At 31.6% G+C, this 57,671-nt stretch carries 55 protein-coding genes and 1 tRNA gene (2 of these 56 running past the window's edge); 36 read left to right on the top strand and 20 right to left on the bottom strand.

All coding sequences use genetic code 11. The annotated features are described in order from the left end of the window. Together VBY68_RS05780 and VBY68_RS05775 are read right to left on the bottom strand one after the other, a co-directional pair. A protein-coding gene (locus tag VBY68_RS05780) for a methylmalonyl-CoA mutase family protein (protein WP_415269174.1) crosses the window boundary here: on the bottom strand, positions 1–2,917 show its 5' portion. 524 nt of this gene lie to the left of the window's left edge; only the first 2,917 of its 3,441 coding nucleotides appear in the window; its start codon is at positions 2,915–2,917; the stop codon falls past the left edge of the window. Between the two features lie 70 nt (positions 2,918–2,987). Beyond that, the gene (locus tag VBY68_RS05775) at positions 2,988–3,323 is read right to left on the bottom strand and encodes a hypothetical protein (protein WP_415269173.1); all 336 of its coding nucleotides are present in this window, start codon (positions 3,321–3,323) and stop codon (positions 2,988–2,990) included. A gap of 285 nt (positions 3,324–3,608) precedes the next feature. On the opposite strand from VBY68_RS05775, the gene VBY68_RS05770 reads away from it, so the two are divergent. The 4 genes from VBY68_RS05770 (at position 3,609) to VBY68_RS05755 (ending at position 7,154) form a co-directional block, all read left to right on the top strand. After that, the gene (locus VBY68_RS05770) at positions 3,609–5,603 is read left to right on the top strand and encodes a urocanate hydratase (RefSeq protein WP_415269172.1); all 1,995 of its coding nucleotides are present in this window, start codon (positions 3,609–3,611) and stop codon (positions 5,601–5,603) included. Positions 5,604–5,615: 12 nt separating this feature from the next. Beyond that, the gene (locus VBY68_RS05765; protein ID WP_099216007.1) at positions 5,616–6,143 is read left to right on the top strand and encodes a DUF4136 domain-containing protein; all 528 of its coding nucleotides are present in this window, start codon (positions 5,616–5,618) and stop codon (positions 6,141–6,143) included. Between the two features lie 82 nt (positions 6,144–6,225). Next, positions 6,226–6,390, top strand: a complete 165-nt coding sequence (locus tag VBY68_RS05760; protein ID WP_159432107.1) for a DUF5522 domain-containing protein — start codon at positions 6,226–6,228, stop codon at positions 6,388–6,390. Positions 6,391–6,446: 56 nt separating this feature from the next. Beyond that, positions 6,447–7,154, top strand: a complete 708-nt coding sequence (locus VBY68_RS05755; RefSeq protein WP_099216008.1) for a DUF4197 domain-containing protein — start codon at positions 6,447–6,449, stop codon at positions 7,152–7,154. Position 7,155: 1 nt separating this feature from the next. On the opposite strand, the gene VBY68_RS05750 is transcribed toward VBY68_RS05755, so the two are convergent. After that, positions 7,156–7,875 (bottom strand): LytR/AlgR family response regulator transcription factor, encoded by a 720-nt coding sequence (locus VBY68_RS05750; RefSeq protein WP_415269171.1) that lies wholly within the window; start codon positions 7,873–7,875, stop codon positions 7,156–7,158. Further along, complete coding sequence (locus VBY68_RS05745) at positions 7,872–8,900, bottom strand: sensor histidine kinase (RefSeq protein WP_415269170.1); 1,029 nt, start codon at positions 8,898–8,900, stop codon at positions 7,872–7,874. The genes VBY68_RS05750 and VBY68_RS05745 overlap by 4 nt, the downstream gene beginning before the upstream one ends. A gap of 206 nt (positions 8,901–9,106) precedes the next feature. Between VBY68_RS05745 and VBY68_RS05740 the strand changes: the two genes are divergently transcribed. Further along, a complete protein-coding gene (locus VBY68_RS05740; RefSeq protein WP_415269169.1) occupies positions 9,107–9,973 on the top strand; it encodes a DUF5694 domain-containing protein in 867 nt (288 codons plus the stop codon). A 96-nt stretch (positions 9,974–10,069) separates the two neighbouring features. After that, on the top strand, positions 10,070–10,285 hold the full coding sequence (locus VBY68_RS05735) for a hypothetical protein (RefSeq protein WP_237270925.1): 216 nt from the start codon (positions 10,070–10,072) through the stop codon (positions 10,283–10,285). Here VBY68_RS05735 and VBY68_RS05730 read toward each other — a convergent pair. Together VBY68_RS05730 and VBY68_RS05725 are read right to left on the bottom strand one after the other, a co-directional pair. Beyond that, complete coding sequence (locus tag VBY68_RS05730; RefSeq protein ID WP_415269168.1) at positions 10,268–11,026, bottom strand: ABC transporter substrate-binding protein; 759 nt, start codon at positions 11,024–11,026, stop codon at positions 10,268–10,270. The genes VBY68_RS05735 and VBY68_RS05730 overlap by 18 nt on opposite strands. A gap of 36 nt (positions 11,027–11,062) precedes the next feature. Beyond that, the gene (locus VBY68_RS05725; protein WP_415269167.1) at positions 11,063–11,833 is read right to left on the bottom strand and encodes a LytR/AlgR family response regulator transcription factor; all 771 of its coding nucleotides are present in this window, start codon (positions 11,831–11,833) and stop codon (positions 11,063–11,065) included. Positions 11,834–12,226: 393 nt separating this feature from the next. Here VBY68_RS05725 and VBY68_RS05720 point away from each other — a divergent pair, with 393 nt between their 5' ends. From VBY68_RS05720 to VBY68_RS05705, 4 genes are all read left to right on the top strand, one after another. Beyond that, positions 12,227–15,301 carry a SusC/RagA family TonB-linked outer membrane protein gene (locus VBY68_RS05720; protein WP_415269166.1) on the top strand — a complete coding sequence of 1,025 codons (3,075 nt, stop codon included), beginning with the start codon at positions 12,227–12,229 and terminating at the stop codon, positions 15,299–15,301. Positions 15,302–15,309: 8 nt separating this feature from the next. Then, positions 15,310–16,509 carry a RagB/SusD family nutrient uptake outer membrane protein gene (locus VBY68_RS05715; RefSeq protein ID WP_415269165.1) on the top strand — a complete coding sequence of 400 codons (1,200 nt, stop codon included), beginning with the start codon at positions 15,310–15,312 and terminating at the stop codon, positions 16,507–16,509. 429 nt (positions 16,510–16,938) lie between these two features. Then, a complete protein-coding gene (locus tag VBY68_RS05710) occupies positions 16,939–20,052 on the top strand; it encodes a SusC/RagA family TonB-linked outer membrane protein (protein WP_415269164.1) in 3,114 nt (1,037 codons plus the stop codon). 12 nt (positions 20,053–20,064) lie between these two features. Next, the gene (locus VBY68_RS05705) at positions 20,065–21,729 is read left to right on the top strand and encodes a RagB/SusD family nutrient uptake outer membrane protein (protein ID WP_415269163.1); all 1,665 of its coding nucleotides are present in this window, start codon (positions 20,065–20,067) and stop codon (positions 21,727–21,729) included. 108 nt (positions 21,730–21,837) lie between these two features. Here the strand turns inward: VBY68_RS05705 and pyrF are convergent, their stop codons facing one another. Beyond that, a complete protein-coding gene (pyrF, locus tag VBY68_RS05700) occupies positions 21,838–22,650 on the bottom strand; it encodes an orotidine-5'-phosphate decarboxylase (protein WP_415269162.1) in 813 nt (270 codons plus the stop codon). A 63-nt stretch (positions 22,651–22,713) separates the two neighbouring features. Here pyrF and VBY68_RS05695 point away from each other — a divergent pair, with 63 nt between their 5' ends. The 9 genes from VBY68_RS05695 to VBY68_RS05655 all read left to right on the top strand — a co-directional run bounded on the left by VBY68_RS05695 (position 22,714) and on the right by VBY68_RS05655 (position 28,186). Further along, complete coding sequence (locus VBY68_RS05695; protein ID WP_415269161.1) at positions 22,714–23,790, top strand: ABC transporter permease; 1,077 nt, start codon at positions 22,714–22,716, stop codon at positions 23,788–23,790. Further along, complete coding sequence (locus VBY68_RS05690; RefSeq protein ID WP_415269160.1) at positions 23,791–24,273, top strand: TlpA family protein disulfide reductase; 483 nt, start codon at positions 23,791–23,793, stop codon at positions 24,271–24,273. It begins immediately after the preceding gene. Position 24,274: 1 nt separating this feature from the next. Further along, a complete protein-coding gene (locus tag VBY68_RS05685; RefSeq protein WP_415269159.1) occupies positions 24,275–24,769 on the top strand; it encodes a TlpA family protein disulfide reductase in 495 nt (164 codons plus the stop codon). Between the two features lie 41 nt (positions 24,770–24,810). Then, complete coding sequence (tpiA, locus tag VBY68_RS05680; RefSeq protein ID WP_415269158.1) at positions 24,811–25,569, top strand: triose-phosphate isomerase; 759 nt, start codon at positions 24,811–24,813, stop codon at positions 25,567–25,569. Then, positions 25,569–26,402 (top strand): 50S ribosomal protein L11 methyltransferase, encoded by an 834-nt coding sequence (prmA, locus tag VBY68_RS05675; protein WP_099216022.1) that lies wholly within the window; start codon positions 25,569–25,571, stop codon positions 26,400–26,402. Before tpiA ends, prmA begins: the two co-directional genes overlap by 1 nt. Positions 26,403–26,407: 5 nt before the next feature. Further along, positions 26,408–26,683: an ATP-dependent Clp protease adaptor ClpS gene (locus VBY68_RS05670; protein WP_099216023.1), complete on the top strand. Its 276-nt coding sequence runs from the start codon at positions 26,408–26,410 to the stop codon at positions 26,681–26,683. 2 nt (positions 26,684–26,685) lie between these two features. After that, positions 26,686–26,958 (top strand): hypothetical protein, encoded by a 273-nt coding sequence (locus VBY68_RS05665; RefSeq protein ID WP_415269157.1) that lies wholly within the window; start codon positions 26,686–26,688, stop codon positions 26,956–26,958. Positions 26,959–27,428: 470 nt separating this feature from the next. Next, positions 27,429–27,758: a hypothetical protein gene (locus VBY68_RS05660; protein ID WP_415269156.1), complete on the top strand. Its 330-nt coding sequence runs from the start codon at positions 27,429–27,431 to the stop codon at positions 27,756–27,758. Positions 27,759–27,760: 2 nt separating this feature from the next. Further along, positions 27,761–28,186 carry a tellurite resistance TerB family protein gene (locus tag VBY68_RS05655; RefSeq protein WP_121146030.1) on the top strand — a complete coding sequence of 142 codons (426 nt, stop codon included), beginning with the start codon at positions 27,761–27,763 and terminating at the stop codon, positions 28,184–28,186. Positions 28,187–28,225: 39 nt separating this feature from the next. Here the strand turns inward: VBY68_RS05655 and VBY68_RS05650 are convergent, their stop codons facing one another. The 7 genes from VBY68_RS05650 to VBY68_RS05620 form a co-directional block, all read right to left on the bottom strand. Next, entirely contained in the window at positions 28,226–28,486 is a 261-nt protein-coding gene (locus tag VBY68_RS05650) for a hypothetical protein (protein ID WP_099216027.1), read from the bottom strand. 21 nt (positions 28,487–28,507) lie between these two features. After that, a complete protein-coding gene (locus VBY68_RS05645) occupies positions 28,508–28,789 on the bottom strand; it encodes a hypothetical protein (RefSeq protein ID WP_099216028.1) in 282 nt (93 codons plus the stop codon). Positions 28,790–28,793: 4 nt separating this feature from the next. After that, positions 28,794–29,762: a deoxyhypusine synthase family protein gene (locus tag VBY68_RS05640; RefSeq protein ID WP_415269155.1), complete on the bottom strand. Its 969-nt coding sequence runs from the start codon at positions 29,760–29,762 to the stop codon at positions 28,794–28,796. A 12-nt stretch (positions 29,763–29,774) separates the two neighbouring features. Next, complete coding sequence (locus VBY68_RS05635) at positions 29,775–30,554, bottom strand: RMD1 family protein (RefSeq protein WP_121146029.1); 780 nt, start codon at positions 30,552–30,554, stop codon at positions 29,775–29,777. A 1-nt stretch (position 30,555) separates the two neighbouring features. Next, a complete protein-coding gene (speB, locus tag VBY68_RS05630; protein WP_099216031.1) occupies positions 30,556–31,494 on the bottom strand; it encodes an agmatinase in 939 nt (312 codons plus the stop codon). A gap of 15 nt (positions 31,495–31,509) precedes the next feature. Then, on the bottom strand, positions 31,510–32,901 hold the full coding sequence (locus tag VBY68_RS05625; protein ID WP_099216065.1) for an arginine decarboxylase: 1,392 nt from the start codon (positions 32,899–32,901) through the stop codon (positions 31,510–31,512). 405 nt (positions 32,902–33,306) lie between these two features. Further along, positions 33,307–33,834, bottom strand: coding sequence for a mechanosensitive ion channel domain-containing protein (locus VBY68_RS05620; RefSeq protein WP_415269154.1), 528 nt, complete (start codon positions 33,832–33,834; stop codon positions 33,307–33,309). A 95-nt stretch (positions 33,835–33,929) separates the two neighbouring features. Here VBY68_RS05620 and VBY68_RS05615 point away from each other — a divergent pair, with 95 nt between their 5' ends. The 9 genes from VBY68_RS05615 (at position 33,930) to VBY68_RS05575 (ending at position 44,716) form a co-directional block, all read left to right on the top strand. Continuing rightward, complete coding sequence (locus VBY68_RS05615; RefSeq protein WP_273693980.1) at positions 33,930–34,763, top strand: universal stress protein; 834 nt, start codon at positions 33,930–33,932, stop codon at positions 34,761–34,763. A 2-nt stretch (positions 34,764–34,765) separates the two neighbouring features. Beyond that, positions 34,766–35,143 (top strand): hypothetical protein, encoded by a 378-nt coding sequence (locus VBY68_RS05610; RefSeq protein ID WP_415269153.1) that lies wholly within the window; start codon positions 34,766–34,768, stop codon positions 35,141–35,143. Positions 35,144–35,151: 8 nt separating this feature from the next. Beyond that, a complete protein-coding gene (corA, locus tag VBY68_RS05605; protein WP_124589105.1) occupies positions 35,152–36,216 on the top strand; it encodes a magnesium/cobalt transporter CorA in 1,065 nt (354 codons plus the stop codon). Between the two features lie 50 nt (positions 36,217–36,266). Next, complete coding sequence (locus VBY68_RS05600; protein WP_099216036.1) at positions 36,267–36,686, top strand: HYC_CC_PP family protein; 420 nt, start codon at positions 36,267–36,269, stop codon at positions 36,684–36,686. A 104-nt stretch (positions 36,687–36,790) separates the two neighbouring features. Further along, positions 36,791–40,552, top strand: coding sequence for an efflux RND transporter permease subunit (locus VBY68_RS05595; RefSeq protein WP_415269152.1), 3,762 nt, complete (start codon positions 36,791–36,793; stop codon positions 40,550–40,552). Beyond that, the gene (locus VBY68_RS05590; protein ID WP_415269151.1) at positions 40,542–41,777 is read left to right on the top strand and encodes a TolC family protein; all 1,236 of its coding nucleotides are present in this window, start codon (positions 40,542–40,544) and stop codon (positions 41,775–41,777) included. The genes VBY68_RS05595 and VBY68_RS05590 overlap by 11 nt, the downstream gene beginning before the upstream one ends. Before the next feature lie 4 nt (positions 41,778–41,781). After that, on the top strand, positions 41,782–43,482 hold the full coding sequence (locus tag VBY68_RS05585) for an efflux RND transporter periplasmic adaptor subunit (RefSeq protein ID WP_415269150.1): 1,701 nt from the start codon (positions 41,782–41,784) through the stop codon (positions 43,480–43,482). Between the two features lie 13 nt (positions 43,483–43,495). After that, a complete protein-coding gene (locus tag VBY68_RS05580; protein ID WP_273693985.1) occupies positions 43,496–43,939 on the top strand; it encodes a heavy-metal-associated domain-containing protein in 444 nt (147 codons plus the stop codon). Positions 43,940–44,137: 198 nt separating this feature from the next. Beyond that, the gene (locus tag VBY68_RS05575) at positions 44,138–44,716 is read left to right on the top strand and encodes a YdeI/OmpD-associated family protein (protein ID WP_415269149.1); all 579 of its coding nucleotides are present in this window, start codon (positions 44,138–44,140) and stop codon (positions 44,714–44,716) included. Between the two features lie 84 nt (positions 44,717–44,800). On the opposite strand, the gene VBY68_RS05570 is transcribed toward VBY68_RS05575, so the two are convergent. The 4 genes from VBY68_RS05570 to VBY68_RS05555 form a co-directional block, all read right to left on the bottom strand. Further along, entirely contained in the window at positions 44,801–45,253 is a 453-nt protein-coding gene (locus VBY68_RS05570) for a carboxymuconolactone decarboxylase family protein (protein ID WP_415269148.1), read from the bottom strand. Positions 45,254–45,446: 193 nt separating this feature from the next. Next, positions 45,447–45,520: transfer RNA gene (locus VBY68_RS05565), tRNA-Arg, on the bottom strand. A gap of 75 nt (positions 45,521–45,595) precedes the next feature. Next, entirely contained in the window at positions 45,596–45,829 is a 234-nt protein-coding gene (locus VBY68_RS05560; protein ID WP_099215250.1) for a putative signal transducing protein, read from the bottom strand. Positions 45,830–45,841: 12 nt separating this feature from the next. Then, on the bottom strand, positions 45,842–45,994 hold the full coding sequence (locus VBY68_RS05555) for an SsrA-binding protein (protein ID WP_099215251.1): 153 nt from the start codon (positions 45,992–45,994) through the stop codon (positions 45,842–45,844). Positions 45,995–46,582: 588 nt separating this feature from the next. Here VBY68_RS05555 and VBY68_RS05550 point away from each other — a divergent pair. From VBY68_RS05550 to VBY68_RS05540, 3 genes are all read left to right on the top strand, one after another. Then, the gene (locus VBY68_RS05550) at positions 46,583–48,967 is read left to right on the top strand and encodes a TonB-dependent receptor (protein WP_415269147.1); all 2,385 of its coding nucleotides are present in this window, start codon (positions 46,583–46,585) and stop codon (positions 48,965–48,967) included. Between the two features lie 89 nt (positions 48,968–49,056). After that, entirely contained in the window at positions 49,057–50,139 is a 1,083-nt protein-coding gene (locus VBY68_RS05545) for a PepSY-associated TM helix domain-containing protein (protein WP_415269146.1), read from the top strand. A 79-nt stretch (positions 50,140–50,218) separates the two neighbouring features. Further along, positions 50,219–51,160 (top strand): calcium/sodium antiporter, encoded by a 942-nt coding sequence (locus VBY68_RS05540; protein WP_415269145.1) that lies wholly within the window; start codon positions 50,219–50,221, stop codon positions 51,158–51,160. 73 nt (positions 51,161–51,233) lie between these two features. Here the strand turns inward: VBY68_RS05540 and VBY68_RS05535 are convergent, their stop codons facing one another. Continuing rightward, positions 51,234–52,244, bottom strand: a complete 1,011-nt coding sequence (locus VBY68_RS05535) for a glutamine synthetase beta-grasp domain-containing protein (RefSeq protein WP_099215252.1) — start codon at positions 52,242–52,244, stop codon at positions 51,234–51,236. 184 nt (positions 52,245–52,428) lie between these two features. Between VBY68_RS05535 and VBY68_RS05530 the strand changes: the two genes are divergently transcribed. From VBY68_RS05530 to VBY68_RS05515, 4 genes are read left to right on the top strand one after another with little or no spacing between them, the layout of a single operon-like run. After that, positions 52,429–54,612 (top strand): glutamine synthetase III family protein, encoded by a 2,184-nt coding sequence (locus tag VBY68_RS05530; protein WP_415269144.1) that lies wholly within the window; start codon positions 52,429–52,431, stop codon positions 54,610–54,612. Continuing rightward, on the top strand, positions 54,612–55,073 hold the full coding sequence (locus VBY68_RS05525) for a GNAT family N-acetyltransferase (protein WP_415269143.1): 462 nt from the start codon (positions 54,612–54,614) through the stop codon (positions 55,071–55,073). The genes VBY68_RS05530 and VBY68_RS05525 overlap by 1 nt, the downstream gene beginning before the upstream one ends. Positions 55,074–55,092: 19 nt before the next feature. Continuing rightward, entirely contained in the window at positions 55,093–55,587 is a 495-nt protein-coding gene (locus VBY68_RS05520; RefSeq protein ID WP_415269142.1) for a GNAT family N-acetyltransferase, read from the top strand. 47 nt (positions 55,588–55,634) lie between these two features. Continuing rightward, positions 55,635–56,813, top strand: coding sequence for an AIR synthase related protein (locus VBY68_RS05515; RefSeq protein ID WP_415269141.1), 1,179 nt, complete (start codon positions 55,635–55,637; stop codon positions 56,811–56,813). A gap of 51 nt (positions 56,814–56,864) precedes the next feature. Here the strand turns inward: VBY68_RS05515 and VBY68_RS05510 are convergent, their stop codons facing one another. Then, the gene (locus VBY68_RS05510) at positions 56,865–57,296 is read right to left on the bottom strand and encodes a DUF6265 family protein (protein WP_099215257.1); all 432 of its coding nucleotides are present in this window, start codon (positions 57,294–57,296) and stop codon (positions 56,865–56,867) included. Positions 57,297–57,374: 78 nt separating this feature from the next. Between VBY68_RS05510 and prfA the strand changes: the two genes are divergently transcribed. Continuing rightward, positions 57,375–57,671 carry the 5' portion of a peptide chain release factor 1 gene (gene prfA / locus VBY68_RS05505; RefSeq protein WP_099215258.1) on the top strand. It continues 780 nt past the right edge of the window, so 297 of the gene's 1,077 nt are visible here — the first part of the coding sequence; its start codon is at positions 57,375–57,377; its stop codon lies beyond the right edge, outside the window.

Genomic DNA, 57,671 nt, shown 5'->3' with positions numbered 1-57,671 from the left:
CCATCGCACGACGTACAGATTCTTCTGTAGGTGTTGTAATAGCTTCGTCATAAGCATTTGTGTGTAACGAGTTACAGTTGTCGTAAATTGCATATAACGCCTGTAATGTTGTACGAATATCATTAAAATCAATTTCCTGAGCATGTAAAGAACGTCCAGAAGTTTGAATATGATATTTTAACATCTGTGCTCTTGGATTTGCTCCGTATTTATGTTTTAAGGCTTTTGCCCAAATTTTACGAGCTACACGACCAATTACAGCATATTCAGGATCGATACCATTTGAGAAGAAGAACGATAAGTTTGGTCCAAACTTATTGATATCCATTCCTCTTGATAAGTAGTATTCTACGTAAGTGAATCCGTTTGCTAAGGTTAAGGCTAACTGTGTAATTGGATTAGCTCCTGCTTCAGCAATATGATATCCAGAAATAGATACTGAGTAGAAATTACGAACATTTTTCTCAATAAAGTATTCTTGTACATCACCCATTAAACGTAAGGCGAATTCTGTAGAGAAAATACAGGTGTTTTGTGCTTGGTCTTCTTTTAAAATATCTGCTTGAACCGTACCACGTACTTGTGCTAAAGTATTTGCTTTAATTTCAGCATACACATCTGTAGGTAAAATTTGATCACCAGTAACACCTAGTAATAACAAACCTAATCCGTCATTACCTTCTGGTAAATCACCGTTGTATTTTGGTCTGTCAATCCCTTTGTCGTCGTATAATTCTTTAAGTTTTGCTTCTACCTTTTTCTCTAACTTGTGTTCTTTGATGTACTTTTCACAATTTTGATCAATTGCAGCATTCATAAAGAATCCTAATAACATTGGAGCAGGACCGTTGATGGTCATAGAAACCGAAGTCATTGCATGACTTAAGTCGAAACCAGAATATAATTTTTTAGCATCGTCTAAACAACAAATAGATACTCCTGCGTTACCAATTTTACCGTAAATATCAGGTCTGTGTCCTGGGTCGTTACCATAAAGTGTAACACTATCAAAAGCTGTAGAAAGACGCTTTGCAGGCATCCCTAAACTTACATAGTGGAAACGACGGTTGGTACGCTCTGGTCCACCTTCACCAGCAAACATACGTGTTGGATCTTCTCCCGTACGTTTAAAAGGATATAATCCTGAAGCATATGGGAACTCTCCTGGTACGTTTTCCTGTAAATTCCAACGTAATAAATCACCCCAAGCTTGATATTTTGGTAAAGCGACTTTCGGAATTTGTGTGTGTGAAAGTGATTCTGTGTGTGTTTCTATTTTAATCTCCTTATCACGTACTTTAAACGAGTATATAGGGTCTTTGTATTTTTTTACTTTGTCTTGCCAGTTTAAAATAACTTCCCAGTTATAAGGGTCAAGATTTAGTTTTACTTTATCAAATTGAGCAAATAATAATTTTATAAAGGGTTGCTCTTCCTCTTGAACTTGTTGCTGAATTTTATCTTGGTCAATTCCGTTTTTGGTAAGGAATGATTCTGTTACTTCGTTTGGAATTACAGATAAGATGGTTTGATAGATTCCGTATAATTTCTGAGCTACTTTTTCTTGCTCATCAACTTTTTTATCGTAAGCACGGTTGTTTTCTGAGATTTCAGATAAATAGCGCGTTCTACTTGGTGGAATTACAAAAATCTTCTCAGACATTTCTTTCGTAATTTCAAAAGTAGATTGTAAATCAGCTCCAGTTTTTTCAACTAACTTATCCATAATCGCTTTGTATAGCGAGTTCATTCCTGGGTCGTTGAATTGAGATGCAATTGTACCAAAAACAGGCATGTCATCCATATGAACATCCCATAAATTGTTGTTACGCATGTATTGTTTTTTTACATCACGTAAAGCATCTAAAGCTCCTCTTTTATCAAATTTGTTAATAGCTACTAGATCAGCAAAATCAAGCATGTCGATTTTTTCTAACTGTGTAGCCGCACCAAATTCAGGTGTCATTACATATAACGAAGTATCAGAGTGCTCAATAATTTCAGTATCTGATTGTCCAATACCTGAAGTTTCTAAAATAATTAAATCAAATTCTGCAGCTTTTAAAACTTCAACTGCTTCATTTACATATTTAGATAAAGCTAAGTTTGATTGACGAGTTGCTAACGAACGCATATACACACGTTCATTGTTAATAGCATTCATACGAATACGGTCACCCAATAAAGCGCCACCTGTTTTTCTTTTTGAAGGATCCACAGAGATTAATCCGATAGTTTTTTCTGGGAAATCAATTAAGAAACGACGAACTAATTCGTCCACTAAACTCGATTTACCAGCACCACCTGTACCTGTAATTCCTAAAACAGGGGTTTTAGAATTTTTATTTTTTTCGTGAATAGCATCTAAAGCGTCTTTAGCAACTTCTGGGAAGTTTTCCGCAGCAGAAATTACACGTGCAATACTACCAACTTCTTTATCCGCTAATTTGTTTACTTCACCATTTAGTGAATCTCCGATAGCAAAGTCAGATTGTTGAACTAAATCGTTAATCATTCCTTGTAATCCTAATTCACGGCCATCATCAGGTGAATAAATACGAGTAATTCCGTAGTCCATCAATTCTTTGATTTCCTCAGGTAGAATTACTCCACCGCCACCACCAAATATTTTAATATGTCCAGCTCCTTTTTCTTGCAATAAATCGTACATGTACTTAAAGTACTCATTATGTCCACCTTGATACGAAGTCATAGCAATAGCATTCGCATCCTCTTGAATAGCACAGTTAACCACTTCTTCCACACTTCTATCATGCCCTAAGTGAATCACTTCAACCCCGGTAGATTGAATAATTCGGCGCATAATATTAATGGCAGCATCGTGTCCATCAAATAGAGAAGCCGCAGTTACAATTCGTACTTTGTGTTTAGGTTTATAGGGAGTTATTTGTTCCATTCGTAAATTGTCTTAATTTTCGGGTACGCAATTTACGGAAATCTTAAAAAATAGCAGGATGTTTTAACAATTATAAATAGGAAAGGAATGCCCACCTTTTTCGAGTAGTGATATAATCTAAATTATGTTCGTTTTTATAGGCTTCTCGCTCAAAACTTAAATTACTATAAGCTTTTGAAGTGTTACGGTAAATTAATAGCTTGATAAACCACTCTAAAAAATAAAATAGATAGAAGAAAACAATCAATAATTCTAATTGTTGTTTTAAATGAATTTTTTCATGGTTTATTAAAACAGGATCACCTTTTAAATCTTCCCTTTTTAAAAAGATAAAAGGATACAATGTCATTCCAGAAAATCCTTTTGGTATTATATGTTTTGAAATAAATATCATAAATCCGTTCATGCAATAAACTTACCAAAGGTACAATTTATTGTTAGCACAACAGAAAAAATACAAAAAGAAGAAAAATTTATACTTTTTAAAGATGCAGTTTTTAACTGTATAAACTTATATTTGTGCAAACTTCAAAGAAGATGGATTTTTTAACTTTAAAATATAAAAAGAGGATTGAAGCTCAGTATCACAGAGCAGACATCCGTTATCCATAGTTTCTTCATTTTTACGATTATCAACAGATTTAAAATTAATAAGTTTTCATCTTTTACTGGAAACTAAAAACCGTATAAAATGACTTTTAAAGAACAAATAAAACAAGGAATACCAACTACATTACCTCCAAAAAAGGGGTATGATACTACGATAAACCACGCACCAAAACGTAAGGAAATTTTAACTGAAGAAGAAAAGAAGTTAGCTTTACGTAATGCATTGCGTTATTTTGATAAAAAACATCACGAAGAATTATTACCTGAATTTGCTGAAGAACTAGAGAAGTACGGACGAATTTATATGTATCGCTTCCGTCCTGATTATAAAATGTATGCGCGTCCTATTGAAGAGTATCCAGGGAAATCTGAGCAAGCGAAAGCTATTATGGTAATGATTCAAAACAATTTGGATTATGCAGTAGCACAGCATCCTCACGAATTAATTACTTACGGTGGTAATGGAGCAGTATTTTCTAACTGGGCACAGTACTTATTAACCATGAAGTACTTGTCTGAAATGACAAATAAACAAACCTTAGTAATGTACTCAGGACATCCGATGGGGTTATTTCCATCCCATAAAGATGCTCCAAGAGTTGTAGTTACAAATGGAATGATGATTCCTAATTATTCTAAACCAGACGATTGGGAGAAATTCAATGCCTTAGGAGTTACTCAATATGGTCAAATGACAGCGGGAAGTTATATGTACATCGGTCCACAAGGAATTGTACATGGAACAACGATTACTGTGTTAAACGGATTTAGAAAAATAGGTAAATCACCAAAAGGAAATTTATTTGTTACTGCTGGTTTAGGAGGAATGAGTGGAGCGCAACCAAAAGCAGGAAACATTGCAGGTTGTATTACAGTTTGTGCTGAGGTAAACCCAAAAATAACGCAGGTTCGTTTAGATCAAGGGTGGATTGATGAGAAGATTACTGATTTAGATGAGTTAGTAGCACGTGTTCGAAAAGCAAAAGAGAATGAAGAAGTTGTTTCGTTAGCATACTTAGGAAATGTAGTGGATGTTTGGGAGAAGTTTGCTGAAGAAGATGTGCATATCGATTTAGGTTCAGATCAAACGTCGTTACACAATCCATGGGCTGGAGGATATTATCCTGTAGATATTTCTTTTGAAGATGCCAATATTATGATGGCAGAACAACCAGAGCTGTTCAAAGAAAAAGTGCAAGAAACATTGCGTCGTCACGCAAAAGCGATAAATAAGCATACAGAAAAAGGAACGTATTTCTTTGATTATGGAAATGCCTTTTTATTGGAAGCGAGTAGAGCTGGAGCAGATGTAATGAATCCAAATCCAACATTAGGGAGAGAGTTTAAATACCCAAGTTATGTACAAGATATTATGGGACCTATGTGTTTTGATTATGGTTTTGGTCCTTTCCGTTGGGTATGTACCTCAGGGAAACCAGAAGATTTAGCGAAAACAGATGCTATTGCTTGTAAGGTGTTGGAGAAAATCATGAAAAATTCTCCAGAAGAAATCCAACAGCAAATGGCGGATAACATTCAGTGGATTAAAGGAGCACAAGAAAATAAATTAGTAGTTGGTTCACAAGCACGTATTTTATATGCAGATGCTGAAGGACGTATGAAAATAGCGGAAGCTTTTAATAAAGCTATTAAGAAAGAAAAAATAGGTCCAGTAGTCTTAGGTCGTGATCATCATGATGTTTCAGGTACCGATTCACCATACCGCGAAACTTCAAATATTTATGATGGTTCTCGTTTTACAGCAGATATGGCAATTCATAATGTAATTGGAGATAGTTTTAGAGGAGCTACTTGGGTTTCTATCCACAATGGAGGTGGAGTAGGCTGGGGAGAAGTAATTAATGGTGGATTTGGCATGCTTCTTGATGGTTCTAAAGATGCATCAAGACGCTTAAAATCAATGCTTTTCTGGGATGTGAATAACGGAATAGCAAGACGTAGTTGGGCGAGAAATGACGAAGCTGTTTTTGCTATTAAACGTGCCATGGAAGCTGAAAAGAAGTTAAAAGTAACACTTCCTAACTTAGTAGATGATGCATTATTAGAAAACATGTAAATCCTAAGAAAAATGAAAAATTTAAAATTACTTTTTTTGCCAATTATAGCTTTACTAATTACTTCATGTAGTTCAGTAAGAGTGGTTACTGATTATGATACACAAACTGATTTTAATCAGTACAAAACGTTTGCGTTTTATAAAACCGGGATAGATAAAGCTCCAATTTCTGATTTAGATAAAAAACGTATTATGCGTGCAATAGAGGCAGAATTGATGGCGAAAGGGATGACAAAGTCAGCTGCACCAGATGTCTTGGTAAGTTTATTTACTAAGTCTCGCGAACGTATTAATGTAAATGATAATTATTACGGAGGGTTTTATTATCCATGGTATTATGGTCCAAGTCCAGTAACAGTTTCTCAATATACAGAAGGAACATTATTTATTGATTTGTTAGATGCTAATAAAAAAGAGTTAGTTTGGCAAGGAATAGGAACAGGAGCTTTAAGTACAAGTAGTGTAGAAAGAAAAGAAGCTCGTATTAAAGAGTTTGTTGCAGAGATAATGGCGGAGTATCCTCCTAATGCTAAAAAGTAAGATTTAGTTTTTTAAGATAGATATAAATACGTTAGGCAGAAGTATAAGATCTGTTTAACGTATTTTTTATGATATTTGTAGTATGAGAAACAAGATATTAAAACCTACCCCTGATGAATATTATACCAATGAACAAGGGTATAGGGTTTTTAAAGAAGCATACCATTTACGACGTGGGTATTGTTGTAAAAGTGGATGTAAACACTGTCCGTATGGATATGATAAAAATACCGACAGCTTCAAATAAATGTGACAATAATTAGTTTATTGTTTCTAAAGTATAGATAAAATCAAACAAGTAAAATGAAAAAAATTACAGTATTCTTTATAGCACTTACTTTTATGGGATGTGCAGAGTTGCAAAAAGTAGTAAATCAATTACCACAAGGTGGATTATTAACACAAGAACAAATTGGTAATGGTTTACGTCAAGCTTTGGACAATGGTATTCAGCATCAGGTAACCAAGTTAACTTCAAAAGATGGTTTTTATAAAAATGATTTGGTAAAAATTTTATTACCAGAAGAGCTACAAGCAGTTGATAAAGGTCTGAGGAAAATAGGTTTAGGTAATTTGGCCGATGAAGGTTTAAAGGCAATAAACAGAACTGCTGAAGATGCTGTAAAAACGGCTACACCAATTTTTGTAAATGCTGTTAAGGAAATTACCTTTGCAGATGCCAAAAATATTCTATTAGGGGCAGATAATGCAGCTACTTCTTATTTAGAAGGAAAAACAACAACAGCTTTGTATAGTGAGTTTAATCCAGTAATTAAAAACTCATTTGCTAAGGTTGGAGCTGATAAAATTTGGTCAAACTTAATATCAAAATACAATAGTATTCCATTTGTAAAAAAAGTAAATCCAGATTTAACAGACTACGTAACTACTGAAGCATTAGAAGGGGTATTTACAATGATTGCTGTTGAAGAGAAAGGTATACGTAATAAAGTAGGATTACGTGATACAGCGTTATTACGACAGGTTTTTGCTTTGCAGGATAATAAATAGTTTATAATTGCTTACTAGCAATTTTTTCAAAAAAGGACTTTTTATAGGTGTTACCAATAGGAAGTTCTTTTTTTTGTATCCATAACGAATCGTTTTCAATTTTATCAATAGCTCTAATTGAAATGATATATGATTTATGTATTTGAATAAAATTATTTTCAGGTAAACTACTTACTAAACTTTTTAAGGTGCTGTAGGTAATGATTCGTTCATTTTTTAGGTAAACTGAAGCATAGTTTTTTAGACCTTCAATAAAGAGAATATCATCTAGAAAAACTTTAGAAAACTTGTTTTTTCCATCTGTTTTTAAGAAAAAATACTTTTCTTCAACTCTTGAAATTTTTTTGTCATAAGAATTTGCTGTTTTTTTATGAGCTTTTAAAACGGCTTTATAGAAACGATCAAAGTCAAAAGGTTTTAGTAAATAATCTAGAGCAGAAACATCATAACTTTCTAGGGCAAATTGAGGATAAGCAGTAGTAAAAATGATGTTGGTTTTATTGGTTATAATTTTTGATAATTGAATACCAGTAATCTCTGGCATTTGAATATCTAAAAAAACCAAATCAATAATTCCTTTTTCTATTTCGATTAAAGCTTCTAATGGATTTGAATAAGTGTTTTTTACTTCTAGAAAAGGAATCTTAGCTATATATTTTTCTATCAAGCGAATAGCTGGCGGTTCATCATCAATAATTATACAGTTTAGTTGTTTACTCATAAAGGAAGTTGTAAGTGGGCGTTGAAAATGTTATTACTTTGCTGAAAAGTTAGTGAAAAATTGTCATTATACAGAACTTCCAATCTCTTTCTAATATTTTCAGTTCCAATACCAGTTTCCATATACTTTTCAGAAGTACTTGTGTAATTTTCTGAGTTAACTAACAAATCAATGTTATTGATGGTTATAACTATTTTTGCAGGTTTATCAGGGTTGTTTATAATTCCATGCTTACAAACATTTTCAACAAAATTAATTAAAATTAATGAAGGTATTTTATGGTTTTTAAGGTTTCCATCAACAATAAAATTAACATGAAAATTATTTTCATACCTGCGTTTAAAGAAGTGTAAGTAGTCGTTAATAAATTGAACTTCTTTTTCTAGTAAAACGAAATCTTCAGATGTTTCATAAGTAACATAACGTAATAGTTGAGAGAGTTTTAAAATATCATTTGCGGTTTCAGGTTTTTCATCGTATAAATCTACATAAAAACCATTAAGTACATTAAATAAAAAATGTGGACTAATTTGCGATTTTAAAGTTGCTAATTGTGCTTGTTGATGTTTTATTTCTAATAAATGAAGTTTATCCTTGTTATCTCTATATCTAAAAAATAGATATACTAAGGTACTGTATAAAGAAGCTTTAAAACTAAAGATAAAGCTGTCAAAAAAGTAGGTGAAAATTATGCTTTGATCATTAATATTGTAATTATTGATGTTGAATAATATGGGTGATAAAACTTCTTCTAGTAAAAAACGAATTCCTGCAAAAACAAAAATCATAAAAATAACCGAAGCTCCAAATAGTATATACTTTTTCGTATTAAAAAGACGAGGGAGTAAATAATAATAGTTAACAAAATATACCGTAAAAAAACTAATGCTGAATGTTAGTGTAAAAAGAAGGGAGTAACTTATAGGTAGCCTGTTAGAAGAGGTAAAAAAATCCCATCCAAAATCTAATAAAATTAGTAGAGCTATAATAAGTAAGTTGTATTTTAATTCTTTTGAAAACTTCATGATTCAAAAATAAGTGGAATATTCTTTAAGGGATTAAAAATAGGATAAATGAATGTTTTGTTATTACAAAAGCATGTTTTTATAAAACTAACATGAATTCTTTGTTAAAAGAAACTGTTTGTGTAAAAGAAACTGGAGTTGGTGTAATAAAAACTAATAGGCTGAATTAACAATGTATTCTTGTGTAGAATTTTAAAAACCAAAAAATGAAAAAATATTTAGTATTATTATTAGGAATATTGTTGCAGTTTTCTTGTCAAAATAAAGATGAAAAATTACAAGATAAAGATCAGACAGTTTTAAAGTCTTATGCATCTTATTATCCAAGTAACAAAACCAAAGTGTTAGTGGTTGGAACCTTTCATTTTTCTTATCCAGGGTTAGACTACACTAAAACAGAAGAAAGTGATAAAATAGATGTATTGAAGGAACCAAAAAAATCCGAAGTAACAGAATTAGTAGAGTATATCAAAAAGTTTAAACCAACTAAAGTAGCTATTGAAGCAAAACCAAGTTGGAATATGAATCAAAGTTATAAAGAATATAAAAAAGGAGCACATAGGAACGTTAGAGGTGAAGATTATCAATTGGGAATGCGTATAGCAAATGATTTTAACTTAGATACTATTTATTCTATAGATGCAAATACACTAAGTAGTGATTTGTCTAAATTAAATCCTAAGTTCATGGAAGAATTATCGAAAGATTATGATTTTAAATCTGAGGATCCTTATAGCAAAATGGTTCAAAAATCATTCGACGAGGATGCAAAAATGCCTTCTAAAGTAAATTTGTTAGAATATTTTAAGCACATGAATTCTATTGAGGGACACAAAAATAACTACGGAGCTTATTTAGTTGGAGATTTTAAATTAGATGATAATAGAGGAGCAGACTTTTTATCTATTTGGTGGTATAACCGTAACCTTCGAATCTTTAGAAATATTCAGAAAATAGATCATACAAATGAAGATAGAGTTTTAGTAATCATTGGTAATGGTCATGCGTCATTATTAAGGCATATGATAGAGTATTCGCCAGAATATGAGTTTGTAGAGTTTGGTAGTTTATAGGAGATTATTTAATAAAAAAGGGTTTTTTCCCTTTTTTATTATTTTTAAATGGTTATATGTTATTGCAAATCAAATAAATATGTATATTTATAATCCGTGTTAACCCAATTAGAAATGTCAAGAATTAATCAATTACGTAGATATAGAAAACATCTTGAAGAGAGATATCGTAGATTGGTTGAGACAGCTAACGATTATAAATATGAAGATGAGTGTAAAAGTGATCGCTCAGCATTCAAAGCAATGAAGATATTAGAAAAGCTAAATAGAATAAAATATTTAGATGAAGATATGTCAAGTCCTGCTGTGTAATTCCTTAAAGTAATCAAAAGCTTTTAACAGTCTGCTACCGTACCAAGAGAAGTATTCACCGTCAACTAATATAGGCGTTGAGTTACTGGTATGTTCTTTAATTTCAGTAATGTGTTTTTCTTTGAAAGGAAAAGGTTCAGAAGAAAGTAAAATTAATTCTGGTTTTTTCTTAAGAATATCTTTTATATTAACTTCTGGATACCTTTTTGCGTCAGCATAAACATTGTCAAACTTGTTTAATTCTAACAGGTGGTTTATAAACGTATTACTTGCTGCAACCATCCAAGGATTTCTCCAAATAAAATAAGCTACTTTTCTACTTTTTTTATTTTCAATAAACTTTTTAAAGTCGATTATCTTTGACTCTAATTTGTTAATCATTTTTTTAGCTTCAACTTGCTTCTCAAAAAAACTTCCGTATAAATAAATTAATTCTAAGGAATCGGTAAGTGTAAAAATATCAGAGACATGTGTAAATGCTATTTGTTGACAGGCTTCAACTATTTCTTTAGTATTTTCTTCTTTATTACACAAGATAATATCAGGTTGAAGAGTTTTAATTCTATCAATTTTTATGTTTTTTGTCCCACCAACAATAGTTTTGGTTTTTAAAAGATGTTTTGGGTGAATACAGAATTTAGTAATCCCAACTATGTTTTCTTCAAGTCCCAAATCAATTAAAAGTTCTGTTTGACTTGGGACTAATGAAATTATTCTTTTGTATTTTTTATCAATACTCATTAAGCAAAAATAAGGATTCAGAAAAGTAAAGAGTTATTATTTAACTCCCATTAGTTCTTGGAAATCTTTTTTATAACTCTTGCTTACTCTAAAAGTTTTATTATCGTTAATTTTTACATCTGTTTCACCATAATTGGAAGTGATAATCTCATCAATAAAATTAGAATTGATTATAGTAGATCTATGGATTCTAACAAAAAGATTAGAGTTTAATCTTTTAATTATACTTGATAAAGATTCACGTAGTAAATACTTTTTGTTGTCTGTAGTAAAAATTTCTACATAATAACCTGAGGCAGATATATACTTGATATTGTTTCGTTCTAAGAAAATTATTTTGTTCCCAGATTTAATATTAATCTTAGTTCCTTTTACAGGAATTTCAATTGGAGTTTTCTCTTTTACAAGATCTAAGATGTTATCTAAACTAGAAAGTTTTTCTATTTTTTTATAATCTATTACCTTTTTAATAGAAGAATAAAATCTATCTTCTTCTAGGGGTTTTAAAAGGTAGTCAAAAGCAAAATAATCAAAGGCTTTTACAGCATGCTCGTTAGAAGAGGCAGTGAAGATAAAAATAGGTTTTTTTGCTAAGGTTATCTTTTCAATAATATCAAATCCAGTCATATTATTGATCTTGGTGTCAAGATAAACAACATCAGGGGATAGATTGTTTATTTTTTTAATAGCGTCTAAACCATCTGAACATTCACCTACAATCTCTATAAAACTATAATCACTTACTAGTTTTTTAAATCTAGATCGAGCAATTTTTTCATTGTCAACAATTAAAATTGATACTTTCATTTACATTTCGTTTTCCAACAGCTATAACAGATGAGTAAGGGAACTCCCTAACTCAATACATGTTAATTGTAGTTAAAAATTTATTAAAATTATAGTTTTTCGTTAAAGTTAAGCTGGTAACTATTAAAAGGTAGTTGAAGGAGACTACGTTGTTAATAATTAGTTGATTTATGCGGCAAAAATAATGAAGAAAACTTTCAAACAAGAAAGAAATAATGATGTTTTAAAAAAATTAACATTAATTAAGAATTTATGCTGGATTTAGTATTCGTTATTGGCTTCTTAAAATTGTTTTTTCACATCAAATTAAAGGTTGTTAGCTTCAAATGACTCCTATCAAAAACTTATAGCCTTTAGATTTACAACTGTTAATTAATAAAAATTTAATAATTTATGAATCTACATTTTAAAAATGTAATCTGTGTATTATTCTTTTTTAGCTTTTTGCTAAATGTTAGTGCACAGGAGAAAAAAATCACCGGAGTGGTGTCTGATAGTTCAGGTCCATTACCAGGTGTAAATGTAATTTTAAAGGGTACGACCACAGGTACAGAGACTGACTTTGATGGAAAGTACTCATTAAATGCAAAAGAAGGAGATATTTTAGTGTTTAGTTTTGTAGGAATGCAAGTGACTGAAAAAGCAGTTGGTGCTGGATCAGAACTTAATGTTTTAATGCAAGAAGATGCTAACTTATTAGAAGAGATAGTTATTGTTGGGTATGGATCAACTTCTAAGAAAGATTTAACAGGGTCAGTAGCAACTATAGGTGTAGAACAATTACAAGATAAACCAGTTGCTAATGTAACACAGGCTTTACAAGGTAAAACTTCTGGTTTACAAATTGTAAGTACAGGTGGTAGAGCAGGTGATGCAACTCAAATTAGTATTAGAGGGAATGGTTCTTTAAGTGCATCAAACAATGCATTATATATTATTGATGGTGTTCCTCAAGAAGATATGTCAGGTATTTCTCCTGAAGATATTAAAAGTATCAGTATTTTAAAAGATGCAGCTTCAACAGCAATTTATGGGTCTAGAGCTTCAAATGGTGTTGTTTTAATTCAAACAAATAGAGGGGGATATCAACAAGATCTATCAGTATCTTTCAATACTTCTTATGGTTTTCAAAATATAATAAAAAAACCTAGTTTGTTAAACGCTGAGCAATACAAGCAGGTGTTAGATGCAGCAAGAGTAAACTATGAGCAAGATATTGCTTCTGGAGCTTTAGCTGGACCAAAAGATCCAACAATTTTAACTCCATTACCGAGTAGCCCTTATAATACTGATTGGTTGAAGTTGGTATTAAGAGATAATGCTACAGTTAAAAGATATCAATTTAGTGTAGCTGGAGGAGGAGAAAACACAAGAGCTTATTTATCTGCATCTTTATTTGATCAAGAAGGAATTATTAAAAAGGATAATTATAAGATAGGACGTATAAAGTTAAATGTAGAACAAAAGATGAATGATTATGTAAAGTTTGGAGTTAACTCTTTCTTCTCATTCTCTGAAGCAACTCCTTTTGCTGATGATAATAGTACATACCAACCTTATTCAAATGCGTTAGGAGCAAGACCAGATGTTAGTCCTTACGATACTGAGGGTAATATTGCTGTTCATAACTTTTCAAATCCATTATTTGCTTTCGAAAGACAAGTGACTGATAAGTGGCAAAACTTAGGAGGTACATTATTCTTTGACGTAACTCCTATTGAAAGTGTAGTATGGCGCTCATCTTTTAGTGGTAATATTAGAAGTAATAGATACAATAGATATGATGCTCCTAATACAAGAAGGGGGTTAAATGGGGATGCAGTACCTACAGGGTATGGTTTATATAGTACAGACAATAATAGAGATTATTTAATTGAAAATACAGTAACTTATACAGATAGGTTTGCTAACGATAAGTTAAAATTAACATTATTAGGGGGGCACTCATTCCAACAATGGGATTATGAAAGTGCTTATGTGGCAGGAGAAAATTTTCCATCAAGTGATTTGAATTGGCTGGTTTCGGCAGGAGAAATAAATAGAGGGGAAAGCCTTTATAGATCAATGGCATTAGAGTCTTACTTTACAAGATTACAATTATCTTGGGATTCTAAGTATCACTTTATGGTGTCAACAAGATACGATGGGTCTTCGAAGTTTACTGAAGAAAACAGATGGGGTAGTTTCCCAGCGGCATCTATTGGTTGGACAATTTCTAATGAAAAGTTCTTTAATATACCTGCTATAAGTGAGTTAAAAGCAAGAGCATCTTTTGGGTATACAGGTAACCAAACAGGTATTTCGTACTCGTCAGGACAAAGTTTAATTGGTTCAGGAGAAAACTATGATCAAGCACCAGGTTTAGCTGCTACTACTATTTTTAACCCTAACTTAAAGTGGGAAAAAGGTGAAGCCTTAAACTTAGGATTAGATATTACATTATTTAATAGAATTGATGTTAACTTAGATTATTACCAGAAAGAAACTCAAGATCTTTTAAGTAGAGTTAATGTACCGCAAGAAAGTGGATTTAGAACTATGTTAGCTAATGTAGGAAATATTTCAAATAAAGGTTTTGAAGCTAATATTAACGCAAGAATTATTGAAAAAGAAAATTTCAAATGGAATTTTGGAGCTAACTTTTCATACAACGATAATGAGGTGTTAAAAGTAGGGTCTGAAACAGGGCAATATACAACAGGTTTCGTTTCAATAGTTAAAGAAGGAAGTCCTTTAGGTTCATTCTTTATATTAGAATCAGCAGGGGTAGCTTCAGAAGAGTACACTTATAAAGATGCAGACGGAGCTGATGGACAAACTGTTGCTGCTGGTGATATGATTTATGTAGATCAAAATGGAGATGGTAAAATTACTGATGAGGATAAAAAAGTATTTGAAGGAGGGATTGCTCCTATATATGGAGGTTTTAATACATCCATTGAATACAAAGGGTTTGATTTAGGAATTAGTGGTCAATACTCTATAGGTAAAAAAGTATATGCTGCTTTTAAAGAGGACGGTTTAAATGGAGGAGCTGTTGGAGCGCCATCTTATTCTGAAAATATGTTAACAGAAATGTTAGACTATTGGACACCTACAAATACAAATGCATCTAATCCAAGACCGCATTTATCTTCAGAAATTTCTGCTTGGAACACTCAAAGATCTAGTAGATATTTAGAAGATGCAGATTATTTAAGAATTTCAGATATTACTTTAGGGTATAACTTTGATTTCTTAAAAGATTCAGATGTGAAGTTTATAAAAAGCTTAAGACTTTATGCTCAAGTAAGAAACCCATTTACATTTACTAAGTATTCTGGAGGTGATCCAGAAGTAAGTTACGTAGATCAAACAGCACAAGGTAGCCAAGACAGAACTGATGGAAGTAAAATTCAATCTGGTGTAGATTTAGGTGGTATCCCTAACGTTAAATCGTTCTTAGTAGGGTTAAATGTTAAATTTTAATAAAAAAGATGATGATTAAAAAAATTTCAAAAATACTTTTTATAGGGATATTCTCGATATTAACAATATCTTGTAGTGACCAGTTGGATATACCTTCAGAAGAAGCTCTTAATGCAAATGCAAATTTAGCGACAGAAGATGTAGATAAGTTATTAACAGGACTGTATAAAAAAATGAGACACCCTAATCAGTATGGATATTTTGCTATCATGAATACTGAAATTATGGGAGACAACTATAAACCCGTTAAATTTCAATGGTTTCAAGTGCAGAATTTTTATGAAAATAAAGTGCCAGCTGGAGACATTTTATTAAGTTATTTTTATGCAGATTATTATGCGGGTATTGATAGAGCTAACACTATTTTAAAAGTGCCTTCTGCAAATGAAGCACAAAAAGGAGCAGCACGTTATAATAGAGCTTTAAGTTACTTGAGGTTATATGATATGTTTGAAAGGGTTCCTTTAGTTGATGAAAATTATGATAGAACACCTATTGCACCATCTTCAAAAGAGGATGTATTAAATTTTATCGTTGAAGATTTAAAATATGCAAAGGAAAACTGTGTAAGTTTTAACGGACTAAGTTTATTAGAAAGCCAAAAGACTCCTACAAAAGAAGCAGCATCTGCCCTTTTAGCAAGAGTTTACAGAGTACAAGGTAACATAGCAGCAGCAGGAATAGAGGCTGAAGAGTTGATTGCATCAGGTAAATTTTCTTTAGCGGCAAACCCTTTAGAAAGAGATCCAGAAGTAATCTTTATGTATAAAGGAAATAAAGCAGAAACAGTAGGTTTGTGGGGATGGATTATGAGCCCTGAAGCTAGAACATGGAACTGTTTTGCAGCAGCAGATGATTTAACAGCTCTAGTTAAAGGAGAAGATACTCGAAAAATCTTATTTGATTTTGATGGTAAAGAAGATAACGGAGGTTACATATATTCAAAGAAGTATAAGACTGAAGAGAATTCTGATTTATTAGTTTCTAGAATAGCAGAGATGTATTTAATATCTGCTGAAGCAGGAAATACAGCTAGATTAGATGAATTACAAGCAGCAAGAAAATCTTCTTTAACATTAGCAGAAGAAAGACGCTTAGAAATGTCTTTTGAGTGGACTAGATGGCAAGATTTAAAATTAGAAGGAAAAACTTCTTATATTTTACCTTACCCTACAAGAGCCGTGGATTCAAATCCATTGTTAAAGTAGTTTGATTTAGATATTCCCCTAAAAAGAAAGGGCTGAGTTTCAAAACTCAGCCCTTTTCATATTAAAGAAATTGTTTCTCAATTCAAAAAAAAGGTAGTTCAAATCAAAGTTGTAAAAACGAAGAGTTAAGCTTCATAAATTTGTTGCAACTTATACCAACTTTGTTTTCATTGGTGTAATTATTTGAATTAATTATATAAGTCAAGGAGTCATTAACCTTGACTTTCTTCTTTTAGAGCATTAATTATTGTTTAATTAATGTTTTTTTTGTTGTTTATTTCTTGTTTCAGTGTTTTTTTGTTGATTATTTAACTTTTTTTATGTTAAAATAGTGTTTTTTTAATATTGTTTTTAATGTTTTGTTAATTTTATGAGGTATCAATTTTAAGGCTCTTGTTATAAGAGTTTTAAGTCTAAAAGATTTAATTTATGAAATTAAAAAACTACCTGTTGCTAATGTTCATATTTATGAGTATGTCAATTTTAGCACAAGAAAAAACGGTTACTGGAACTGTAACCGACCAAACGGGGGCATTGCCAGGTGTTAGTATTGTTATTAAAGGTACTGATCGAGGTGTTGAAACAGATTTTGATGGTAAATATACCATAAAAGTAAATCAAGGGGATATACTTGTTTTTAGCTTTGTGGGGCTCAAAACTGTTGAAAGAATAGTTAGAACTATTTCTGTTTTAAACATTAAAATGGAGGAAGATGCTAACTTGTTAGATGAAGTAGTAGTTGTAGCTTATGGTACTACAACTAAAGAAGCATTTACAGGTTCAGCAAGTGTTTTAGGAGTTAAAGATTTAGCTACACGTAATGTAACATCACCTATCGCAGCTATTGAAGGTCGTGCAACTGGAGTTCAATTCACATCAGCAGCAGGCCCAGGTGCATCACCAGATATTGTAATTCGTGGTGTAGGTACATTAAATGGAGATACTGATCCATTATTTATAGTTGATGGTATTCAATATGAAGGTGAGTTAAATACAATAAATCAAGAAGACATAGAGTCTTTTACTGTGCTTAAAGACGCATCTTCTACATCATTATATGGTTCCAGAGCAGCTAATGGAGTTGTAATTATTACGACCAAGAAAGGAAAAAAAGGAGAAGTAAAAGTCAATCTCACAGCTCAATCTGGAGTTGTAGCAAATGGAGTCCGCACATACGATCAGGTGTCACCTGGTCAGTACTATGAGGTAATGTGGGAAGCTCTAAAAAACTCTAGTGCTGGAGGAGGAGATCCAGCATTTGCTAGTGCAAATATTTATAACCAATTAGGTTATAACCCATTTAATGTACCAAACGATGAAATTGTTGGAGTAGATGGTAAGTTAAATCCTAATGCGAGAGTTATATATAAGAGCCTTGATTGGTTTGATGAATTACAACAAACAGGGTTTAGAAATAACTATAATATAGGTATATCAGCAGGAGGTGAAGATCATACAGTGTTTTTTTCAGCTTCATATTTGGATGAGGAGAGTTATGTAGTTACTTCAGGTTTTGAGCGTATAACAGCAAGATTGAATGCTGATTTTGATGTGAGTGAAAGTATAAAAATAGGAGGAAGTGCTAACATTGCTCTTACAGAAGCAAGAGGACCTAGTTCTGCAGGAACAGGAAGTATTGTTAATCCGTTTAGTTTTGCATTGGGTATGGGGTCAGTTTACCCAGTATATGTAAATGATTTGCAAGGGAATATTGTAAGAGACGAATTTGGAAATCCAGTTTTTGACTCAGGTGAAGGTTTCCCGGAGTACAATATAGGTTCCAGACCAACTAACCAAGGACGTCACGCACTTCAAGAATTGTTACTTAATAATGAAAGCGATAAGGACAATACTTATGGATTTAGGTTTTATGGAGATATAAAGCTTTTAAAAGGGCTTAATTTAAAAGTAACTTACGGTAGAGATATTAACGAACTATTTGAAAGAGAATATGAAAACGCAATTATTGGAGATGCTCAACCAGATGGAAGACTGAGTGAAGATAGAGGAAGAAGAGAAGTAGAAAACTTTAATCAAGTTTTAACTTATGTTAAAAGTTTTGGTAGTCACAATTTAGACTTACTTGCAGGACATGAGAGCTTTGAAAGGTCTATCTCTAATATTGAAGGACTTGCTACAATACAAGCAGCTAATGGAATTTTTGAATTTGCTAACTTTTCAAATATTGTAGATTTGGATGGAGCAACTTTTGATAAGGCAATTGAAGGGTACTTTTTTAGAGCTAACTACAATTATGATAATAAATATTATCTAAGCGGTTCTGTTCGACGTGATGGGTCATCTGTGTTTGATATGGATAAAAGATGGGGTACTTTTTATTCCGTAGGGGCTTCTTGGCGTATTGACCAAGAAAATTTTATGAAAGATGTCTCTTTCATAAATAGATTAAAATTAAGAGCATCTTATGGGGAAGTAGGAAATGATGATTTGCTAGATTCTTATCTTTCACAAGCTCGATTTTCAATTACATCCAATGCAGCCAATCCAGCAATTATTTTTACAGATATAGGGAATGCGAATTTACAATGGGAGACCATAGAGAACTTTGATGTAGCACTAGAGTTTGCCTTGTTCGATAATTTTTTAGATGGTTCTATTGAATATTATAAGAAAAATTCAACAGATTTACTTTACCTCTTACCAATTGCGCCAAGTAATGGGTTAAATGAAGTTCCAGTAAATGCAGGTGATATGTTTAACTCTGGTTGGGAGCTGGGCTTAACAACTCATCTTTTCAACAAAGAGAATTTTAAGTGGGATTTAACACTACAGGCTTCTACATTTAAAAATGAGATAACAAAGTTACCAGACCCGTTTATAAATGGATCAAAACGTTGGGCTGAAGGTAGGTCAAGATTTGATTACTTTCTATTAAGAACTGCTGGTGTAGATCCTGATAATGGAGATCAGTTATTCTATATGTATGAGCAAGATGAAAATGGAGAAAGTGTTCCTGTCTTAGATGCGAATGGAAATCATGAAACAACAAATGATTGGCAGGATACAGAAAGAGCATATACAGGAGACTCTTCAGTACCTGATCTTTTAGGTTCAGTTTTAAGTAAGATTACATACAAAGATATCACTTTTGATTTTTTAGTAACTTATGGTGTAGGAGGAAAAGTATTGGATAACGCATATTCATCAATGATGCATAGTGGTAGTTATGGAAGATCTTTACATCCAGATATATTGAATGCCTGGAAACAACCTGGAGATATAACAAATGTTCCAAGATTGGAAAACGGAAATCCTGATTTGGTTAGAACTCAATCAGACAGGTTTTTAACAGATGCTTCTTTTTGGGCATTAAAAAATGTCAACATAGGTTATACATTAGATAAAAAGGTTGTTGAATCACTTAAAATGGATAATATAAGATTCAATTTATCAGGAGAAAATTTATTCTTAAAAAGTAAGAGAAAAGGATTAGATCCTCAGTATAATTTAGCAGGAACGCCATCTGGTGATGACTTCTCTCCACCAAGAATTATTTCTTTTGGTATTAATGTTTCATTCTAAAAAAAAATCATTATGTTAAATAAATTAAAATACTTATCAATAGCTGTTATCCTTATTTTGATAACATCTTGTAAAGATGACTTTCTTGAAAGAACCCCAACAGATGCTATTTCTGCATCTGATGCGTTAGCGAACGAAACAAATATGCAATTAGTTCTTGATGGAGTACATAGAGGTTTATACTCTCAGTCACAAACAATATTCCCAGGAGGTGATTCTTGGAGAGCAGGCAATCACTATTGGGTTCCATTGGGAGATAATTTATCTGGAGGACTAATTCATAGTGCTAATTCTAATAATTTAGGTTGGAGAACTGAAATGCAGTGGAATTCACATACTCAACCAACATCACTAACGAACGAATTATTATGGTATCATCGATATAATATTATTCTACATGCAAATTTGTTGATTAATGGTATTCTAGAAGGAAACTTAACAGAAACCCCGACATTAAATTCAATTTTAGGGCAAGCTTATACGTATAGAGCTTATGCATATTTATCTTTGGTGCAGCATTATGCTAGAGGGTATTTAATAGGTAATCCTAGTAGTGATCCAGGCGTGCCTTTACTTTTTTCTTCAGAGTCACCGTTTACTAGCGAACCAAGATCAACAGTTGAAGAGATTTATAATCAAATAGAGCTAGATTTAGACGCTGCTATTAGTGCTTTTGAAAATGGAGCTACAAGACCATCAGGAGGACCAGAAGTAAAATCTCAGTTGAATATAGATGTAGCTTATGGATTAAAAGCTAGATGGGCTCTTTCTAAAGGAGATTGGCAAACAGCTGCTGATGCTGCTGTGGCCGCACGTCAAAATTATCCGTTAATGAATGAGTCAGAATGGAAGGCAGGGTTTAATTCAAATGATCTTTCGGAAGTTATTTGGGGAAGTAATGTTATTCAAACAGAAACAACATTTTTCCGCTCATACTTTTATCTAGCTAGTAATACTTTTAATGGAAGTCAAATTAGAAATAATCCAAAAATAGCTGACAGAAGGTTGGTTGATGCAATTCCTGATACAGATTATAGAAAAGATGTATTCATAATTGATGCACCTAATACGAATTTTTCTGCAGCAAATAATGAAGGAGGGCTTGATTCAGATACTGGATTGCCAAGAGACCCTAATTATGCAAGTGATTTAGATGCTTATAATGCCAGAAGAGCAGAAATAAATTCAGAGTATGGTATTACGAATAGCTTTAACCAGCATCCTTATATGCATTTTAAATTGAAGAATAAGAATCCTGGATCTATTGATCCTGATGATATAATTTATATGCGTGCCTCAGAAATGTATTTAATTGAAGCTGAAGCGAAAGCAATGATGAACGATATTACAGGAGCACAAAACGCTTTAAAACCATTAGGTGAAGAGCGTGATAGTGCTTATGATGTAACGGTTTATAATACACAAGAATCTTTAATGGATCATATTAAGTTTCAAAGAGGGGTAGAATTATGGGGAGAAGGGTTTGGATACACAGATAAAATCCGCTGGGATGAAGGGATAGACCATGGAGTTAATGGAGGTTCAGGAGCTTCAGCGGTACTTTATCAGGGAGCTTATCAGATAGAAAAACCTTCTTTAAATAATGATTGGATTTTTAAAATTCCTCAAGCAGAAATTAATGCAAATCCAAACATAACACCAAGTGATCAAAATTAAAAGAGTTGTGAATAGAATAAGAAGCTAATTACATTAAATTTTTGTTTTCATTTAATGTAGTTATTTAAATTAATTATAAGCCAAGGAATCATTAACCTTGGCTTTCTTTTATTTTAGAATGGTTTCCATTTGTTGTTGTAATTCTCTAGCTTTTTCAGCAGCAGCTTGAGAGAAGTTTTCTTTGTTAGAAGCATAAATAATTCCACGAGAAGAATTAATTAATAGCCCTACAGTATCAGTCATTCCATATTTGCAAACTTCTTCTAGATTTCCTCCTTGGGCACCAACGCCAGGAACTAATAAAAAGCTTTCAGGAATAATCTTTCTGATGTCAGCTAAATATTCAGCCTTGGTAGCTCCCACGACATACATTAGGTTTTGAGAATTTTTCCAAGATTTAGAAGTTTCAATAACCTGTTTGTATAACTCTTTACCATCAACTGTTTTTGTTTGAAAATCAAAGGCACCTTGGTTAGAAGTTAACGCTAACATAATGGTGTGTTTATCTTCAAAAGCTAAAAAAGGCTCCACAGAATCTTTACCCATATACGGGGCAACAGTTACTGAATCAAAAGCTAAATCTTCAAAAAAAGCTTTTGCATACATAGTTGAGGTGTTACCAATATCACCACGTTTAGCATCAGCAATTGTGAAAATTTCAGGATGTTTTTCGTTTAAGTAATTAATCGTTTTTTCAAGAGATTTCCATCCTTTAATACCATATGCTTCATAAAAAGCAGTGTTAGGCTTATAGGCTACACAAAGATGATGTGTAGCATCAATAATAGCTTTGTTAAAGGCAAAAATAGGATCTTCCTCTAGAAGTAAATGTGCTGGAATTTTGTCTAAATCAACATCTAACCCAATGCATAAAAATGATTTCTTTTTTTGGATTTCAGATACAAGTTGTTGTGTTGTCATGTGTTGTTGTAAAAGTTAGGCAAAAGTACATAAATTTAGTAGTTTCTGTTATCTTTGTTACATATGTTTCAATATATCATCAACAAAATTTTTTACGGATTCTTAACACTGTTTGGGGTGGTAACAGTAATTTTTTTATTGTTTAATATCTTACCAGGAGATCCTGCTCGTATGATGTTAGATCAACGAGAAGATACTGAGCAATTACAAAATATACGAAAGAAATATGGGTTTGATAAACCTGTGTTTACACAATACTTATATTATTTGAATGATGTATCACCATTATCGTTCCATAGTAAAAACAAAGAGAACTATACTTTTTTATCTGAAGGAAAATACAATGCTCAATCATTATTTTCTTTAGGGAATAAAGAGGTGGTCATGAAAACTCCGTATTTGCGTCAATCTTTCCAAAAGAATGGTAAAAATGTTTCTGAAGTAATTAAAGAGACCTTACCAAATACTGCAATTTTAGCTATAGTAGCAATAACAATAGCACTGTTTTTAGGGATTGTATTAGGAATATTTTCAGCCTTATTTAAAGACACTTTTTTTGATAGACTTATAGCTGTCGTAAGTACTTTGGGAATGAGTATACCTTCTTTTTTCTCAGCTATATTGTTTGCTTGGTTTTTTGGGTTTGTGTTGAATAAATATACACATTTAGAAATGACGGGAAGTTTGTATGAAGTTGATGATTTTGGTGAAGGAATGCATATTCAATGGAAAAATTTAATATTACCAGCAATAGTACTGGGAATTCGTCCGCTTGCAGTAGTTATACAGTTAATGCGTAATTCGTTGTTAGAAACCTTAAGTCAAGATTACATTCGAACAGCAAAAGCAAAAGGACTAACAATGTATCAAGTAATAAAAAAACATGCGTTGAAAAACTCATTAAACCCAGTAATAACAGCAATATCAGGGTGGTTTGCTTCGATGCTGGCTGGAGCAGTTTTTGTAGAGTATATTTTTAATTGGAACGGATTAGGAAAAGAAATAGTAAACTCGTTAAACACGCTTGATTTACCAGTAATTATGGGAGCTGTTTTAGTAGTTGCTACATTATTTATAATCATAAATATTTTAGTAGATATATTATATAGTTGGTTAGATCCTCGAATAAGATTACGATAGATGAGAACATTTTTTTTATTGATTACCATAGTTTTTTTATCAAGTTGTGCTGTATTTCAACCAAAAGAATTTACGTTTGAACCTCTAAATGAAGAATTACTGACTTTAGATAGAAAACCAATTTTATTCAAAGAAGTTTTAGAGAAAAATAAAGGAAAAAAGATATTTGTACAAATATTTGCAACTTACTGTCCTTACAGTCAACGTAGTTTTAAAGACGTACTCAACTTTCAGAAGAAAAATCCAGAGCTTGCGTATATTTTTCTATCAGTAGATCATTCATATCATGATTGGAAAAGAGGTTTAGAAAGTATTCCTGTAAAAGGTCAACACTATTACATCCAAAATAAAGGAAAAGGAACACTTGGTGAGTTTTTAAAACTAAAAACAATTCCACGATTTTTGATTATCGATGAAGAAGGAAAAATTAGAGTGTATAAATCATCTAAAGTGTCAGATAAGCTCCAAAACAAAGTACAATAACATGAAAAAGATAATAATAGTAGCTTTTATTGGATTAACCTTATTTGGTTGTTCAAATGAAGCTCCAGGTCATTTCTCTACAGAAGCGTTAGAGGATGTTTTTACTTCTTTAGAAGGAGAAGAGGTTTCATTCAGTAAAATCTTAGAAAAATACAAAGGAAGTAAGATATTAATAGATATTTGGGCTTCTTGGTGTCCAGACTGTTTAAAAAGTATTCCTGAAGTACAGAAGGTACAAGAAGATTACGCAGGAGCTACATATATTTTTTTATCCTTAGATAGAAATAAGACTGATTGGAAAAATGGTATTGAACGCCTAAATATAAAAGGAGAACATTATTTTATAGAATCAGGATGGGAAGGCAAGTTTGGTAAGTTTTTAGGTTTAGATTGGATACCAAGATTTTTAGTTATAGACGAAAATGGAAAAATAATTGTTTTTGATGCAACAAAAGCCACAGATAAATTAATTCGTCAAAGCCTAGAAAAAATGTAATTTTGCAAACACAAAATCAATAACCAGAAAAAATAATACACGTGAGACAAAAAATAGTTGCAGGTAACTGGAAGATGAATAAAAACCTTGATGAAGCAAAAGAATTAATCGAGGGAATAAAGAAAGAAGTACAAGCTGGTTTAGAAGATGGTACTAGAGTAATAATTGCTCCTAGTTTTGTAAACCTAGAATCAGCAGTTAAAAACACTGAAGATTCGGTTGTAGAGGTTGCCGCACAAAACATGCATCAATCTAAAAGTGGAGCGTATACAGGAGAGGTTTCTGCAGATATGTTAACGAATTTAGGAGTTAACATAGTAATTTTAGGACACTCTGAACGTAGAGAATATTTTGGTGAAACTGATGAGTTATTAGCTCAAAAGGTAGATGCTGCTTTAGAAAACAAATTAGAAGTTATTTTTTGTTTTGGAGAATTGTTAGAAGATAGAAAGTCTGGAAATCACTTTAAAGTAGTTGAAAACCAACTTAAAAAAGCGTTGTTTCATCTTCAAGAAGCTGATTTTAAAAATATTATTTTAGCATATGAACCAGTTTGGGCAATTGGTACAGGAGAAACAGCTTCACCTGAGCAAGCGCAAGAAATACATGCTTTTGTAAGAGAGCTTTTAACAAAAAAGTATGGAGTAGAAACAGCCAATGCTATTTCAATTTTATACGGAGGAAGTGTAAAGCCTGTAAATGCTAAAGAAATTTTTTCTAAGCCAGATGTAGATGGAGGTTTAATAGGTGGAGCAGCATTAAAAGCTGAAGATTTTGCAGCAATAATTAAATCAATTTAATGGATAATATTTATATAGAATATACTTTTGAAGTAACACCAAAAGAACCAACTACAGAAATTTTAATAGCTGAATTGGGGTCTTTAGGGTTTGAAAGTTTTGTTGAAAACGAAAAAGGGGTAGTAGCGTATATTCAAAAAGATGATTGGAGCGAAACTATTTTAGAAGATGTTTTTGTGTTGAAATCAGAAGAGTTTTCAATTCAATACGAGCATAAAGAAATAGAACAAACTAATTGGAATGCGGAATGGGAAAAGAATTTCAATCCTATTCAAGTAGATGACTTGGTAAGTATAAGAGCTCCGTTTCATGAGAACCCGAATTTGCCATACGATATTGTTATTGAACCAAAAATGAGTTTTGGTACAGGGCATCATGAAACTACACACATGATGGTGCAACATTTAATTAATTTAGATGTAACTGATAAAAAAGTTTTAGACATGGGATGTGGAACAGGGATTTTAGCAATTTTTGCTGAAATGAAAGGAGCACAGCCTATTGATGCTATTGATATTGATGCTTGGTGTTACGAAAACTCATTAGAAAATGTAGAAAGAAATAACTGTAAGCATATTTCAGTTTATGAAGGAGATGCGTCACTTTTAGAAGGAAAAAAGTATGATGTTATAATAGCAAATATCAATCGTAATATTTTACTAAATGATATGCAAACGTATACAAATTGTTTAACTGAAAAAGGAGTTTTATTATTAAGCGGATTTTATAGTGAAGATATTCCAGTGATTGATAATGAGGTGTCTAAGTACAGTTTAACATTAAAAGATACCATAAAAAGAAATAATTGGGTAGCTTTGCAGTATCAAAAATAAAACAAATGAGTACGATAGAAAAAATTCAAGAAGAGCTTGATGTTTTATTAAATGAAACAAGAAAGCATGAAATTGTTTTACATAACGATGATGTAAATACCTTTGATTTTGTAATTGATAGTCTTGTAACCGTATGTGATCATACATTAGAGCAAGCAGAACAATGTACTATTTTAGTGCATTATAAAGGGAAATGCTCAGTTAAGACAGGAGAGTATAAAGATTTAGAACCAAGATGCTCTAGGTTATTAGAGTTAGGTTTATCAGCAGAGATAGTGTAAGAATGGAGAACATTTTTAGGTATTACGAATTTTCAGAATTTTTTAAAGATAGCTCAGGAACGTTTCAAGAAAATGAAATAAGCTTTTCGGAACTTAACAAAGAGCATTTTTTAATTTTTGAAAAAAAAGATTCACAATTTAATTTGTACGTATCAAAATACAGCTCAAAAAAGGGTATAGGAAAAGAACCTCCAGAAATATTAGAATTGTTGGTTGAAAACTACGATAAATCTATACCAGAACACAGAATAGTACTTAGAAAATACTTGTATTAAAAACTCAAAAACTTTTTTGAGTTTTTTTTATGTTTTTAGGTGACCAATTAAAAATAATGGTGTCATAATAGTGTAGGCAAAAGAAAAGAATACAATTTCATTAAAAATATTACCCTTTAAATACAAAACTTCTCTTTTCTGCTTAAAGCTTACAAAGAGAAGTTTTTAAAGGATTAAAAATAGTAGTAGTTAGTTTTTATACTAAGTTTGGTTAGACGAAAAGGCCTTAAGCGTAAGTTTAAGGTCTTTTTTATTGAGTTTTTTTAACTAAAAATAATTTACACCGTGTAAAAATGAGTAAAAAATAATGTATCTTTATATAGGTGAAACAGTAATAACGAAAGCCTATGTAGCATCATTTTCTTTAGATACCACGAGCATAACTAAAAGCTGGTTTTTGCTAAAAGAAACTTGGACTTGTTGTGGTTAATATCCAAGACAAAGGTTTATTAATTAAAATTTTAAAGAAAATGAAAAGTACAATTATAAAAACAGTTTTTGTATTATTTATCGGGGCAGGTTTGGCTTTTACAATTAAACAAAGGAAACTTATAGACCCTATAAAAACTGCAGCAGTTTTTCAAGGTTATGATGAGTATGGTTATACTTTTTCGTTTGAAGACGAAGAGGGAGACGAAGATGTAATTACTTTTGAAACTATATCAGAGAAAATATTAAAAATTTATAACTTAAAAGATGATAAATTTGTAGAACAGAAATTTGAAATCACGTACGATTATAAGGTATCAGACGATGAAATTGAAACCCCTGTTTTACAATCAATAAAAAAAATAGAATAATTATGAGTATTGTAGATTTATACGAGTCAAGTAAGCATAGAAATAATGTAGCTCACTTTAGTGCTATTGTTAATCTTGCTATTATTGATGGCGATTTAAATGAAGATGAAGAAAAATTAGTGAATCGTTTTGCTAGAAAATTAGACATTACGGAAGCAGAGTACAAAGAAATAGTTGAAAACTCGAAAAAATATCCAGTAGTGCCGCAAGCAAAAACTGATGATAGGTTAGAGCGTTTACTAGATTTATTTAAAATAATTTATTCAGATCATGAAATAGATGAGGCTGAGTTAAAATTAATTTTGAGATATGCTATTCAGCTTGGTTTTTCACAAGAAAGAGCAGAAGAGATAATCTCTAAAACCACAAAGGTTTTTAGTGGTAAGATAGATTTAGATCAGTATAAATCGATACTAAGTATATTATAAAAAGTAAAATCCCATTCTCTTTAGAATGGGATTTGTTTTTTAAAGTGGTTGTAAGTTTTCTAATTTAAAAATTACAAGATCTTCATCATCTACATCATCAAAAATTTCTTTATACGTAATTTCAAAACTTTTATTTTTTAGAGATGAAGACTTTAAATCTAAATGTTCAAGATTCTTTTTATTGATTTGTTCAAAGTCAATAATATCTCCATTTTCTAATTCAAAAACATAATAGCCGTTTGTGTATCCTTGATAAACGCCGACTAATGTAACCGTTTGTTGTGAGTTATAATAAGCCATGGTTTAAATACGGTTTACTATTTATTCATTATCAAAATCACCAGTTATTTCGATCTCATCAAAAGTATCATCGTTATCTTCATCGTCAGTTTCATGATCTTCCATAGATTGTTGTAACTGAGAACTTATTTTCACTAAAAAAAGCGTGTCTTCAGTATTTACTTCTACAGCTTTTACTGTTTCTCCTTTACTATTTTTAAAGGAAATAATATCAGAATGATCATATCCATCAGGATACCTTTCTACTAATAAATCTAAAATATCAGTAGTTAATTTAGCATAGTCTACAATAACTCTTTTCATAAGGTTACATTTTTAATAAATAAGCAAATATTAATGGAGCAACAATTGTTGCATCACTTTCTATAATAAACTTTGGAGTATCAATATCTAATTTACCCCATGTAATCTTTTCATTAGGAACAGCTCCTGAATATGATCCGTAGCTTGTAGTTGAATCTGAAATTTGACAGAAATAACTCCAGAAAGGAGTGTCTTCTCTCTCTAAATCTTGATACAACATTGGTACTACACAAATAGGGAAATCTCCAGCGATTCCACCCCCAATTTGGAAAAACCCAATTCCGTTTTTTGAGTTTTCAGTATACCAATCAGCTAAGAAAGTCATATATTCAATACCTGATTTCATAGTAGAAGCTTTTAATTCTCCTTTTACTACATAAGAAGCAAAAATATTTCCCATTGTGCTGTCTTCCCATCCAGGAACAACAATTGGTAAATTCTTTTCTGCAGCAGCATACATCCATGAATCTTTCAAGTCGATTTCATAATACTCTTCTAAAACTCCTGATAATAAAAGCTTGTACATAAATTCATGTGGAAGATAACGTTCACCAGCTTCTTCTGCATCTTTCCAAATTTTAAAAATATGTTTTTGTAAACGTCTAAAAGCCTCCTCTTCAGGAATGCAAGTATCGGTAACACGGTTTAATCCTTTTAATAATAAGTCCCATTCTTCTTGTGGTGTTAAATCACGATAGTTTGATACTCTTTTGTAATGTGAGTGAGCAACTAGGTTCATAATATCTTCTTCAAGATTTGCTCCAGTACAAGAAATGATATGTACTTTATCTTGACGAATCATTTCAGCGAAAATTTTACCTAACTCAGCTGTACTCATAGCTCCTGCTAATGACACTAACATTTTAGAGCCTTGTTCTAGTTGTGCTTCATACCCTTTGGCAGCATCTACTAATGCAGCCGCGTTAAAGTGTAAAAAGTATTTTTCTATAAAATTGGTTATAGGTTTGTTCATTTTTTTATTTTGTTAAATTGATTTTTCAACAATTACTTGTACTACTTCAAAAAGAATGAGGATTATGATAATCCATTCTAGCATGCTACTGTATTTATGCTGTAGTATATCATTGAATAAATCTAAATTTTCTTTAATTACGTTTAAACTATTTTCTATTCCTTGGTGACGTTTTATAATGTCTAATTCATCTTTCAACTTATAATCTAAATTAGACAAGTCTTTATTATTCCAAGCAACATCTGGCGAGTCAAAAACAAATAGGTTTTCAGCAATGTTGTTCTTTAAATTCATGGTTTTACCAATAAATTTCCGCATTTGAATTTTAGAAAGTTTAAAACTTCCAGTTTTTTCTAATTGCTTCGAATACACTAATGTTTTATCGTGTAAATCAGATGTTTTATTTACATAATTCATCAATGCTACAGATTGTGCTAGGTTGAGCATGATAATATGTGCCACATCATCGTTTAAATTTTTAATTTGAATAGTTCCAAAATCAACTTCTATGGTATCAGAAAAAGTGATGTTGTATTTTTCTGAGGGCAAGTTGTTGACGTTTGAACTTTCTTTATTGATTAAAAAACTAACAATTTGATTAATTAAATTGTCCGTACAGTTCATAAAAACAACACTTCCATAATCTTTTACATAGATGTATGAGTTGTCAGTAATTTTATATAATAAAAAAGAATGCTCTCTTTTTATTAATTCATATGATTCAAACTGTGAGCGAATAGCACTTAGTGCTATTCGTTTTTCAAGATGATATGCAACTGATTGTAAATGCATTTTAATAATCGTCGTCGTCGTTTTTAAACTTTGCTAATTTGTTAAACGGTGAACTATCATCATCACCATAATCTTCTTCGTCTTCCATAGTAGAAGAAAATTTATAGCTTAACATTTTATAGTATAATTTAGCTGCTAAAAAGTCTGAAGATTTCTCATTCTCGTTAGGGCATAACTCTACAATATCAAAACCAACTACGTTTCTTTCAGTAAACACTCTCTTTAAAAACTCTAGAGTTTCATAGTAAAATAATCCTCCTGGTTCAGGTGTTCCAGTACTTGGTAATAACGAAGGATCTATAGCATCTAAATCAAATGTGATAAAAACATTACCAGTTAATTGATCAATAACTTCATCCATCCAGTATTCATTTACAGCCATATCGTGTGCAAAAAAGACTTTATCCATATTCATAGAAGACTTTTCTGATATGTCCATACTGCGAATACCTACTTGTACTAAATTGGTATTTTGACTCGCTTCGTATACAGCACAAGCATGATTGCAAGAGCTACCTTCATATTCTTTACGTAAATCGGCATGTGCATCAATATGTAAAACAGTAAGGTTGTTAAAACATTCGTTAAAAGCACGAATTGTTCCTATTGAAATTGAATGTTCTCCACCAAAAAGAGTTACAAACTTATTTTTATTGATGAATTTTTTTGTTGTTGCATGTACAGCTTCTACCATAGCTTCAGGAGAAGAATCTTCAGTAACAGCATCAGCTAAATAAACACCTTCTTTGTATACTTCACTATCAGTTTCTATATCGTATAACTCCATGTTTTCAGAAGCATCTAAAAATGCTTCTGGTCCTTTATCAGCTCCTTTTTGCCAAGTACTAGTTCCATCGTAAGGAACAGGTATAAGTACTACTTTCGCGTTTTCTAGTTTTGCGTATTGGTCAGGTATTCCTGCGTAATTTCTTTTTTTCATTTTGATATTTTTTTACTAGTATCCTAAAATAGATAATAGTTCTTCACTTTTTTGTTGTTCTTTAAATAGTTTGGTGGTTAAATCACCATTTTCGTTTATGTCAATTAATATGTGTTTGGGAGTTGGGATTAAACAATGCTGTAATCCGCCAAAACCACCAATAGTTTCTTGGTATGCTCCTGTATTGAAAAACCCTACGTATAAAGGACTCTCTTTTTCGTATACAGGTAAATAAATTCCGTTTACATGCTGCTCTGAGTTGTAATAATCGTCGCTATCGCAGGTTAAACCTCCTAATAGAACACGTTCGTATCTATGATTCCATTTGTTAAGAGGAAGCATGATAAAGCGTTTGTTTATAGCCCAAGAATCAGGTAAGGTGGTAATGAAAGATGAATTAATCATATTCCATTTTTCACGATCATTTTGTTTTTTTTGGTATAACACTTCATACACAGCTCCTCCTGATTCTCCTACAGTAAAACTTCCAAACTCAGTAAAAATGTTAGGAACTTCTACACCAGCTTCTTTACAAGCAAGATTTATTTGGTTGATGATTTCGTCTACCATATACTCATAATCGTAATCAAACGCTAATGAGTTTTTAATAGGGAAACCTCCTCCTATATTTAAACTATCTAAACTTGGACATACTTTTTTAAGTTTTGTATACACTCGTAAACACTTTAATAATTCGTTCCAGTAATAGGCATTATCTCTAATTCCTGTATTGATAAAGAAGTGTAACATCTTTAAATCTACTTGCGGATTATTAGCTATTTCACGTTCATAAAAGGATACAATATTTTTATAACCAATTCCCAAACGGCTAGTATAAAATTCAAACTTAGGTTCTTCTTCAGAAGCTATACGAATTCCTACATTAAATTTACTCCTAGTTTCGTCTAGTAATAAATTTAACTCCTCATAATTGTCTATTATCGGTATGCAATTTGTGTGTCCACCATCAATTAAACTAACAATATTAGCAATGTATTGATCGCGCTTAAAACCATTGCACAATACATAAGCATCATCACTTAATTTTCCTTCTTTTTTTAGTGATTTTACAATATCTATATCAAAAGCAGATGATGTTTCAATATGTATATCATTTTTTAAAGCTTCATTTAAAACATATTTAAAGTGTGAGCTTTTGGTACAATAACTATAATTGTAATTACCTTGATAATTATGCTTTTCAATAGCTTTATGAAACCAGTTTTTAGCTTTGTTTATGTTTTCTGATATTTTAGGTAAATAAGTGAATTTTAACGGTGCTCCGTATTGCTTCACTAATTCCATCATATCAATGTTGTGAAAAAATAAATTATTGTTTTTAGTATGAAATTCCGCTTGTGGAAAATCAAACGTTTGTTCTATTAAGTCTTTATATTTAGTATTCATTATTATTTTAGTTGTATCTGTATGTTGGGTACAGAAAGTCATTCAAAAAGCAGTTGAGGCATACGCCAAAACTTTTTTAAATAAATTGTATAACAAGGCTTTGTTGTTGTTTTACAACAAGATGTTAAACCAAAATAAAATGAATAGTTAGACTCTTAAAGCTAAGCAATCACCGCACTGTTTATAAAAATTCAGTGGTAGAGAGTATTGAAAGTAGGAAGAAACCTTAATGTTTCGGTTGTGTTTCTCAAACACTAAATAACTCACTATCTTCCCGTAGAAGTTATTGCCGAAATAAGTAAAACGTAACATTTTGACTTATGTAATAAGATGTGGTAAATGTAAACTATTTTTTAATACAACAAACTTTTTTTTGTTTTTTTTAATAAATTGATCTCTAGTTGTTTATTTTGTTTTTTGTTTCTTTATTAGCTCTATTCCTTTGTATAAAATAGTCGTATTAGGTATAGTAATTTCCCTTTTTTCTTCTGGCATATACAGTAAAACATAAAATCCAGTTATGTTTTTTACAACACCTTGTAAATCGAAGTCTTTGTCTATGATTTTTATAGTATCTCCTATACGCATAGGGTGATAAAAAAACAGGATAATGCTAGCTGTAAGGTTAGATAAAATAGACCATTGAGCAAAAAAACCGACTCCTAATACTGCGAGTATTGAAGAAGCAAAAACAATTACTTCTTTAAAGTTTATACCAAAAATGATTAATGAAATGAATAAGGCTAAGGTGTAGTATAAAAAATAACTAATGTTTAAAATTAATTTTCTTCTATGAGGTTCAATAGCATTTTTTACAATATAAGACCTAGTTAATTTTTTTGTTATATAAATTAAAAAAAATAACGAAGCTGTTAAAAGCAAAAATTGTAAAAATGGGTTGTATATGGATAACTCTAGAAAACGATTTTTCATTATTATGTTTTTTATACAAATATACTTCTGGTTTTGTAAATATAATCTGGAAATAAAAAATTATATTTGATTGAAAATCATAATTATATGTCGTTATGAAAAATGTTTTAATACCCTATAATTTTTCAGAAGCAGCTATTAATGCTTTAAATTACACAAAACAACTATTTAAAGATGTTGAGGTAACTATTTACTTATTAGATGTTTATATAAGTCAGCCCTCAGAGTTATTGAGTGATCAAGAAAATGAGAAATGGTTTAATGAAATGGATAATGAAATTGAAGATGAATTAAAGTATTTAATTGAAGTGTTAAGAAGAGAGAATACTAGTTTTAATTATGAGTATGTTGTGGAATCAAATTCATTAACAAAAGCAGTTACTAAAACAATTGAAGAAAAGAGTATTGATGTAGTAATTGCAGGTACAAAAGGAGCCAAAAGTTTAGCAGAAACTTTTATTGGTACTAATACTATGAAAATGATTAATGTAGTTAATAGGTGTCCAATACTAGTAGTTCCTATGAATTACAAGTATAAGCCATTACATCAAATTGTGTTTTCAACAAATTATAAAAGATTGTTTACAGCAAAAGAGCTACAGTTTTTAATTAATTTAACCACAATCAAGAGATGTATATTGGAGGTTGTGAGCTTATCTGAAGAGAACTTTTTATCTGAGAATCAACAAAGAAATAAAGTGAAATTAAGAGAGTTGTTACAAGATGTAAATGTTACGTATAAAAAAATAGATTGGGAAGGCTCTGAAACATTAACGGTTGAAAAACATATTAAAGAAAACGATAGCGAGTTGTTGGTGTTAATAAACCATAAATACAACTTTTTTAACCGTTTGTTAGAAGAAAATGTGATAAAAAAGTCAGCTTTTCATAGTAAAATACCAATGTTAATTTTACCCGAAATAAGTTAATTATGAAGTTTACTGAAGAATTTTATAAAAGCATAGCGAATTTGTTTTATGCAGTTTCTATGGCCGATAAAAACATGACCGTAGAAGAGAAAAAGAGTATTATTAAAAGAGTAGAAAAAAATTGGTCAACATCAGAAAATAAATCAGATAGTGAGTTGATATACGAAACGTTAAGAGAACTGATAAAAGAAAAAGTAACATCAGAAACAGCTTATGAAAGCTTTAAAGAATATTACTTAGCACATAAAGAAGAGTTCTCAAAAAATGTAATTCACGATTTATTAGCAGCATCACATGAAATTTCTAGTTCTTATGCGAGAAAAAATAAATCAGAACTCATAATTTTAGCCAGACTTTACAAATTATTTAATCTCGTATAACTAAACAGATGACAAGGTTTATAACCAAACAAAAAAATACTAAAAATGTAATTCCTGGAAGCCCCGTTTTTGTTGGAAATCAAAAAGAAGAGAATACAAGAATACGATTAATAGGATATGATGAAAATGAATTTATAGAAGTAGAGCTAAAAGATGTAAACGAACTCAAAAGCTATATTGGAAAGTATAAAAAACTTTGGATTAATATAGACGGATTACACGATGTTGAGTTAGTTGGAGAAATTGGTGAGTTATTTGATATTCATACACTTGTTCTTGAAGATATTGTAAATACCGATCAAAGACCTAGAGTAGATATTGAAGAGCATTATATTTTTACGAGTATTAAAATGCTGTTTTTAAATAAAGAAAACCATAAGCTTGAAGCAGAGCAAATATCTATGTACTTATTACAAAATGTACTAATTACTTTTCAAGAAAAGCAAGGAGATATTTTTGAGTCAATTAGAGAAAGGTTACGTCATAAAAAAGGAAGGGTGCGAAATTATAGTGTAACATATTTAAAGTATTGTTTATTAGATGTAATCGTAGATAATTACAATTTTTTAATGGAAACTTTCGGTGAGAAAGTAGAATATTTAGAAGATAAAATTTTATTACAACCCAATAAAAATACACTACAAGAAATTAATAGATACAAAATAGAACTTAACTACTTTAGAAAAGCAATAAGACCAGCTCGTGAGGCAATAAATAGTTTTAGAGCATTAAAAACAGAATTAATAACAAAAAAAGAACAACCATTTTTTAATGATTTAAACGATTTGGTTCAACGAAGTTATGATTCAGTTGAAAACTATAAAAGTATGTTGAGTGAGCAACTTACAGTATATTCAACGAACGTAAATAATCGTTTGAATGATATTATGAAAATACTAACCATATTTTCAGTAGTATTTATTCCGATTACTTTTATAGCGGGGATTTATGGAACAAATTTCGAGTATATCCCTGAGCTTAAGTATCGTAGTGGATACTTTGTAATGTGGGGTGTTATATTACTAACAGTGATAATCATGTTAGGATATTTTAAATACAAAAAATGGTTTTAAGGATTGTTTAAGTTTTTGAAAATTAAAATTTTGTACTTTTGTAGTGTAAAATGAAAAAAGCGTTTCATAAAATAGCATCTATTTTAATGGCTTTTGTAGTGTTATTATCTACAATGTCATTTACTGTTAACAGTCACTTTTGTGGAGACATGTTAGTAGGTACAAGTTATTTTGTAAAGGCTGAATCTTGTGGAATGGATATGAAGCAAGAAACAAAATCTGAAGACTGTTCAGTAATGAAAAAGAACTGTTGTCAAGATGTGGCTTCAGTAATTGAAGGTCAAGATACTTTAAAGATTACATCTTTTGATCAACTGTCTTTTGACCAACAAGTTTTTATAGCTTCATTTTACTATAGCTACATTAATTTATTTGAAGGTATTCACAATAAAGTGATTCCTTTTAAAGATTATGCACCTCCACTGGTCATCAAGGATATTCATGTACTTGATGAAGTATATTTAATATGATTTTTAAACAATAACTATTTGTCCTTTTGAGAATTTCAATAGGATGATTTGTCGTATTCGATGTTTTTCAACATCAATGTTTAATTGTTTAAAAATCATTTTTTATGCTAAACAAAAGCATCAAATTCTTAATAGAAAACAAACTGGTCGCAGTTATATTACTCGTTTTATTTGTAGGATGGGGAACTGTAAATGCACCATTTAATTTAGATACAGGTTTTTTACCAAACGATCCTGTAGCAGTTGATGCCATACCAGATATTGGAGAAAATCAACAAATTGTTTTTACAAAGTGGGACGGACAATCTCCGCAAGATATAGAAGACCAAATAACATACCCATTAACAACATCTTTATTAGGGATTTCTGGAGTAAAAACCATCCGTAGTTCTTCTATGTTTGGGCTTTCAAGTATCTATGTCATTTTTGATGAAGGAGTAGATTTTTATTGGAGTCGTTCTCGAATTCTTGAAAAGTTAAATTCATTACCAAGTAATTTACTGCCAGAAGGAGTAAGTCCTTCATTAGGGCCAGACGCCACTGGATTGGGGCAGATTTTTTGGTATACACTTGAAGGACGTGATGAAGATGGTAATGTCACTGGAGGTTGGGATTTACATGAATTACGTAGTGTACAAGATTACTATGTAAAATATGCACTTTCGTCTGCAAATGGCGTGTCTGAAGTAAGTTCTATAGGTGGATATGTTCAAGAATATCAAATAGACGTAAAACCAGAGTTGATGCGTCAATACAATATCAGTTTACAGCAAATTGTAGCAGCAGTAAAGCAAAGTAATCAGGATATTGGGGCGCAAACAATAGAAATAAATCAAGTAGAATACTTAGTCCGTGGTTTAGGATATGTAAAGTCTATAGCAGATATTGAAAATGCTGTAGTTACAGCTAAAAATTATACTTCAATACGAGTAAAAGACATTGCAAAAGTATCGTTAGGAGCAGAACCTCGTAGAGGGATTTTAGATAAAGAAGGAGCTGAGGTTGTAGGAGGTGTAGTAGTAGCCCGTTATGGAGCAAATCCTTTAGAAGTAATCACCAATGTAAAGGAGAAGATTAAAGAACTAAGTGCAGGTTTACCAAGTAAAGAGTTAAAAGATGGTAGAACTTCTCAATTAATAATTGTTCCGTTTTATGACCGTACAGAGTTAATTCATGAAACTTTAGACACGTTGAACGAGGCTCTTACGCTAGAAATATTAATCACTATTTTGGTAATCGTAGTTATGGTTTTTAATTTACGGGCTTCTGTACTAATCTCAGGATTATTACCCGTGGCAGTATTGATGGTTTTTATTGCAATGAAAGCCTTTGGAGTTGATGCCAACATCGTAGCTTTATCAGGAATAGCTATTGCTATTGGAACCATGGTAGATGTGGGAGTCATACTCTCCGAAAACATCATAAGTCACTTAGAAAAAGACGAGAATAAATTACCGATAAACACATTAGTTTACAATGCAACAGCAGAAGTTTCTGGAGCGATTGTAACAGCGGTAATGACGACGATTATCAGTTTTATTCCAGTATTTACCATGATTGGCGCAGAAGGAAAACTATTCCGTCCACTAGCATTTACCAAAACCTTCGCTTTAATAGCAGCTATTGTGGTAGCATTGTTTTTAATACCGCCATTTGCAGCTGTTTTATTTAAGAAAAAGGAGTTGACAAAAAACTTTAAATACATTGTAAATGGAGTTTTAGTAGCATTAGGTATTACTGCTGTTTTTTATGGATATTGGTTAGGAATTGTATTAATAGCCTTTGGAGCTATACAATTTTGGAGTAATTATTCAGAAAAAACCACAATTCATTTTTCGTTTTCCAATTATAATTTTACACTGCCTGTTAATACGATCAATATTATTATATCTGCATTAGCAATTGTTGGTTTGTTAGCAGAATACTGGAGACCTTTAGGAGTAGATAAAAGTATTGTTACCAATCTTTTATTTGTAGCACTTATTTGTTTCGGATTGTTAGGCTTTTTTAGCTTACTGCAAAAATATTACAATCATATATTACAATGGGCATTGAACAACAAATTACTGTTTTTAACCATCCCGTTAACAGTATTAACTTGTGGATTCCTAATTTTTAAAAACACAGGAAAAGAGTTTATGCCTTCGCTAAACGAAGGGTCATTTTTATTGATGCCTACCTCTATGCCGCATTCAGGGGTGGAAGAAAACAAACGTGTATTACAACAATTAGATATGGCGGTTGCTAACATTCCAGAGATAGCAACGGTTGTAGGTAAAGCAGGAAGAACAGATTCAGCATTAGATCCAGCTCCTTTATCAATGTATGAGAATGTGATTAACTACAAGCCAGAATATAAGTTAAATTCTGAAGGAAAACGTCAACGTTATAGGGTAAATGAGGACGGATTGTTTCTGTTGAAAAACGGTAAAACGGTAGCGAACCCAAGTTTGACAGATAAGACATCAGAAGTTGTTTTTTATGAGGTTTCATCAAATGAATTAATAGAAGATGAAGATGGTGAGTTTTATCGTAATTGGCGACCAAACATCAAGTCACCCAATGATATTTGGAACGAAATAGTAAAAGTTACCAAGTTACCAGGAGTAACGTCTGCACCTAAATTACAACCTATAGAAACTCGATTGGTAATGCTGCAAACAGGAATGAGAGCTCCAATGGGAATTAAAGTAAAAGGTCAAGATTTAAAAGAAATTGAAGCTTTTGGAGTACAACTTGAGGGAATTTTAAAAGAGGTTGAAGGAGTAAAAAAAGAAGCAGTTTTTGCTGATAGAATTGTAGGTAAACCGTATTTATTAATTGATATTAATAGAGAAAAATTAGCACGCTACGGAATAGCTATTCAAACGGTACAAGATGTATTGAAAGTAGCAGTAGGAGGTGTGCAATTATCGCAAACGGTGGAAGGAAGAGAGCGTTATGGAATTCGAGTTCGTTACCCAAGAGAATTACGCTCTAGTCCAACGGATTTAGAAAACATTTATATGCCAGTATCCAAAGGAGCTCCAATTCCGTTGAGTGAATTAGCAACGATTCGATATGAACAAGGACCACAGATGATTAAGAGTGAAGATACTTTTTTAATCGGATATGTATTGTTTGATAAGTTAAATGGTTTTGCTGAGGTAAACGTGGTAGAAGCAGCTCAAAAAGTAATTCAACAAAAAATAGATTCAGGAGAGCTAACTGTTCCAAAAGGAATATCATATCAGTTTACAGGAACTTATGAAAACCAATTAAGAGCAGAAAAAACACTATCAGTAGTAGTGCCATTGGCGTTGATGATTATCTTTTTAATACTGTATTTTCAGTTCCGTTCAGTAGCTACTTCATTAATGGTATTCACAGGAATTACTGTAGCTTTTGCAGGTGGATTCATCATGATGTGGTTATACGGACAAGATTGGTTCTTGAATTTTAGTGTATTTGGAGAAAACCTAAGAGAATTGTTTCAAATGCACTCAATTAACTTGAGTGTTGCTGTTTGGGTAGGATTTATCGCATTATTCGGAATTGCAACCGATGATGGTGTAGTAATGGCTACCTATTTAACACAAACATTTAATAGAGATAAACCTCAAACAATTGAAGCTATTCGAGCATCTGCATTACATGGAGGAAACAAACGTATTAGAGCATGTTTAATGACAACGGCAACCACCATTTTAGCCTTGTTGCCAGTATTAACTTCAACTGGAAGAGGTAGTGATATTATGATTCCAATGGCTATTCCTGCTTTTGGAGGAATGATTATAGATGTGACTTCGTATTTTATTGTACCAGTACTGTATAGTTGGCGTGAAGAATTTTTATTAAAACGAAAAACGAAAAGAGATGAGTTTTAAAATAAATAATAAAAAAGCAACCTTATTTCTAGCTTCTGTGTTTTTTGCTTTTACAATACAAGGACAAAACCTACAGGAATATATTGAGACAGCTTTAGAAAACAATCCAGAAGTACAACAGTTTGATATTAAGTACAAGCGTATTTCAGAGAAAAAAGAAGAGGTAAATACATTGCCTAATACCGAGTTTGGAGCAGGATATTTTGTGAGTACACCAGAAACACGTACAGGGCCGCAGAGGTTTAAACTATCTGTAAAGCAAATGATTCCTTTTTTCGGAACCATAACAGCACGAGAAAACTATGTGTCTTCATTAGCTGATGCAGCTTATCAGGATATCGTAGTCGTAAAACGTAAACTAGTAACATCAGTAGCGCAGTCGTATTATAAACTTTATGAGGTTAAAGCAAAACAAAAAGTATTAGACGAAAATATAGCATTACTTAAAACGTATGAAAAGTTAGCGTTAACTTCTGTTGAAGTAGGAAAAGCTTCTGCAGTAGATGTGTTAAGGTTGCAAATAAGACAAAACGAATTAGCACAACAAAAGGAAGTGTTACGGGAAGTTTTTTTAGGAATGCAAAAAGCATTTAATAAACTGTTGAATCAGGATATCAACACACAAATTTCAGTCGTTGATAGCCTACAAATTCCAACCAAAGTAGATAAAATACAACCAAGTATCTTAAAATTACACCCAGAGCTGGTGAAGTTTGATAAGTTGTATGCCTCTGTAGAAAAGTCAGAATTCTTAAACCAAAAAGAGAAACAACCTATGATAGGTTTTGGGCTTGATTATGTTAATGTTGAAAAGCGCACTGATATGAATGTGGTAGATAACGGTAAGGATATCATCATGCCAATGGTATCATTATCAATTCCTATTTTCAATAAGAAAAATAAATCTATAAGCAAACAAAACAAGTTACAGCAAGAGGAGATTCTATCGCAAAAAGAACAACGATATAATACTTTAGAATCTGTGTTATACAGAGCAGTTTCGGATAGAAATGCATCCGTAATAAATTACCGAACACAACTTAAAAATTTAGAGCAAGCTAAAAATGCAGAACAAATTTTGGTAAAAAGTTACGAGACAGGAACTATAGATTTTAACGATGTGTTAGATATTCAAGAATTACAGTTGAAGTTTCAAACGAATATGATTACATCAGAAGTAACTTATTATACACAAAGTACCATTATTAATTATTTAATAAAGTAAACAGATGAAAAAATATATAACATACATAGCAATTTTAATAGCTGGGGTATTTTTAGGATGGCTACTTTTTGGAGGTTCTTCAAATGGTAAGGCAGCGCATAATCATACTACAGAAGAAAAAGGTAAAATGTGGACCTGTTCTATGCATCCACAAATTATGCAACCAGAATCTGGGGATTGTCCTATTTGTGGAATGGATTTAATCCCTGCAGAAGCAGGAGCTGAAGGACTAGCTGCAAATCAGTTCAAATTAACTAAAAATGCAATGGCATTGGCTAATGTACAAACGACTGTGATTGGTAATGCTATAAGTGCAGATAATACAATTACACTATCCGGAAAAATAGCAGAAAACGAAAAATCAAATGCGGTGCAGGTAAGCTATTTTGCAGGAAGGATAGAACGTTTAAATGTGAATTTTACAGGAGAGAAAATAAGAAAAGGTCAGTTGTTAGCAACGGTATATTCTCCAGAACTGGTAAAAGCACAACAAGAATTATTAACAGCAGCGTCAGTAAAAGAAAATCAGCCAGCATTGTATAAAGCAGTTAGAAACAAACTGAAATTATGGAAGCTTTCTGAAAACCAAATTAATCAAATTGAAAAAACAGGAAAAGTAAAAGAAAACTTTCCTGTATATGCTACGGTTTCTGGTACAGTATCAGAGAAACTAGTTGAGCAAGGTGATTATGTAAGTCAGGGACAAGCATTACTAAAAATAGCCAATTTGAATTCAGTATGGGCAAATTTTGATGTGTATGAAAATCAAATCAGTAACTTTAAAATAGGTCAAGACATATCAATTACTACAAATGCCTATCCTAATGAGACTTTCAAAGCAAAAGTTTCGTTTATAAACCCTGTATTAAATCAAGAAACTCGAACAGTAACTATGCGTGCTGTACTAAACAATAGTAAAGGGAAGTTTAAACCAGCCATGTTTGTTACAGGAAAAGTGGAAGCAACAGAGAAACAGACAAAGGAACAATTAAGTATTCCTGCAACAGCAGTATTATGGACAGGAAAACGTTCAGTTGTATATGTAAAGCCTGACGCAAGTAAACCAGTTTTTGAAATGCGAGAAGTAGTATTAGGTGGAAAAGCAGGAGACAACTATCAAGTGGAAAAAGGGTTGAAGTCTGGAGAAGAAATTGTTACGAATGGAGTGTTTACAATAGATGCTTCAGCACAATTACAAGGGAAGAAGTCAATGATGAATCATACAAAAGAAATTATAGAATCTTTTAGTACTCCTAAAGCATTTAAAGAGCAATTACAAAAAGCTTATGATGGATATATAGGCTTAAAAGACGCTTTAGTAAAAACTGATGCAAATGCAGCCAAAACAAGTGCAGAAAACTTACAAAAAGAGTTAACATTAGTTGATATGAAGTTGTTAACTAACGAAGAAGCTCACAAACAGTGGATGCAATTAATTCCCGCATTAAAGTCAAGTAACATAGAAATAGCAAAAACAACAGATGTAGATACACAACGAAAGTATTTTAAAGTATTGTCAGAACATTTTATTGTGGCAGTACAATCTTTCGGGATTAATGAGGTGGCTTATAAACAGTACTGTCCTATGGCAGATAGTGATAAAGGAGCTTATTGGTTAAGTAAAGAAAAACAAGTGTTAAATCCGTATTTTGGTGATATGATGCTAAAATGTGGTGAAGTAAAAGAAACAATTAATAATAATTAAATATCAATTCAAAATGAAAAGAGCAATCTTAGGAGTAGCTATGTTGGCTACTATTGGTTTAGTAAGTTGTAAAAACGAAGCTAAAAAAGAAACAGAAACAAAAGAAGTACAAACAGAGCAAACTACTAAAGAAGTAGCAATGACTGACGCAACTTTTGGAGTAAGAGGTAACTGTGGAATGTGTAAAAACACAATTGAAAAGGCAGTAAATGGTGTTGATGGAGTAGCATCGGCAGAATGGGATAAATTAAGAAAGCAAATCAACGTATCGTTTGATGATTCTAAGACTAATTTAGATGCTATTCATAACGCAATTGCAGCATCTGGTTACGATACTGATAAAGTAGCTAGTAGTGAAGAAGCTTATGGAAACTTACCAGGATGTTGTCAATACGATCACAATATGGAAATGAGTTTAAAAGGTGATGTAAAAGCAGACGAAACGTCTAATCACTAATTTTTAAAAAAGTGTAACGATATACTTCGTTACACTTTTTTGTTCTATCACTTTAGCATTAATACAGTGTATGTAGTTTTTTTGTTAGAAAAATATCTTTGCATAAAAAGATTAAGTCGAAAAAGAAATCTTGTAAAATATCCTTGATTATCAGTTTTTTATTGTTTTATATTTGTGTTTGTAGAAATAAAAAAGAAAATGGAAAAAGTAGATAAGTACATAGAAAACATAAAAAATTGGAAAGAAGAAACAAAGCTGTTACGACAAATTTGTTTGGATTGTGGTCTTGAAGAAGATTTTAAATGGAAGCATCCTTGTTATACTTTTCAAGGAAAAAATATTGTGTTAATTCATGGTTTTAAAGATTATTGTGCATTACTTTTTTATAAAGGAGCTCTATTAAAAGATACTGACGGAATTTTAATTCAACAGACAGAAAATGTGCAATCTGCTCGTCAAATTAGGTTTACTAAACCAGAAGAGGTTGTTGATTTAGCATCAACTATTAAAACCTATGTTTTCGAAGCGATAGAAGTTGAAAAAGCAGGTTTAAAAGTAAAAACTAAGAAGACTTCAGAATTTGAAATGGTAAGTGAATTTAAAGAAGTGTTACAAGAAAACTCAGATATAAAAATAGCTTTCGAATCCCTAACACCAGGAAGGCAAAGAAGTTACTTGCTATATTTTTCTCAAGCTAAGCAATCGAAAACACGTTTGTCAAGAATAGAGAAATCAATACCAAAAATGATCCAAGGAAAGGGTCATAATGAAAGATAACAAACAAAGCTACCCAAAAAGAATAGCTTTGAATTTAGATGAAAACTAAATAAATTAATGTTGTTGCAAAGTCTTGTTTATAGACTATTTAACATTAGTGTAAGAGTGAAACATTTGTGTAGAAACAGCAATACGATTCCAAATATTAATTTCTCCTATTTGCATAATAATTTGTGCTATTTCGTTATCGGTAAAGTACTCTTTAAGTTTTTGGAAGGTGTTTTCTGTTAACCCATTATAACTTATTAGTGTTACTTCATCAGTAGCAGATAACAATGCTTTTTCTTTTTCGGAAAATAAAGGAGATTCTTTCCATGCACTCAAAGCAAAAATTCTGTTTTGCTCTTCTCCATTTTTAAGAGCCTCCGCAGTATGCATCTCGATACAATAAGCACAGGTATTAATTTGAGAAGCCCTTATTTTTATGAGATTTTTACTCTTTTTTGAAAGAGTTGATGTTTCAAGATATTTAAAAATTCCTAAAACAGCATTGTAAGCGTTGGGTTCTAACTCTTGAATGTTTAGTCTTTGTTTCATAATTTTAAATTTTATAAACCAAAGGTATTACTCCTCGTAAAGTTAAAACTTAAGCTAGTTTAAGAAAGGTGAGATTACATATTTTAAGATAAAGAAATATTGTTAAGTTAGTAAAACTCTGTGATTTTAATCTTAAAACGTTTATGATGTAATATAAAAACAAAACCCTGTTAGAAATCTAACAGGGTTTTTGTGACCTCGGCAGGATTCAAACCTGCAACCTCTTGAGCCGTAATCAAGTGCACTATTCAGTTATGCTACGAGGCCTTTTTGCGGGTGCAAATATAAGAATGTTTTTTAAAATCTAAAGCAAAAAAATAATTTTTTTTCAAGCTTTTTCAATTATTTGTCAGCTTCTATTTCTTGTTTAAAATCGTCGATAGTGCTTTGAGCTTTTTCAAGGTCTGATTCATAGATATATACGTCAACAGAATTACCTAAAGTTCCAAAACCAGCAACTCTTCCAGCTTCTTTGTTATCTTTTACTAAATACGGAACTTCAATTTCATCAAGTAATTGACTTAATCTGTTCGCAAGGATTTGAGATCCTGAGAAAACTTTAATATGCATGTTCATAATGGTAAATTTTTAATCCAACGAATTTATTGTAACATAAGCACGCCATCCAATAATAGCCAATTGAAATTTTGATGCTTTTGATATATCCAATTCCTTTTTAGTAAAGGAAGGTAGTAGAGCCTTGTTTAGTTTGGCTAAAAACTTAAAAAAACTTTTTTTCATTAGTAGTTGATTCTACTATCAAAAATAACGAAAAATAATTTGTTATAATAAGAAAGTATAAACTTTACTTAACTTAAAATGAAAAGTATAGGTTTTAATAAGCTAATCTCTTAAAAGATCAATTCCAGTAATAAATAAGCAATTTTAATGGTTATTAGAATTAGTTTTAAAGCAAGTATAATCATGTTAGATTTATGTTTTTTTAGTTAGTAAATAATGATGAATTCCGGAATTGTTTTTTCAATATATGAGAAAGGAAATATTACAACCAAATTTTCGGATATCATTTAATTAAATTGAGTTGTGATTTAAGGTTAAAAAAGCATATTTAGTTTTAAAATGAAACTATTGTTTCTACATACTAGTTTCATTTTAAAATAAACTTGAGTTTTTTTGTTTGTTTTGATAAGGTAGTAAAGGGCTTTTTTTGAATGGATTTTAAAAGTAAAGGAAAAAGAGTTTTAAAAACAGGTGTTTTTAAGGTGTTCCATTTCTTCTGAGAAAAAAAATAAGTTTTTCTTAATAAATGTTTGGTACTAATTTGAGAGGAGATATATTTGCAATTTAAAATAAATCTAAATAAATATAATGAAATTTTACGTAATAGTAGCAGCTTTATTTTTAACCTTCGGAGTATCAGCTCAGTCTAGTTTAAAAGGGAAGATAAAGGATGAACAAGGTCAACCAATTTATGGGGTTAATATTCATGTCTCTGAACTTCAAAAAGGTACTACCACTGATGAAAATGGAAGCTTTGTATTAAAAAATATAAGAGAAGGTGTTTTCAAGGTGACTTTTAGCATGGTCGGGTTTCAAACCATAACAAAAGAAATAACATTTACTCAAAATAGTACAGTTGAGATAGTACAAGTACTAAAAGAAAATGAAGAGAGTTTAAATGAAGTTGTTGTTTCAGCTAGTAGACGTTCAGAATATCTTTCAGAGATACCAGCATCAATAACTGTTGTCAACCAAAAACAATTAGCAGATTTATCAAACTCAACAACTAATATTAATGAAATATTAGAATTTACAGTTCCTGGTTTGGCAGTATCTACAGGAACTTTTTCTAACTGGGGACAAACATTACGTGGTCGTTCTTTATTGGTGATGATTGATGGTGTTCCGCAATCTACTCCGTTACGTAACGGTCAATTAGGAATAAAATCGGTAAGTCCTAACGATATTAGTCGAGTAGAGGTTATTAAAGGAGCTACTTCTATTTTTGGAAATGGAGGAAATGGAGGTTTTATTAATTACATTACCAAAAAGCCAAATAGTAGTGAAAAAATTGAAGGGGCTACCAATATTTGGGGAACTTCTAATTTGACAAAAACCAAAGATGCTCTTGGATTTGGAGCTTATCAATCACTGCGTGGGAAAATAGATAAATTAAACTATTATGTAAGTGGAAGTTATGAGGAAACAGGAAATAAGTATGATGCAGATGGTAAAGTTATACTTCCTACTTATGGGTTGGATAATACAAGAATTTATACTGCTTTAGCTAAATTAGAGTATGAAATATCTGATAAACAAAAAATAAGTATTGGAGGAAATTTATATAATTCTTTACAAGACACACCTTTTATACCTGCTTCAGGATCTTTTGAAGTGTATAATGAAGAAGGAGATTACACCTTAACACCTGGTTATGGTATTGAAGGGGCTATTGAAGGACAAGAACCTACAGGATCTAAACTGTATAATGGAAACTTGAAATATGACTTAAATAATATTTTTGATGGTACAACAGATTTTACAGCTGATGTATATTATCAAAAAACAAAAAACATATTCTTTTATTCAGACAAATTTGAAAATGGAGGTCAATCAGTAATTAATGCAGAAAAGTATGGCTTAAGACCAAACTTTAACACTACACTTACTTCAAGTGAATCAATAGAGATTTCATTAACCTATGGTTTGGATTTGTTAAAAGATAAAACTAATCAAGGGTTGTTAGATGGTAGATTATGGGTGCCAAATATTGAAATGTTTAGTTGGGCACAATACATACAATCTACAGTAAAATTTAATGATGAATGGGTTTTAAAAGCAGGGTTAAGATATGATGATATGAACCTTGCCATAGATGATTATAATACCTTACCATATTCACCTTTAGGTGATGGTAATTTTAACCCTTCAGTAGCGGTAGAAGGAGGTAAATTAGGATTTGATAATTTGGCTTTTAATGCTGGGGTTAGGTATATTAAGCACCAAGAGTTTATTCCTTATGTAAGTTATTCTCAAGGTTTTTCAATTGCTGATTTAGGCTCTGTTTTACGTTCAGCAAAAGCAGATAGTGTTGAAGATATTCAATTAGAGCCAGCAGTAACTAAAAACTATGAGTTCGGATTTTTATCAAAGTTCAAAAACTTTAGACTAGAGGCTGTAGGATATTACAGTGTTTCTAATTTAGGAACAGGGGTAGTATTTGATGAAAATATAAATTCTTTTGTACCATCAAAAAAGCCACAGAATATTTATGGAGGAGAAATAGCCATAGACTATACTGCTTTTGATAATAAATTACAAGTAGGAACATCATATTCTTACGTTGAAGGTGTTACTCATAACGTGGAGGATGAAAACAACTTAACTTATTTAGGAGGAGATGTTATTTCAGCACCTAAGTTAACAGCTTATGTAACATGGTTACCAACAAACAAAATAAGTACCTCTTTACGAATGACTAATTTAGGAAATAGAAGTCGTTTTAATCCATATTTAGATGCAAACGATAATTATACGTTTAGACATACACAATTTCCAGTAGAAGGATACACTTTACTTAATTGGTCTATGAACTATAAACTGCAAGAAAATATATCAGTTTCATTAGCGGTAAATAACTTGTTAAACGAATATTATTTACCAGCAAGATCACAATGGGCAGCACCTTTAAGAACTTTTACTGGTACAGGTGAAGGAACAAACGCTAAATTAAGCGTATTGTATAATTTCTAAGAGAGTTAATAACATCTTACATTTGCAAAATTATAAACCCAGTGTCTATTTTATTTTAGACTCTGGGTTTTAAAAATAAAAGATATCAATTGCAGCAGATATATAAAATAATTTGGAAAATACATTTATGGCTAGGTCTTAGCTGTGGGATTATTGCATCATTTTCAGGCTTAACGGGATCATTGTATGTTTGGCAACCAGAAATAACTTCATTACTAAATTCGAAATTATTAAAGGTTGAAGATTTTTCTAAAATAAAAGAAAAAACAATTTTAAATTCTGCGTATTTTTTAGCTACGCAGAATGAAGGAGAAGTAAATAAAGTTTTTTTGCCTTACAGAGAGCAGCAAACAATTTCAATAAATTATAAAAACGGAAAAACATTGTATTATCACCCGAAAACAAGAGTTTTTTTAGGTGAAAAATCGGTGTCCATACAGTTTTTTGAAACACTTCTGAAGTTACACCGTACATTAGGAATACCTACAATAGGTAAGTATATTATAGGCACAAGTGCTTTGTTATTCTGTTTCTTCTTGTTAACAACAGGGTTTTATATGTGGTGGAAAGCATATAAAAATAACCTATCAAAAGGATTTACGATGAAGTGGAAACCTAAAAAGAAACGTTTTCATTTCAATTTACATAAAGTATTCGGAATTTATTTTTTGCTGCCATTAATGATAATTGCATTTACAGGAGGTTACTTTACGTATCATAAAACCTATAAATCAGCTTTGTCTATTTTTAATGGCTCAGATAAAATAATCTTGGATGATGAAGCAAAACAAGCTAAGATTTTTTCCTTGGAAGAGGCAGTATTACAAACCGATGGGAAATATGTATTAAGAGCTATTTATTATCCGAAAGACAGTTTAGGAGTTTATAAACTAAGATATATAAAAGATCGATTTATCAAATCAGGATTTAGAAGAACAAAAGAAATGGAGCTAAATCAACAAGGTAAGTTACGAACGTTATCAAGTTTTGATTTTGATCCAAATAATAATAGGATAGTAGCTCAGTTTTATCCAATACATATAGGAGAAATAGTTGGGGTATTAGGTAGGGTCTTAGTGTTCATATCAGGTTTGGTGCCTTTAATTTTATTAATCACAGGGTATAAGGTTTATAGCTCAAAAACTAAACGATTAAAAAAGACTATTAATTAACATTTTTCTTAGAGGTAGTAGCTGAATTTGTTTTCATATTTGCTTGCTAAAAATCTTATCTTCGCCCAAAAAATATTTTATGAGCATTCTATACATTATTATTGGTTTAACATTGTTGGTTTTAGGAGGAAATTGGCTGTTGAAAGCAGCGGTAGGTTTGTCGCTAAAACTAAATATACCAAAAATTGTAATAGGTATGACGGTAGTGTCTTTTGCTACTTCAGCACCAGAATTAATAGTAAGTATAAAGTCAGCTTTAGATGGAGCTACAGGACTAGCTGTAGGAAATGTAATTGGGTCTAATATTGCAAACCTAGGTTTAGTATTAGGTATAACAGTAATACTATCATCAATTGATGTAGAAAAAAGTTTTTACAAGACTGATTGGCCAGTAATGATGATTGCTTCTGTAATGTTGTATTTTTTTATAGTGAATGATAAAACCATCCAGTTTTACGAAGGAGCTATATTATTTGGAATGTTAGTAGTGTTTTTAATCTATTTATTACGTTTCCAAAAACAAGCTGTTGTTGATGAAATGCCTGAAGATGATGAAGAGTTACCATTATACAAAATAGTACTGTTTTTAGCAGTAGGTGGAGTTGGTTTATGGGGTGGATCAGAATTATTAATAAATGGTTCAGTAAGTTTAGCAAAGAATTTAGGAGTTAGTGATGCTATAATTGGAGTAACAGTAGTATCGGTAGGAACAAGTGTTCCTGAATTAGCGGCATCAATTATTGCAGTATTAAAGAAAGAAAAAGCCATTTCATTAGGAAACCTAGTAGGTTCTAATGTGTTTAATATTTTAGCGGTTTTAGGTATTACAGCAATGATTACTCCTGTTGAAGTGAAACCAGATGCATATAGTTTAATAAACAATGATATTTATTGGATGTTAGGGGTTTCGTTTGCTATACTCCCTTTAGTGTTTATTCCAAAAGGTATGCGTTTAGGATGGAGAGATGGAATTATCTTATTAGCTGCGTATGCAACCTTTATTTATTTAACTATTTCGTAAATGAAGAAACTAGTATTAAAATAAAAAAAGCCGCTATTAGCGGCTTTTTTAGTTGTGTTGTTGTGTTTGTTAATTATATGTTGGCACCTTTTACGGTTTCTATAATTCTACCAGCTACTTTGTAAGGGTCAGCATTTGAAGCAGGTCTTCGGTCTTCTAACCAACCTTTCCAACCTTTCTCTACAGTAATAATAGGAATACGGATTGAAGCACCTCTATCAGAAACTCCATAACTAAAGTCAGATACATGGGCTGTTTCGTGTAAACCAGTTAAACGCTCATCATTGTTAGCTCCGTACACATCCATGTGCTCATCTGTAACAGGTCTAAATGCTTCACAAATTTTTTCGTAAGTTTCTTTAGAACCACAAGTTCTTAATGTAGTGTTAGAGAAGTTTGCATGCATACCAGAACCATTCCAATCTCCTTTTACAGGTTTTGGGTGATATTCAATATAATAACCGTATTTTTCGGTTAAACGATCTAATAAATAACGAGCAACCCAAATTTCATCACCAGCTTTTTTAGCGCCTTTAGCAAATAATTGGAATTCCCATTGTCCTGGAGCAACTTCTTGGTTAATTCCTTCAAAGTTTAAACCAGCTTCAATACATAAGTCAGCATGCTCTTCCACAAAATCTCTTCCCCAAGTGTATCTTCCACCTACAGAACAGTAGTATTTTCCTTGAGGTCCAGGAAATCCACCACGTGGGAATCCTAAAGGTAAATCAGTTTTAGTATCCATTAAGAAATACTCTTGCTCAAAACCAAACCAAAAATCATTATCGTTATCATCAATTTTAGCACGTGCATTAGATGCGTGCGGAGTACCGTCAGCATTTAAAACTTCAGACATTACTAAGAATCCATTTTTTCTAGTTGGGTCGGGATAAATAGCAACAGGCTTAAGTAAACAGTCAGAAGCACCTCCAGAAGCTTGTTCTGTTGAACTTCCATCAAAAGACCAAATAGCACAATCTTCTAATTTACCGCTAAAGTTTTCTTCAACTTTAGTTTTACTACGCATGTTTTGAGTTGGTTCATGACCATCTAACCAAATGTATTCTAATTTTGATTTACTCATGATTTTTGTTTTTGTGTTGTTTTCGAGTTAATTATGGGGCAAAATTGAGTATTTTTTGTCAAAGCTCAAAATTTTTAAGGGTGTTTTTATTTAAAATTAACTTTAAATTAATTTAACCCCTATTTTTTTAGGGGTGTTTGTTTTAAAAATGTATTTTTGATTGTCTAATTTAATACTTTATTATATGTCAACTTTAAGATTAAATGCTTTACAAGAGGTTTTACATAGAGAAACTGTTGTAGTAGAAGAAAACGAACGTCGTTCAGAATTGTTTGGTAAAAACGTGTTTAATGAACAAGCAATGCGTCAATACATGACCAAAGAGGCATACCAAAGTGTAATGGATGCTATTGAATTTGGAACTAAGATTGATAGAAAAACTGCTGATCAGATTGCGGTAAGCATGAAAGATTGGGCATTATCTAAAGGAGCAACGCATTATACACACTGGTTTCAACCTTTAACGGGGTCTACAGCAGAAAAGCATGATGCATTTTTTGAAACTGTTGAAGGTGGAGGAGCAATGGAGAAGTTTGATGGAGGTCAGTTGGTACAACAAGAGCCAGATGCATCAAGTTTCCCTAACGGAGGAATTCGAAATACTTTTGAAGCACGTGGTTATACGGCATGGGATCCAACATCACCAGCGTTTATTTATGGTACTACCTTATGTATTCCAACAGTTTTTGTAGCATATACAGGTGAAGCGTTAGATAATAAAGCACCATTACTAAGAGCATTACAAGCAGTTGATACAGCGGCTACAGCAATTTGTAAGTATTTTGATAAGAATGTAAGTAAAGTAAATGCAACCTTGGGGTGGGAACAGGAGTATTTTTTAATTGACACGGCATTAGCAGCAGCACGCCCAGATATTATGATGACAGGTAGAGCATTGTTAGGACATGCTCCAGCAAAAGGCCAACAATTAGATGATCATTACTTTGGATCAATACCTACAAGAGTATTGAATTTTATGCGTGATTTGGAACATGAATGTATGCTGTTGGGAGTACCAGTTAAAACACGTCACAATGAAGTAGCACCGAATCAATTTGAATTAGCACCAATTTTTGAAGAAGCCAACCTAGCGGTAGATCATAATTCATTATTAATGGATGTCATGGAAAAAGTATCGCAACGTCATAAATTTAAAGTGTTATTCCATGAAAAGCCGTTCGCAGGAATTAATGGTTCAGGAAAACATAACAACTGGAGTTTATCTACCAATACAGGAGTTAATTTATTAAGTCCGGGAAAAACTCCAATGAAGAATTTACAATTCTTAACCTTTTTTGTAAATACCATTAAAGCGGTTCATGATTATGAAGAATTAATAAGGGCGTCCATAGCAAGTGCAAGTAACGATCATCGTTTAGGGGCAAATGAAGCGCCACCAGCAATCATATCAGTTTTCATAGGTTCACAATTATCATCGGTATTAGATGAACTAGAAAATGTAACGAAAGGAAAACTATCACCTGAAGAAAAAACAGATCTAAAACTAAATATTGTAGGTAAGATTCCTGAAATCTTATTAGATAATACAGATAGAAATAGAACTTCACCTTTTGCCTTTACAGGAAACAAGTTTGAGTTACGTGCTGTAGGTTCATGGTCTAACTGTGCAGGACCTATGACAGTACTAAATACGATTATAGCTAGACAATTAAATGAATTTAAAGAAGAAGTAGATAAGTTAATAGATAGCAAAAAACTTAAAAAAGATGAGGCGATATTTAATGTGTTAAGAGAATATATTAAAGCATCAAAAAGTATTCGATTTGAAGGAGATGGGTATGGAGAAGCTTGGGAGAAAGAAGCAAAGAAAAGAGGCTTGTCAAATAACAAAACAACCCCAGAAGCTTTAAAAGCAAAGATTTCAAAAAAAGCAATTTCTCTTTTCGAAGAAATGGGCGTAATGAATAAGGTAGAGGTAGAAGCACGCCATGAAATCGAGTTGGAAGAATATTCAAAGAAAATTCAAATTGAAAGTAGGGTGTTGGGTGATATTGCAAGAAATCATATTATACCAATCGCTATTCAATACCAAAATACCTTAATAGAAAATGTAAGAGGACTGAAAGAAATTTTTGGAAATAATTTTGAGAAGTATGCTAACGAACAAATTGATTTAATTCAAAAAATATCAAATCATATTGCTGAAATAAATTCAAAAGTTGAAGATATGATTGAAGAACGTAAAAAAGCCAATAAGCTGGAAGGGCAGAAAAATGCAGATGCATATTGTAATAAAGTAAAACCTTATTTTGATGAAATTCGTTATCACTGTGATAAGTTAGAGTTAATGGTTGATGATAACCTTTGGCCTTTAACTAAGTATAGAGAGTTATTGTTTACTAGGTAATGAGTGATAAAATAAGTTTAGAAAGATTAAATTCCACTCACGAGAGTTTTATTCGTCTAGTAAAAGAACTAGACGAATACCTCTCAGGAATTAACGGCGATCAAAATACTTTTTTTAAGGAATTTAACATGATAGATAAACTACAGTATGTAGTGGTGTGTTACATAAACAAGGTAGCGGCAGGTTGTGGTGCTTTTAAGCGAATTGATAATAGAACTGTTGAGGTTAAACGTATGTACGTTAAACCAATATACAGAGGAAAAAATATAGCAACCTTGATTTTAAAAGAACTGGAAGAATGGGCAAGAGAAGAGAAGTTTAGCTCTGTTGTTTTAGAAACTAGTAAAACCATGCAGCCAGCGGTACATTTGTATAAGAAAAATGAATATGATGTTATACCAAACTATGGCCCTTATAAAGTTGTAGAATCAAGTATATGCTTTAAAAAAACATTGAACTAAATAGTTTAAGGTAAATAATATGATAGAGGTAGTTAAACTTACTCAAAATCATTGGAAGGAAGTAGCTGAAATTTATAAAGAAGGTATCGCTACAAAAAACGCTACTTTTAGAACAAAAGTTCCTAGTTGGGAGGAATGGAATACCTCACACCATCAACATACTCGGTTTATAGCTATTGAGGATAATAAGATATTAGGTTGGTGTGCTATAGCCCCAGTATCAACAAGATTTGAATATAGAGGAGTAGCAGAAGTAAGTGTTTATGTGAAGTTAGGAGTATTAGGAAAGGGTGTAGGAAGTTTATTGATGGATGCTGTTGTAAAATCTTCAGAAAATAATGGTATTTGGACGTTATATTCAAGTTTATTTCCCGAAAATGAAGCAAGTGTTAAGCTACATCTTAAATATGGCTTTCGAAAGATAGGTTATCGAGAAAAAATAGCAGAATTAGAAGGAGTATGGAGAGATACCGTATTGTATGAAAGACGAAGTAAAAAACAATATTTACTTTGATAGTTTCCTGTTTTTAAAGTAATTTCGCGGCAACAACAACACAACACATGAGTAACGAAGTATCTAAACGCTACGCACAGCGCGGAGTATCGGCATCTAAAGAAGATGTACACAACGCAATCAAGAATATTGATAAAGGATTATTTCCAAAAGCTTTTTGTAAAATAGTTCCTGATTACTTAACAAATGACGATGATTACTGTTTAATAATGCATGCTGATGGTGCAGGAACAAAATCGTCTTTAGCTTACATGTACTGGAAAGAGACAGGAGATATTTCTGTATGGAAAGGTATTGCTCAAGATGCTTTAATCATGAATATTGATGATTTATTATGTGTAGGTGCTACAGATAACATTATGTTGTCATCTACAATCGGACGTAATAAAAGCAATATTCCAGGAGAAGTTTTATCAGCAATTATTAACGGAACAGAAGAGTTAATTAATGAGTTAAAAGAATTTGGAGTAACCATTCACTCAACAGGAGGTGAAACTGCCGATGTAGGAGATTTAGTTCGCACAATAATCGTTGATTCTACAGTAACTGCTCGTATGAAACGTGCTGATGTAATTGATAATGCAAATATCAAAGAAGGAGACGTAATTGTTGGTTTAGAGTCTTTCGGACAAGCTACTTACGAGAAAGAATACAATGGGGGTATGGGAAGTAATGGATTAACTTCTGCACGTCATGATGTGTTTCATAAATATTTAGCAGAGAAATACCCAGAAAGTTTTGATGCATCTGTACCGTCAGATTTAGTGTATTCAGGAAACACAAAACTAACAGATGAGGTAGCAGATTCACCAATTGATGCTGGTAAGTTGGTGTTGTCACCAACAAGAACGTATGCACCTATTATTAAAGAAATTTTATCAAAATATTCTTCTGAAGATGTGCATGGAATGATTCACTGTTCAGGAGGAGCACAAACAAAAATTTTACATTTTGTAGATAACTTACATATTGTGAAAGATAATATGTTTCCAATTCCACCATTATTCAAACTAATACAAGAACAATCAAAAACAGATTGGAAAGAAATGTATCAAGTTTTTAATTGTGGTCACAGAATGGAATTATATGTATCTCCAGAAGTAGCAGAAAATATCATTGCTATTTCAAAATCATTTAATGTAAACGCACAAGTTGTTGGTAGAGTAGAGGCGTCTGATAAAAAGCAATTAACTATTAAAAGTGAATATGGAACTTTTGAATATTAATTCAACAAGATAAAAGTAATATAGAATCCTCAGAGAAATCTGAGGATTTTTTTATTTCATTTTATCAAAAACAAAATCAATAGAAAACTCATCGTTAGCTACGGAAGCTTTTAGTTGACCATTCTCTTTCCAATAATGGATAGAAGTAGGGAATTCATTCAGTTTATTTTCCGCAGTAAAAGAAGTATCTGTTTGTTGTGTAAAGGCAAATAAAGTAGGATTTTCATTTACACCAGTTACTTGTAAAAACAACGAATCGTTTTTAGTAATGATGTGTAAGATCTCTTTAAATACAGTATCGTTTTTTTGTAAGGAAAAACCAATTCCAGAAAAATCATTTTCCCAAAACTCGTAAGTCCTTTTATCAGCTTCGTTATGAACACGTTCCCATTTACCAAACAACCAAGTAGGTTTTGTGATTTTCTTTTCTTGCTGACAAGAAAAAAGTAGTGTACAAGTAAAAAATAAGATTAAAATTCGCATAACAAAAGACTTAATGAACTAAAGATATGAATAAAATTCGATAAAAAATCGTAAATTCGCACCCCAAGAAAAGATACTATGCTAGATAAATTACAGATAGTTAAACAACGTTATGATGAGGTTTCAGACTTAATCATCCAACCAGATGTTATTTCTGATCAGAAACGTTATGTACAATTAAATAAAGAATATAAAGATTTAGGAAAGGTTGTAAAAAAAGCAGACGAGTACAAAACTTTATTAAACAATATAGAAGAAGCTAAGGAAATTATTGCTGACGGATCGGATGCAGAAATGGTTGAAATGGCGAAAATGGAAATGGATGAAGCAAAAACTCGTATTCCTGAATTGGAAGAAGAGATTAAGTTTTTATTA

Origin of the sequence: Tenacibaculum ascidiaceicola (genome assembly GCF_047470925.1) — a bacterium.
Classification (GTDB): Bacteria; Bacteroidota; Bacteroidia; order Flavobacteriales; family Flavobacteriaceae; genus Polaribacter; species Polaribacter discolor.
The sequence above is the reverse complement of the archived record's forward strand: the minus strand, read 5'-3'. Positions and strand labels throughout refer to the sequence as shown.

Excerpts from the sequence above, each read along its gene's own strand:
- VBY68_RS05645 (WP_099216028.1), bottom strand. The coding sequence starts at position 28,789 with ATGAAAAGAGTTATTGTAGACTATGCTAAATTAACTACTGATATTTTA.
- VBY68_RS05610 (WP_415269153.1), top strand. The coding sequence starts at position 34,766 with ATGAAGTTTACTGAAGAATTTTATAAAAGCATAGCGAATTTGTTTTAT.
- VBY68_RS05755 (WP_099216008.1), top strand. The coding sequence starts at position 6,447 with ATGAAAAAAATTACAGTATTCTTTATAGCACTTACTTTTATGGGATGT.
- VBY68_RS05580 (WP_273693985.1), top strand. The coding sequence starts at position 43,496 with ATGAAAAGAGCAATCTTAGGAGTAGCTATGTTGGCTACTATTGGTTTA.
- VBY68_RS05590 (WP_415269151.1), top strand. The coding sequence starts at position 40,542 with ATGAGTTTTAAAATAAATAATAAAAAAGCAACCTTATTTCTAGCTTCT.
- VBY68_RS05540 (WP_415269145.1), top strand. The coding sequence starts at position 50,219 with ATGAGCATTCTATACATTATTATTGGTTTAACATTGTTGGTTTTAGGA.
- VBY68_RS05745 (WP_415269170.1), bottom strand. The coding sequence starts at position 8,900 with ATGAAGTTTTCAAAAGAATTAAAATACAACTTACTTATTATAGCTCTA.
- VBY68_RS05705 (WP_415269163.1), top strand. The coding sequence starts at position 20,065 with ATGTTAAATAAATTAAAATACTTATCAATAGCTGTTATCCTTATTTTG.
- corA (WP_124589105.1), top strand. The coding sequence starts at position 35,152 with ATGACAAGGTTTATAACCAAACAAAAAAATACTAAAAATGTAATTCCT.
- VBY68_RS05665 (WP_415269157.1), top strand. The coding sequence starts at position 26,686 with ATGGAGAACATTTTTAGGTATTACGAATTTTCAGAATTTTTTAAAGAT.
- VBY68_RS05595 (WP_415269152.1), top strand. The coding sequence starts at position 36,791 with ATGCTAAACAAAAGCATCAAATTCTTAATAGAAAACAAACTGGTCGCA.
- VBY68_RS05770 (WP_415269172.1), top strand. The coding sequence starts at position 3,609 with ATGACTTTTAAAGAACAAATAAAACAAGGAATACCAACTACATTACCT.
- VBY68_RS05600 (WP_099216036.1), top strand. The coding sequence starts at position 36,267 with ATGAAAAAAGCGTTTCATAAAATAGCATCTATTTTAATGGCTTTTGTA.
- speB (WP_099216031.1), bottom strand. The coding sequence starts at position 31,494 with ATGAAAAAAAGAAATTACGCAGGAATACCTGACCAATACGCAAAACTA.
- VBY68_RS05765 (WP_099216007.1), top strand. The coding sequence starts at position 5,616 with ATGAAAAATTTAAAATTACTTTTTTTGCCAATTATAGCTTTACTAATT.
- VBY68_RS05740 (WP_415269169.1), top strand. The coding sequence starts at position 9,107 with ATGAAAAAATATTTAGTATTATTATTAGGAATATTGTTGCAGTTTTCT.
- VBY68_RS05710 (WP_415269164.1), top strand. The coding sequence starts at position 16,939 with ATGAAATTAAAAAACTACCTGTTGCTAATGTTCATATTTATGAGTATG.
- VBY68_RS05570 (WP_415269148.1), bottom strand. The coding sequence starts at position 45,253 with ATGAAACAAAGACTAAACATTCAAGAGTTAGAACCCAACGCTTACAAT.
- VBY68_RS05585 (WP_415269150.1), top strand. The coding sequence starts at position 41,782 with ATGAAAAAATATATAACATACATAGCAATTTTAATAGCTGGGGTATTT.
- VBY68_RS05620 (WP_415269154.1), bottom strand. The coding sequence starts at position 33,834 with ATGAAAAATCGTTTTCTAGAGTTATCCATATACAACCCATTTTTACAA.
- VBY68_RS05725 (WP_415269167.1), bottom strand. The coding sequence starts at position 11,833 with ATGAAAGTATCAATTTTAATTGTTGACAATGAAAAAATTGCTCGATCT.
- VBY68_RS05525 (WP_415269143.1), top strand. The coding sequence starts at position 54,612 with ATGAGTGATAAAATAAGTTTAGAAAGATTAAATTCCACTCACGAGAGT.
- prmA (WP_099216022.1), top strand. The coding sequence starts at position 25,569 with ATGGATAATATTTATATAGAATATACTTTTGAAGTAACACCAAAAGAA.
- VBY68_RS05510 (WP_099215257.1), bottom strand. The coding sequence starts at position 57,296 with ATGCGAATTTTAATCTTATTTTTTACTTGTACACTACTTTTTTCTTGT.
- VBY68_RS05670 (WP_099216023.1), top strand. The coding sequence starts at position 26,408 with ATGAGTACGATAGAAAAAATTCAAGAAGAGCTTGATGTTTTATTAAAT.
- VBY68_RS05520 (WP_415269142.1), top strand. The coding sequence starts at position 55,093 with ATGATAGAGGTAGTTAAACTTACTCAAAATCATTGGAAGGAAGTAGCT.
- VBY68_RS05655 (WP_121146030.1), top strand. The coding sequence starts at position 27,761 with ATGAGTATTGTAGATTTATACGAGTCAAGTAAGCATAGAAATAATGTA.
- VBY68_RS05555 (WP_099215251.1), bottom strand. The coding sequence starts at position 45,994 with ATGAAAAAAAGTTTTTTTAAGTTTTTAGCCAAACTAAACAAGGCTCTA.
- VBY68_RS05625 (WP_099216065.1), bottom strand. The coding sequence starts at position 32,901 with ATGAATACTAAATATAAAGACTTAATAGAACAAACGTTTGATTTTCCA.
- VBY68_RS05730 (WP_415269168.1), bottom strand. The coding sequence starts at position 11,026 with ATGAGTATTGATAAAAAATACAAAAGAATAATTTCATTAGTCCCAAGT.
- VBY68_RS05690 (WP_415269160.1), top strand. The coding sequence starts at position 23,791 with ATGAGAACATTTTTTTTATTGATTACCATAGTTTTTTTATCAAGTTGT.
- VBY68_RS05750 (WP_415269171.1), bottom strand. The coding sequence starts at position 7,875 with ATGAGTAAACAACTAAACTGTATAATTATTGATGATGAACCGCCAGCT.
- VBY68_RS05515 (WP_415269141.1), top strand. The coding sequence starts at position 55,635 with ATGAGTAACGAAGTATCTAAACGCTACGCACAGCGCGGAGTATCGGCA.
- VBY68_RS05640 (WP_415269155.1), bottom strand. The coding sequence starts at position 29,762 with ATGAACAAACCTATAACCAATTTTATAGAAAAATACTTTTTACACTTT.
- VBY68_RS05660 (WP_415269156.1), top strand. The coding sequence starts at position 27,429 with ATGAAAAGTACAATTATAAAAACAGTTTTTGTATTATTTATCGGGGCA.
- VBY68_RS05560 (WP_099215250.1), bottom strand. The coding sequence starts at position 45,829 with ATGAACATGCATATTAAAGTTTTCTCAGGATCTCAAATCCTTGCGAAC.
- VBY68_RS05685 (WP_415269159.1), top strand. The coding sequence starts at position 24,275 with ATGAAAAAGATAATAATAGTAGCTTTTATTGGATTAACCTTATTTGGT.
- VBY68_RS05695 (WP_415269161.1), top strand. The coding sequence starts at position 22,714 with ATGTTTCAATATATCATCAACAAAATTTTTTACGGATTCTTAACACTG.
- VBY68_RS05760 (WP_159432107.1), top strand. The coding sequence starts at position 6,226 with ATGAGAAACAAGATATTAAAACCTACCCCTGATGAATATTATACCAAT.
- VBY68_RS05650 (WP_099216027.1), bottom strand. The coding sequence starts at position 28,486 with ATGGCTTATTATAACTCACAACAAACGGTTACATTAGTCGGCGTTTAT.
- VBY68_RS05775 (WP_415269173.1), bottom strand. The coding sequence starts at position 3,323 with ATGAACGGATTTATGATATTTATTTCAAAACATATAATACCAAAAGGA.
- VBY68_RS05530 (WP_415269144.1), top strand. The coding sequence starts at position 52,429 with ATGTCAACTTTAAGATTAAATGCTTTACAAGAGGTTTTACATAGAGAA.
- VBY68_RS05720 (WP_415269166.1), top strand. The coding sequence starts at position 12,227 with ATGAATCTACATTTTAAAAATGTAATCTGTGTATTATTCTTTTTTAGC.
- VBY68_RS05535 (WP_099215252.1), bottom strand. The coding sequence starts at position 52,244 with ATGAGTAAATCAAAATTAGAATACATTTGGTTAGATGGTCATGAACCA.
- VBY68_RS05635 (WP_121146029.1), bottom strand. The coding sequence starts at position 30,554 with ATGCATTTACAATCAGTTGCATATCATCTTGAAAAACGAATAGCACTA.
- VBY68_RS05550 (WP_415269147.1), top strand. The coding sequence starts at position 46,583 with ATGAAATTTTACGTAATAGTAGCAGCTTTATTTTTAACCTTCGGAGTA.
- pyrF (WP_415269162.1), bottom strand. The coding sequence starts at position 22,650 with ATGACAACACAACAACTTGTATCTGAAATCCAAAAAAAGAAATCATTT.
- VBY68_RS05575 (WP_415269149.1), top strand. The coding sequence starts at position 44,138 with ATGGAAAAAGTAGATAAGTACATAGAAAACATAAAAAATTGGAAAGAA.
- VBY68_RS05715 (WP_415269165.1), top strand. The coding sequence starts at position 15,310 with ATGATGATTAAAAAAATTTCAAAAATACTTTTTATAGGGATATTCTCG.
- VBY68_RS05615 (WP_273693980.1), top strand. The coding sequence starts at position 33,930 with ATGAAAAATGTTTTAATACCCTATAATTTTTCAGAAGCAGCTATTAAT.